Annotated in this window: 45 protein-coding genes and 1 rRNA gene; 19 read left to right on the plus strand and 27 right to left on the minus strand. The window is 66.8% G+C overall.

The window, feature by feature from the left end; genetic code table 11:
• Positions 1 to 449 precede the first annotated feature (449 nt).
• From AC5P5R_RS19875 to AC5P5R_RS19890, 4 genes are read right to left on the minus strand one after another with little or no spacing between them, the layout of a single operon-like run.
• Positions 450 to 1,163, minus strand: coding sequence for a M15 family metallopeptidase (locus AC5P5R_RS19875; protein WP_049440784.1), 714 nt, complete (start codon positions 1,161 to 1,163; stop codon positions 450 to 452).
• Complete coding sequence (locus tag AC5P5R_RS19880) at positions 1,096 to 2,649, minus strand: serine hydrolase domain-containing protein (protein ID WP_164281698.1); 1,554 nt, start codon at positions 2,647 to 2,649, stop codon at positions 1,096 to 1,098. The genes AC5P5R_RS19875 and AC5P5R_RS19880 overlap by 68 nt, the downstream gene beginning before the upstream one ends.
• A 55-nt stretch (positions 2,650 to 2,704) precedes the next feature.
• The gene (locus AC5P5R_RS19885) at positions 2,705 to 5,728 is read right to left on the minus strand and encodes a TonB-dependent receptor (protein ID WP_012478953.1); all 3,024 of its coding nucleotides are present in this window, start codon (positions 5,726 to 5,728) and stop codon (positions 2,705 to 2,707) included.
• A gap of 51 nt (positions 5,729 to 5,779) precedes the next feature.
• Positions 5,780 to 7,270: a transglutaminase-like domain-containing protein gene (locus tag AC5P5R_RS19890; protein WP_044569427.1), complete on the minus strand. Its 1,491-nt coding sequence runs from the start codon at positions 7,268 to 7,270 to the stop codon at positions 5,780 to 5,782.
• Between the two features lie 132 nt (positions 7,271 to 7,402).
• Between AC5P5R_RS19890 and AC5P5R_RS19895 the strand changes: the two genes are divergently transcribed.
• From AC5P5R_RS19895 to AC5P5R_RS19920, 6 genes are all read left to right on the plus strand, one after another.
• Complete coding sequence (locus AC5P5R_RS19895; RefSeq protein WP_172986193.1) at positions 7,403 to 8,839, plus strand: C40 family peptidase; 1,437 nt, start codon at positions 7,403 to 7,405, stop codon at positions 8,837 to 8,839.
• Positions 8,840 to 9,934 carry a dipeptide epimerase gene (locus tag AC5P5R_RS19900; RefSeq protein ID WP_012478950.1) on the plus strand — a complete coding sequence of 365 codons (1,095 nt, stop codon included), beginning with the start codon at positions 8,840 to 8,842 and terminating at the stop codon, positions 9,932 to 9,934.
• Between the two features lie 361 nt (positions 9,935 to 10,295).
• Positions 10,296 to 11,144: a MurR/RpiR family transcriptional regulator gene (locus tag AC5P5R_RS19905; protein ID WP_100438297.1), complete on the plus strand. Its 849-nt coding sequence runs from the start codon at positions 10,296 to 10,298 to the stop codon at positions 11,142 to 11,144.
• 15 nt (positions 11,145 to 11,159) lie between these two features.
• Positions 11,160 to 11,921 carry a L,D-transpeptidase family protein gene (locus AC5P5R_RS19910; protein WP_100438296.1) on the plus strand — a complete coding sequence of 254 codons (762 nt, stop codon included), beginning with the start codon at positions 11,160 to 11,162 and terminating at the stop codon, positions 11,919 to 11,921.
• The gene (locus tag AC5P5R_RS19915) at positions 11,918 to 13,219 is read left to right on the plus strand and encodes an APC family permease (protein ID WP_005407814.1); all 1,302 of its coding nucleotides are present in this window, start codon (positions 11,918 to 11,920) and stop codon (positions 13,217 to 13,219) included. Before AC5P5R_RS19910 ends, AC5P5R_RS19915 begins: the two co-directional genes overlap by 4 nt.
• Positions 13,220 to 13,329: 110 nt before the next feature.
• On the plus strand, positions 13,330 to 13,653 hold the full coding sequence (locus AC5P5R_RS19920) for a hypothetical protein (protein WP_005412038.1): 324 nt from the start codon (positions 13,330 to 13,332) through the stop codon (positions 13,651 to 13,653).
• 87 nt (positions 13,654 to 13,740) lie between these two features.
• Here the strand turns inward: AC5P5R_RS19920 and yiaA are convergent, their stop codons facing one another.
• Positions 13,741 to 14,193 (minus strand): inner membrane protein YiaA, encoded by a 453-nt coding sequence (yiaA, locus tag AC5P5R_RS19925; RefSeq protein ID WP_012478947.1) that lies wholly within the window; start codon positions 14,191 to 14,193, stop codon positions 13,741 to 13,743.
• Between the two features lie 168 nt (positions 14,194 to 14,361).
• Between yiaA and AC5P5R_RS19930 the strand changes: the two genes are divergently transcribed.
• The gene (locus AC5P5R_RS19930) at positions 14,362 to 15,531 is read left to right on the plus strand and encodes a PQQ-dependent sugar dehydrogenase (RefSeq protein ID WP_049433370.1); all 1,170 of its coding nucleotides are present in this window, start codon (positions 14,362 to 14,364) and stop codon (positions 15,529 to 15,531) included.
• Between the two features lie 64 nt (positions 15,532 to 15,595).
• Here the strand turns inward: AC5P5R_RS19930 and AC5P5R_RS19935 are convergent, their stop codons facing one another.
• The 4 genes from AC5P5R_RS19935 to folB all read right to left on the minus strand — a co-directional run bounded on the left by AC5P5R_RS19935 (position 15,596) and on the right by folB (position 20,292).
• Complete coding sequence (locus tag AC5P5R_RS19935; RefSeq protein ID WP_005407810.1) at positions 15,596 to 16,141, minus strand: hypothetical protein; 546 nt, start codon at positions 16,139 to 16,141, stop codon at positions 15,596 to 15,598.
• 131 nt (positions 16,142 to 16,272) lie between these two features.
• Positions 16,273 to 18,447, minus strand: coding sequence for a glycoside hydrolase family 3 N-terminal domain-containing protein (locus tag AC5P5R_RS19940; protein WP_100438295.1), 2,175 nt, complete (start codon positions 18,445 to 18,447; stop codon positions 16,273 to 16,275).
• A gap of 128 nt (positions 18,448 to 18,575) precedes the next feature.
• Positions 18,576 to 19,847: a mechanosensitive ion channel family protein gene (locus AC5P5R_RS19945; RefSeq protein WP_100438294.1), complete on the minus strand. Its 1,272-nt coding sequence runs from the start codon at positions 19,845 to 19,847 to the stop codon at positions 18,576 to 18,578.
• 91 nt (positions 19,848 to 19,938) lie between these two features.
• Positions 19,939 to 20,292: a dihydroneopterin aldolase gene (folB, locus tag AC5P5R_RS19950; RefSeq protein ID WP_005407807.1), complete on the minus strand. Its 354-nt coding sequence runs from the start codon at positions 20,290 to 20,292 to the stop codon at positions 19,939 to 19,941.
• A gap of 354 nt (positions 20,293 to 20,646) precedes the next feature.
• Between folB and AC5P5R_RS19955 the strand changes: the two genes are divergently transcribed.
• A complete protein-coding gene (locus tag AC5P5R_RS19955; protein ID WP_100438293.1) occupies positions 20,647 to 21,300 on the plus strand; it encodes a hypothetical protein in 654 nt (217 codons plus the stop codon).
• Between the two features lie 33 nt (positions 21,301 to 21,333).
• On the opposite strand, the gene tsaD is transcribed toward AC5P5R_RS19955, so the two are convergent.
• Positions 21,334 to 22,359 carry a tRNA (adenosine(37)-N6)-threonylcarbamoyltransferase complex transferase subunit TsaD gene (tsaD, locus tag AC5P5R_RS19960; protein ID WP_032966370.1) on the minus strand — a complete coding sequence of 342 codons (1,026 nt, stop codon included), beginning with the start codon at positions 22,357 to 22,359 and terminating at the stop codon, positions 21,334 to 21,336.
• Positions 22,360 to 22,525: 166 nt separating this feature from the next.
• Here tsaD and rpsU point away from each other — a divergent pair, with 166 nt between their 5' ends.
• From rpsU to AC5P5R_RS19990, 6 genes are all read left to right on the plus strand, one after another.
• A complete protein-coding gene (rpsU, locus tag AC5P5R_RS19965) occupies positions 22,526 to 22,741 on the plus strand; it encodes a 30S ribosomal protein S21 (protein ID WP_002808376.1) in 216 nt (71 codons plus the stop codon).
• Positions 22,742 to 22,875: 134 nt separating this feature from the next.
• Positions 22,876 to 23,319 carry a GatB/YqeY domain-containing protein gene (locus AC5P5R_RS19970; protein WP_005412032.1) on the plus strand — a complete coding sequence of 148 codons (444 nt, stop codon included), beginning with the start codon at positions 22,876 to 22,878 and terminating at the stop codon, positions 23,317 to 23,319.
• 105 nt (positions 23,320 to 23,424) lie between these two features.
• Entirely contained in the window at positions 23,425 to 24,345 is a 921-nt protein-coding gene (locus AC5P5R_RS19975; protein WP_012478940.1) for a YihY/virulence factor BrkB family protein, read from the plus strand.
• 61 nt (positions 24,346 to 24,406) lie between these two features.
• Positions 24,407 to 26,146, plus strand: a complete 1,740-nt coding sequence (gene dnaG, locus AC5P5R_RS19980) for a DNA primase (RefSeq protein ID WP_100438292.1) — start codon at positions 24,407 to 24,409, stop codon at positions 26,144 to 26,146.
• A gap of 27 nt (positions 26,147 to 26,173) precedes the next feature.
• Positions 26,174 to 26,674, plus strand: coding sequence for a protein tyrosine phosphatase family protein (locus AC5P5R_RS19985; protein ID WP_049459311.1), 501 nt, complete (start codon positions 26,174 to 26,176; stop codon positions 26,672 to 26,674).
• Positions 26,675 to 26,705: 31 nt separating this feature from the next.
• Positions 26,706 to 27,677 (plus strand): bile acid:sodium symporter family protein, encoded by a 972-nt coding sequence (locus tag AC5P5R_RS19990; protein WP_049459310.1) that lies wholly within the window; start codon positions 26,706 to 26,708, stop codon positions 27,675 to 27,677.
• A gap of 116 nt (positions 27,678 to 27,793) precedes the next feature.
• Here AC5P5R_RS19990 and AC5P5R_RS19995 read toward each other — a convergent pair whose 3' ends face one another.
• The 5 genes from AC5P5R_RS19995 to AC5P5R_RS20015 all read right to left on the minus strand — a co-directional run bounded on the left by AC5P5R_RS19995 (position 27,794) and on the right by AC5P5R_RS20015 (position 32,210).
• On the minus strand, positions 27,794 to 28,600 hold the full coding sequence (locus tag AC5P5R_RS19995) for a hypothetical protein (RefSeq protein ID WP_049396183.1): 807 nt from the start codon (positions 28,598 to 28,600) through the stop codon (positions 27,794 to 27,796).
• A 146-nt stretch (positions 28,601 to 28,746) separates the two neighbouring features.
• The gene (gene cyoE, locus AC5P5R_RS20000) at positions 28,747 to 29,640 is read right to left on the minus strand and encodes a heme o synthase (protein WP_043035494.1); all 894 of its coding nucleotides are present in this window, start codon (positions 29,638 to 29,640) and stop codon (positions 28,747 to 28,749) included.
• A 4-nt stretch (positions 29,641 to 29,644) separates the two neighbouring features.
• The gene (locus tag AC5P5R_RS20005) at positions 29,645 to 30,808 is read right to left on the minus strand and encodes a COX15/CtaA family protein (RefSeq protein ID WP_005407797.1); all 1,164 of its coding nucleotides are present in this window, start codon (positions 30,806 to 30,808) and stop codon (positions 29,645 to 29,647) included.
• Between the two features lie 10 nt (positions 30,809 to 30,818).
• Positions 30,819 to 31,388 carry a redox-active disulfide-containing membrane protein gene (locus tag AC5P5R_RS20010; protein ID WP_005412027.1) on the minus strand — a complete coding sequence of 190 codons (570 nt, stop codon included), beginning with the start codon at positions 31,386 to 31,388 and terminating at the stop codon, positions 30,819 to 30,821.
• A 108-nt stretch (positions 31,389 to 31,496) separates the two neighbouring features.
• A complete protein-coding gene (locus tag AC5P5R_RS20015) occupies positions 31,497 to 32,210 on the minus strand; it encodes an SURF1 family protein (RefSeq protein ID WP_049459308.1) in 714 nt (237 codons plus the stop codon).
• 57 nt (positions 32,211 to 32,267) lie between these two features.
• Here AC5P5R_RS20015 and AC5P5R_RS20020 point away from each other — a divergent pair, with 57 nt between their 5' ends.
• The gene (locus AC5P5R_RS20020) at positions 32,268 to 32,486 is read left to right on the plus strand and encodes a twin transmembrane helix small protein (protein ID WP_005412025.1); all 219 of its coding nucleotides are present in this window, start codon (positions 32,268 to 32,270) and stop codon (positions 32,484 to 32,486) included.
• A gap of 20 nt (positions 32,487 to 32,506) precedes the next feature.
• Here the strand turns inward: AC5P5R_RS20020 and AC5P5R_RS20025 are convergent, their stop codons facing one another.
• The 6 genes from AC5P5R_RS20025 to AC5P5R_RS20050 are packed head-to-tail and all read right to left on the minus strand — an operon-like array spanning position 32,507 to position 37,339.
• Positions 32,507 to 33,382 carry a cytochrome c oxidase subunit 3 gene (locus tag AC5P5R_RS20025; protein ID WP_005407793.1) on the minus strand — a complete coding sequence of 292 codons (876 nt, stop codon included), beginning with the start codon at positions 33,380 to 33,382 and terminating at the stop codon, positions 32,507 to 32,509.
• A 13-nt stretch (positions 33,383 to 33,395) separates the two neighbouring features.
• Positions 33,396 to 33,986, minus strand: coding sequence for a cytochrome c oxidase assembly protein (locus tag AC5P5R_RS20030; protein ID WP_005407792.1), 591 nt, complete (start codon positions 33,984 to 33,986; stop codon positions 33,396 to 33,398).
• The gene (locus AC5P5R_RS20035) at positions 33,983 to 34,219 is read right to left on the minus strand and encodes a hypothetical protein (protein WP_033835837.1); all 237 of its coding nucleotides are present in this window, start codon (positions 34,217 to 34,219) and stop codon (positions 33,983 to 33,985) included. Before AC5P5R_RS20035 ends, AC5P5R_RS20030 begins: the two co-directional genes overlap by 4 nt.
• Positions 34,220 to 34,227: 8 nt before the next feature.
• Positions 34,228 to 35,835, minus strand: coding sequence for a cytochrome c oxidase subunit I (gene ctaD / locus AC5P5R_RS20040; RefSeq protein WP_005407790.1), 1,608 nt, complete (start codon positions 35,833 to 35,835; stop codon positions 34,228 to 34,230).
• A gap of 59 nt (positions 35,836 to 35,894) precedes the next feature.
• Complete coding sequence (gene coxB, locus AC5P5R_RS20045) at positions 35,895 to 36,851, minus strand: cytochrome c oxidase subunit II (RefSeq protein ID WP_099561735.1); 957 nt, start codon at positions 36,849 to 36,851, stop codon at positions 35,895 to 35,897.
• A gap of 11 nt (positions 36,852 to 36,862) precedes the next feature.
• Positions 36,863 to 37,339, minus strand: a complete 477-nt coding sequence (locus AC5P5R_RS20050; RefSeq protein ID WP_004153894.1) for a DUF2244 domain-containing protein — start codon at positions 37,337 to 37,339, stop codon at positions 36,863 to 36,865.
• Positions 37,340 to 37,613: 274 nt separating this feature from the next.
• On the opposite strand from AC5P5R_RS20050, the gene putA reads away from it, so the two are divergent.
• Positions 37,614 to 40,832: a bifunctional proline dehydrogenase/L-glutamate gamma-semialdehyde dehydrogenase PutA gene (gene putA / locus AC5P5R_RS20055; RefSeq protein WP_049459307.1), complete on the plus strand. Its 3,219-nt coding sequence runs from the start codon at positions 37,614 to 37,616 to the stop codon at positions 40,830 to 40,832.
• A gap of 117 nt (positions 40,833 to 40,949) precedes the next feature.
• Here the strand turns inward: putA and AC5P5R_RS20060 are convergent, their stop codons facing one another.
• From AC5P5R_RS20060 to AC5P5R_RS20070, 3 genes are all read right to left on the minus strand, one after another.
• Positions 40,950 to 42,023, minus strand: coding sequence for an AAA family ATPase (locus tag AC5P5R_RS20060; protein WP_049459306.1), 1,074 nt, complete (start codon positions 42,021 to 42,023; stop codon positions 40,950 to 40,952).
• Positions 42,010 to 42,609 (minus strand): nicotinamide riboside transporter PnuC, encoded by a 600-nt coding sequence (pnuC, locus tag AC5P5R_RS20065; RefSeq protein ID WP_049396190.1) that lies wholly within the window; start codon positions 42,607 to 42,609, stop codon positions 42,010 to 42,012. The genes AC5P5R_RS20060 and pnuC overlap by 14 nt, the downstream gene beginning before the upstream one ends.
• 140 nt (positions 42,610 to 42,749) lie before the next feature.
• Entirely contained in the window at positions 42,750 to 44,102 is a 1,353-nt protein-coding gene (locus AC5P5R_RS20070; protein WP_164281696.1) for an outer membrane protein transport protein, read from the minus strand.
• 227 nt (positions 44,103 to 44,329) lie between these two features.
• Between AC5P5R_RS20070 and AC5P5R_RS20075 the strand changes: the two genes are divergently transcribed.
• Positions 44,330 to 45,022 carry a rhomboid family intramembrane serine protease gene (locus AC5P5R_RS20075; protein ID WP_005407784.1) on the plus strand — a complete coding sequence of 231 codons (693 nt, stop codon included), beginning with the start codon at positions 44,330 to 44,332 and terminating at the stop codon, positions 45,020 to 45,022.
• An 83-nt stretch (positions 45,023 to 45,105) separates the two neighbouring features.
• Here the strand turns inward: AC5P5R_RS20075 and AC5P5R_RS20080 are convergent, their stop codons facing one another.
• Entirely contained in the window at positions 45,106 to 46,554 is a 1,449-nt protein-coding gene (locus tag AC5P5R_RS20080; protein ID WP_049459305.1) for a S41 family peptidase, read from the minus strand.
• Positions 46,555 to 46,662: 108 nt separating this feature from the next.
• On the minus strand, positions 46,663 to 47,964 hold the full coding sequence (locus tag AC5P5R_RS20085; protein ID WP_012478925.1) for a murein hydrolase activator EnvC family protein: 1,302 nt from the start codon (positions 47,962 to 47,964) through the stop codon (positions 46,663 to 46,665).
• Between the two features lie 94 nt (positions 47,965 to 48,058).
• Here AC5P5R_RS20085 and AC5P5R_RS20090 point away from each other — a divergent pair, with 94 nt between their 5' ends.
• Both AC5P5R_RS20090 and AC5P5R_RS20095 read left to right on the plus strand, forming a co-directional pair.
• Complete coding sequence (locus AC5P5R_RS20090; protein ID WP_005407780.1) at positions 48,059 to 48,721, plus strand: DUF4097 family beta strand repeat-containing protein; 663 nt, start codon at positions 48,059 to 48,061, stop codon at positions 48,719 to 48,721.
• A gap of 86 nt (positions 48,722 to 48,807) precedes the next feature.
• Complete coding sequence (locus tag AC5P5R_RS20095) at positions 48,808 to 50,523, plus strand: M28 family metallopeptidase (protein ID WP_012478924.1); 1,716 nt, start codon at positions 48,808 to 48,810, stop codon at positions 50,521 to 50,523.
• A 317-nt stretch (positions 50,524 to 50,840) separates the two neighbouring features.
• Here the strand turns inward: AC5P5R_RS20095 and rrf are convergent.
• Positions 50,841 to 50,938, minus strand: a 5S ribosomal RNA gene (rrf, locus tag AC5P5R_RS20100); the annotation flags it as partial.

The following is a 50,938-nucleotide window of genomic DNA, read 5'->3' on the forward strand; positions in this document are numbered from 1 at the left end:
CGGGCGGTTCAGGGAGAATCCGGCGTGGGGACCCAAGCTACTTCTCGGTCGCAAGACCTGGATCCACACGGTCGCCCACGCCGGGCTCTCGGCACCCAAGGTGCCAGATTGGCAAGAGATAAGATCCACGCCATGCGTGGATGAATCTCCATCGAAATCGAATATCGCGAGAATTGAACAAGAAGCAGCCGACGAACAAAGAGCACCGAGCATGGGCTCGGCTCTACAACGGACCGCGCGGGAAACTGTCAGAGGCTGGGCGGTGCCGGAGTGCGGGGTGTCAGCCGCATGGATGCGGCTGCCAAGCCTCCATGGACGGATCTACGGCGTCCCCGCACTCCGGCACCGCCCAGCCAACCCACGGAACGCGCGCTGTTGCTGTTGCGTCTGATGTTGCCGGCCAGCGGCCGGCACTACCGCGGGTGCAGGGCGCAGCCCTGCCGATACCCCTACCGTACCGGGACGTCGTACGCGGTGCCGGGATCCGGTTCGGGCTGCAGGGTGTAGTGCCACCACTCCTGCGGATAGTTGACGAAGCCGTGGCGTGCCATCGCCTGCACCAGCTGCTGGCGGTTCGCCTGCTGCACAGTGCTCAGCCCGCTCGTCCGGGTATGCGCGCGCGGGCCAAAGAAATCGAAGTCGGTGCCCATGTCCAGCGGCGTGCAGGCGCCAGTGCGGCAATCCAGCAGGCCAAGATCAACCGTGGCGCCACGACTATGGCCAGAACGCTCGGCGATGTAGCCGTCGGCCAGCAGCCGTGGCTTGTCCAGGTCCGGGTACTGCTGTGCCTTGCGCGAGAGTTCGCGCGGATCGTTCACCCAGGCCATGAAGGCCTGCACCGAGCGCACCGGCCGGTAGCAGTCGTAGAGGCGCAGGCCAAATCCCTGCGCGCGCAGATCCTGTTCTACCTGCGCCAGCGCTTTCGCCACCGGCGCCAGCAGATAGCAGGACGGCGCCTCATAACCGGGCACGCGCGCGCCGGTGAAGTTGTTGGCATTGGCGTATCGGATGTCCATGTCGATGCCTGGCGACAACGTGCGGATCTCCACCAATCCGGCGCTGGCCGCATCAGTGGCCGGCGAAACGCGCGGTGGCTCAGCGGCGTTGGCGGTCGCCGCCAGGGCAGTCGCCAGTACGAGTGAAATGCAGGTCCTGGAAGTCATAGCTGAAGTCGATGTCCGGATCGATGGCGCGCAGGTCCAGTGTCGGCGCCGGGCCCTGGCCCGGCTGCAGCCACGCCTGCGCCTCGTCACCCAGCGTATCCCAGCGCAGCAGCCAGCGCCCCTGCAATTGCAGCACCGTGGCCTGCAGCCGGGGCGACTTGTCCACGCTGAAGCGCAGGCCATCCTTGCCCGGGCACAGCGAAGCCGGGCCCAGCCAGGGGTCGGAGTAGCGGCCCTGCCAATGCGGCAGGTCATTGCCGCGTGCCGGCGGTGCGGCGGTGGTCGCTGGCCGTTGATGGCTAGATGCTGCCTGCGTTGCCCGGTCAGCCTTCAGTTCGGCCAGGTACTCCATCGCAGGGCGCGCATCGTCTGGTGCGGTGAAGCGCTTCAGCGTGGCCTGCATCAGCGCCGTGCGTGCATCCTCGCCTTCGCCGTTGATCAGCATCACCACGCCGACCCTGCGGTCAGGAAGTAATGCCAGCGACGAGTACATGCCCGACAACGTGCCGGTATGCGCCACCTTCCACTGCCCGTCCATGTCCGACACCCGCCAGCCATATCCATAGCCGTAGAAATGCGCGTTGTCCCAGCGCCGCTGGCGTTCACCCAACGGCATCGGCATATGCAGGGTCCACAGCGTGCGCCGCTGCTCGCTGCCCAGCCAGTCCGGCACCAGCGCGGGATCGAGCAGCACCTGCATCCAGCGTGTCATGTCGCGCAGCGAACAACGGATGCCTCCCGCCGCCATCGAGGGTAGGTCCGGGCTGATCGCAGCATCGGCGTTCACCACCTCGTTGCGTTCACCACGCCAGGCATGCGGCTGTGCCACGTTGCCCACGTGTTTCACCGACCACGCACCCACCTGGCAGCGCCTCATGCCCAGTGGTTCGAACACCTGCTCGCGCATCAGCTGGTCATACGGCTTGCCACCCGCTGCCGCCGCCACCTCGCCGGCCACCACATACATCAGGTTGTCGTAGGCATAGTGGCTGCGGAAGCTGCTGACCGGTTTCAGGTGCGCCAGCCCCGCAATGATGTCGGCACGGGTGAACGCGTTCGGCTCCGGCCACAGCATCAGGTCACCGGCGCCCAGGCCAAGGCCACTGTTGTGGATCAGCAGGTCGCGCACCTGCATCTGCTCGCCCACCCACGCATCGTGCATGCGGAAGCCCGGCAGATGCCGCTGCACCGGATCATCCCAGCGCAGCTTGCCCTGCTGCACCAGCCGCGCCAGCAGCGCGGCGGTCATCGCCTTGCTGTTGGAGGCGATCTTGAACAGCGTGTCCTCGTCGATGCGGCCGCCATCGCCGCGCGCCCCCTCTGCATGGCGATGGACCACCTGTCCGTTCTCGACCACCGCCAACGCCAGCCCAGGCAGATGCTCGGCCCGGACCACGGTCGCGATGTCGGCCTCGATGGCTGCACTGTCGACCGACGAAGCGGACGGTGCGACCAGTGCCGCCGCGAGGATCAGCAAGTGGTGCATGCGGGCAGCCCCTCCATTGCCCGCGCCGTCACGGTGGACGGCGCGGATCGTGGCCTCAGAAGTTCCAGGTCACCACCAGCTGGGTGTAGCGCGGTGCCTGCCAGCGCGTACCGGTAGCGAACGTCGCCTCGCGATACTGGCCGGGCTGCGCCTCGTAGCGCTGGTGCACGTTGATGGTCTTCTGGTTGTTGAACAGGTTGTACACCGACAACCGGGCGCTGAGGTCGATGCCCTCCACCGGCAGGCGCCAGGTCACGTTGGCGCCCATGGTCCAGGTCCACGGCAGGCGACCAAACGCGCCGCGCGGGCTGTACTCGAACTGGCGCTGGTTGTACGGGCCCGAACAGTTGGCCACGCACAGCCAACCGGTGCCGCCACCACTGCCTTCACTGGACGTGCTGCCACCGGCGATGGAGTCGTTCGGCCACATCACGCCATAGGCGGTGATCGGGCCACCGGACTGCACCTGAAGCGTGGTGCCGAACGACCACTGCTTGTTCAGCGCATACGCGGCACGCAGCTTGAACTGATGGCGGAAATCGTTGAACAGAACACCATAGCGTTCATTGGTGGCCGGGTGGTCCCAGAACTGCACCATGCCGGTGTCGCCGTAGTTGGTATCGGAATTTACCGGGCCTTCGAAGTTGCCCTCGCTCTTCGACCACAGATAGGACGCGTTGAACATCCACTTCTCGTCCCACGCACGGTCGATCTGGAACTCCAGCGCCTTGTAGGTGCGCTTGGGCTTGGAGTAACCGATCACCTCGCCGCTGCCGCCCTTTCGATAGCCGCTGTTGGCGGTGTCGATGGTGATCCAGCCTTCGTTGGCGCAACCGATGCTCTTGTCGCCCCAGATCGTCAGGCTCTCGCCCGGGTTGGCGATCGGCCACAGCGTGCTGGGGGTCGGGCCGCACGGGGTGTAGTTGATGCGGATGTCATCCAGCGCGCGGGTCATGCGCCGGTAGGTGGCATTGACGCCCCACGACCAGGCCTGGTTGATCATGTTCTGGAAGCCCAGGATGTATTCGTCCTGGTAGACCGCCTTCAGGTCGCGGTCCACGCTCTGGCGCAGGTCGGCACCGCCGGTGTTCATGCGGGTGTCGGTCGGCCCGATCTGCTGGCCGACGATCGGTGCCATGTACGGCGAACCGGTCGGCGAGGTTTTCTGCTCCCAGCCGTTCAGCACGTAATAGCTGTATTCGTCGGTCAGGCCACCGGCGAAGTTCACGTTGATGTTGTTGGTGACCGGCAGGTAATAGCGGCCGGCGTTGCCGAACAGCTTGGTGCTGCCATCGCCGCGCATGTCCCACGAGAAGCCGACGCGTGGCGCGATCAGGTCGTCCATCTTGATGAACGCTTTGCCGGCAGCGGTGCGGTTCTCGAAGCGGTCCCAGCGCACGCCGAGGTTCAGCATCAGGTTCGGGGTGATGTTCCAGATGTCTTCCAGATAGAAGGCATTGGCCTCGGTCTCGAAGGTGCCGCCGGAGCGGCGGTTGCGAGCGCGCAGCATCTCGGTGACGCCAGCCGGTACGTAGGCGTTGGCGCCATCCCACACTTCATCGCCGGGGCGCGCCACGTAGGCGGTGTAGCTCAGCTCGGTCGGCCCTGGATAACGGGTGGACTGCTTGGTGGTCATCAGTTCGCGGTCGACACCGAAACGCAGCAGGTGATCACCGAGCTGCCATTCGAAATCCAGGCGCGCGACATCGCGGGTGTCATCGCGCTCGGCCACCGCCGCGCCGGTCGGGTGGCAGCCCGCGCGCAGCCCCTGCAGCTTGCCCAGCCGCGGGCCGTAGGTGCTGTCGGTGAACACCGGGCTGCAGGCCTGGTCCAGCGACGAGTTGGTGAAGGCACGCTGCTTGTTCTGGCCGACCATGGCGCGCGCGGTGAAATTCTGGCCGAAGTGGCCGGTGTAGGTGGCCGACCAGTTGCGGCCGCCGGTCTCGGTGACCGAGTCGCCACCCCAGGAACCGATCCGGTCCGCATTCCAGTTGTAGCCGTACGACGCGTTGGTGACATCGCCCTCGTCGGAGAACGCCAGCAGCGCCAGGCTGTGGTTGTCGTTGATGTTCCAGTCCAGCTTGGTGCCCCAGAAGCCGTTGCCGGAGTCGTTCTTGAACCAGGTACTGCCATCGGACGAGGTGTTGTGGCCCTTGTCGCTGCGGTCCTCGTACATCGCGAACAGGAACAGCTTGTCCTTGACGATCGGTCCCGAGCCCCAGACGTTGGTCTTCAGGAAGGAGTTGTTGTCGCGGCTTCCGTAGGAATGCGGGGTGCCGTCGCGGTGGAAATGATCGCCGCCACTGGCGCGCCACGCACTGGGCTCGGCGGTGACTTCAACGCCGCCTTCGAACTCGTTGCTGCCCGAACGGGTCACTGCATTGATCACGCCACCGGTGGAGCGGCCGAACTCGACCGAGTAGCCACCGGTCTTGACCTGGAATTCCTTGAAGAAGGCGAACGGCGCGGTGCTGAAGCCACGACGGGTATACATGTCGGTGACATTCAGGCCGTTGATGAAGACCGCATTCTCGGCCACCGATGAACCGGCGAACGACAGGCCTCCGAATGACGAGTTGCCGCCGACCACGCCCGGCGCCATCAGCGCGACCGCGGACAGGTCCTGCGCCACCGGCAGCCGCGAGATCTCCTGGCGGTTGATGTTGAACGAGGTTTCGGTGGAGTACACATCCACGCGGTTGACCACGCGGGTGCCGACCACCTGCAGTGCATCCAGGTTGGTGACACCGCCGCCGCTGCCCAGGTTGACCGTGGTGGTACCGCCGACGGCCACGCTCACCGATACCTGGTCGCCCAGCTTCTGGCCATCGCGGCTGAGCTGCAGCTGGTAGTCGCCCACCGGCAGCTGGCCGAGGCGGTAGCTGCCATCGGCGCCTACGGTGACGGTACGGGTCAGGCCGGTGCTGCTGCTGACCACGGTCACCTGGTCACCGGCGGTTGCACGGCCGGCGACTGCACCGCTCACGTTCTGTGCCATCGCGATGCCGGGCAGCACTACGCCCAGACACGCCCCGAGGGCGACGCACAACGCCGCCCGCTTGATGCTGTAAGCCTTCATCCCCTGCTCTCTCCTGCAAGAATTGAATGGTGTGGAATGCGATGTGTCGCGCTAGCGTTGCCTGGCTGGCAGTACCCGCCACTGGAAGTCGTAGCTCCATTGGTCGAAGTACAGGTTGCCGCCTGCCCACTCGGCCTCGCCGCGCTGCGAGTCGACCGTTTCCGAGCGGAAGTGCTGCTTGGCCGGCACGAAGGGCTGGCCGAAATCGTCGTTGAAAGCAATGCGGTAGCCGTCGAGGCCACCCAGATAGAAATCGCGCAGTGCCGGCACATCGCTGGCAAGCGCGCCGGTGGTCACGTCCATCGGCAGCCAGCCGTATGGCGCCAGGTAGACCTGTCCCCAGTCATGCAGGTTGTTGTAGCCGCTGCCGTCGCTGGAGAACACCATGCCCGACTGCCAGCGTGCAGGAATGCCGTTCATGCGCAGCAGCGCGATCAGCAGCAGGGTCTGCTGCCCGCAATCCGCATGGCCGGCGCGCAGCGCATGATCACTGATGTTGCTGAGCGTCGAGTATTCACGCGCACCGGCCCATGGAATGCGGTCCACGGCGGCAAACAGCTTGCGCACCACTTCATAGGGGCGCGTCTCGCCCTGCAGCACCTGCTCGGAGAACAGCTTCAGCGCCGGGGTGAAACGCACATGCGGCAGCTGCTCGGCCAGATAGGGCTTCAATGCGGGATCATTCGGGGTGGCCTGCACCTTCGCAGGATCGATCGCGGTGTGTCGCGCGAAGACCGTTACCGCATAGCGGATCTCGAACCGGGTCGGCTTGCCGGCTACGGCTTTGGCTTCCAGATAGGCGGTGCGCTGCAGGGTACTGGCCGGTGCCACCCGTGCCTTGCCCGGGGCGCTGCCCAGCCACTGCACCTGTTCCTGCTGGCCCGGGATCTCGCGCGGGTATGGAATCCAGGCGCGTACGGTTTCACCCGCCGGGACGGCATCGGCTTTCACCGTGAGCGACTGGGTGAACTCAATGCGCTGCGGCAATACGGACGCCTGGCCACTCTGTTCGGCTGCGGCAAGCACGCGCGCGTGGTGCGCGTTGAGCACTTCGTTCGGGCCCGGCGGTGACATCGGTGCATCCGCGCGGCGGCGTGCGCGTGCTTCGTCACTGAGCAGGAACAGGTTCGACGGTGCGCGCTTGAAATACCAACGCGTGCCATCGATATCCAGATGCTCGATCAGGCCGAGTTGATCCCAGCGCGCGAACTCCTCGTCGGTCAGGTCCGGAATCCAGCGGCGCACGGCCGCCTTGGCGGCGGTTTCGTCGAGGGAAAAATCCAGGCGGATGCGGCGCATGCGTTCTTCCTGGAACGCGATGTCGTCGAAACTGACGCCAGGCTCCGCCGCGTCGGCGGCCGACCAGGTGTTCAGTTCGCTGTGAGCTTCAAAGAACCGTCCCGCGTCGATCATCTGCACGACGCGCGCAAACTGGACGGCCGAGGGCGGCGGTTCCGCTCCCGCCGACCACACCCACAGCAGCAGCGCGGCACACAGGCCGGCAGCAGCAGGCAGACGCGGTTTGCGAACGGCAGGATCCACAGCGACACTTCCCCAGCGCGGGTGGTAACGGCTGTGTAACACGGGCCGGGATGCCGGTCAATAATTTATTCTTGCTTTCGATGCCAAAAGGAATAAATATTCCAACAGGCATTCGAGGAGGGTGTGCACCGCATGAGCCTGGCTTCCCGCGAACCGCACCGGCGTTGGCCGCGCCGGTTGACCCTGGCCCTGTGCCTGCTGGCCGCACCAGCCTTTGCACAGGCGGCACCACCGCCCGACCCGGGTGCGCCGCTGCCCTATGTGATCGGCCTGCACGAGGCCTACCTCACCCCGCAGTACTGGGCCGCGCGCCTGGACAACGCTGATGCGCCGATTCTGGATCGCACACAGATCGAGGCGCAGAACGCGCGGATGCGGGCGCAGGACAGCCATATCCAGGACATCGCCACACTGCCCGCCCAGCTTGATGCGGCGACGGTGCGTGCCAGCATCAGCGCGCTGTCCAGCTGGCCCACGCGTGCACTGTTCAACGAGACGGGCCAGGCCGTCGCCCCCGCGCTGCGCAGCGGCATCGAAGCCAACCTCGGCCTCGATGCGATTCCTGCCCAGGTGGCACCGGCCTATGGGCTGGTGGTGAAGCGCGCGGCACTGCGTACCTTCCCCACCCGCGAGCGCGTCTTCAGCACCGCCGGTGACACCGACATCGACCGCTTCCAGGAATCGGCGCTGTTCCCCGGCGACAAGGTCGCGGTGGTTCACCGCAGTGCCGACGGCCGCTGGCTGTTCGTGCACAGCGAGCGCTACAGCGCGTGGATCGAAGCCGACGCCATCGCCAGCGGCGACAAGGCCACAGTGCTCGGCTATGGCACGAAGGGCCCGTACCGCATTGTCACCGGCGCCACCGCGCAGACCGCCTACACCCCGGAGGAACCGCGCGTATCGCGCCTGCAGCTGGACATGGGCGTACGCCTGCCGGTGCTGGCCGACTGGCCTGCGTCAGAGCCGGTGAACGGCCAGCAGGCGCATGCCTCGTGGGTGGTGCAGTTGCCGGTGCGCGAGGCCGATGGGCGTCTGAAGCTCGTACCGGCGCTGCTGCCGCGCTCGCAGGACACCGCCGCCGACTACCTGCCACTGACCCCGCGCCTGCTGCTGCAGCAGGCCTTCAAGTTCCTGGGCGAGCGCTACGGCTGGGGCCATGACTACGACACCCGCGACTGCAGCGGGTTCGTCTCCGAGATCTACCGCAGCTTCGGCGTGCTGCTGCCGCGCAATACCAGTGCACAGGCGGTCAGCCCGGCACTGGATCGCCTGCCGTTCACCGACAAGGTCGGCAAGGCCGCGCGCGACCGTGCGGTCACCGAACTACAGGTCGGCGACCTGGTCTACATCCCCGGCCACGTGATGATGGCCATCGGCCACGTCGACGGCCGCACCTGGGTCATCCACGATACGGCGGGCGGCAGCTGGTTCGGTGCCGACGGCAGACGTGTGCAGGCCCATCTCAATGGTGTTTCGGTCACGCCGCTGGAGCCGATGATGGCCAGCGATACCGTCCGCTACATCGACCGCATCACCAACATCCAGCGCCTGCGGGCCAAGACCCCCTGAATGAAGATCACTGCCATCGAACTGGGCATGCTGCGCGTGCCGCTGAAGACGCCGTTCAAGACTGCCCTGCGCACGGTGGAAACCGTGGAAGACGTGGTCGTACTGATCCGCACCGACACCGGCCACACCGGCTACGGCGAAGCCCCCGCCACTGCAGTGATCACCGGTGATACGCACGGCTCGATCATCGAAGCGATCCGCCACTTCATCGCCCCGCGCCTGATCGGCCAGGACGTGGTCAACCTCAACCATCTGTGCACGCTGGTGCAGACCGCGATGGAGCGCAACACCAGCGCCAAGGCAGCGGTGGAGATCGCGCTGTACGACCTGTGGGCGCAGCTGCACGGTGCGCCGCTGTACCAGATGCTCGGTGGCGGCGACCCGGTGATCACCACCGACATCACCATCAGCGTGGACTACATCGACAAGATGGTCGCCGATTCGCTGTCGGCGATCGAACGCGGCTTCGAGTCGCTGAAGATCAAGGTCGGCAAGGACATCGGCCTGGACATCGAACGGGTCAAGGCGATCCATGCCGCCGTGGAAGGCCGCGCCCTGCTGCGCCTGGATGCCAACCAGGGCTGGACCGCCAAGCAGGCGGTGCATGCGATGCGTACGCTGGAAGAGGCCGGCGTGGTACTGGAGCTGCTGGAACAACCGGTGAAGGCGGCTGACATCAGCGGCCTGAAGTACGTCACCGATCGCGTCAACACGCCGGTGATGGCCGACGAAAGCGTGTTCAGTCCCAGCCAGGTGATGGACCTGATCCAGCAGCGCGCGGCCGACATCATCAACATCAAGCTGATGAAGACCGGCGGCCTGTCCAACGCGATCCGCATCGCCGACATCGCCGGCATCTACGGCGTGCCGTGCATGATCGGCTGCATGATCGAGTCGAGCATCAGCGTGGCCGCCGCCGTGCACCTGGCCGTGGCCAAGAGTGATGTGATCACCAAGGTTGACCTCGACGGTCCCTCGCTGGGCCAGTTCGACCCGGTCAGCGGCGGCGTGCATTTCAACGAATCGGAGATCAGCATCAGCGACGTGCCGGGGCTGGGCATTACTGAGGTGCGTGGGCTGGAGATGCTGGGGTGATTTCTGCCTTGCGGCTGACGTTGCGTGCCACTGACGCTGGGTCGCGCGTTACTTTTCTTTTCGCGAAAAGAAAAGTAACCAAAAGAAACGCTCCGCCGGCCGCGAGCCGACGTGCTGCGCACGTCGGTGCCCTGCGCTCCTCGGTCCGCCGGGGGGCGGCGCGGAACTCGCTGCGCTCAGACACCCGCGCCTCTTCGCCCTCGCCGGACCTGCGGTGCTCGGCTCGCTTGAAGGCGGACTCAACGTCAAAGGCAACAACTGCACTCCGTAACCTCTTCGCGGCTGGAACCCGCCCGACCCATTCCATGGCACGCTCTACGCTGCCAACCGCAACGCGCCTACACATGCCCGGACACCCCGCATGCCGCCCCTGCTGAAGATCCGTTCCGAGCGCGGGCAGATGTCGGCCATCGAGCGCCGCATCGCCGACTTCATCCTCGACAACGCCCACCTGCTGCGCGACTACTCGTCCCAGCAACTGGCCAGTGCGCTCGGCATCAGCCAGTCCAGCGTGGTGAAGTTCAGCCAGAAGCTTGGCTTCAAGGGCTACCCGGACCTGAAGTACTCGATCGGCCAGGACGTGGCTCGCGCCGGTGTCGATCCACAACAGGCCCCCAGCGAACCCGACAGTGGCGATGACTACCTGCGCCTGGGCGACGCCCTTCGCCGCAGCAAGGCGCAGGCTGAGGAGGAAACCCGCCAGGCCAACCCACGCGAGGAAATCGAGCGCATCGTGCAGCTGCTCGACGGCGCTCCCAAGCTGTTCGTGTACGGCCTGGGTGACGACGGCCTGTATGCCCGCGAGTTCGCCATGCGGCTGTCGCTGCTCGGCCTGCTGGTGGTGCCGCATACCGACCCGATCCTGATGCTGGCCAACCTGTCGGCCGCGCGCCCCGGTGATGCGCTGCTGGTGTTCTCCGAATTCGGCAACCTGCCTCAGCTTTCGCAGCTGTCGCGCCAGTTCCAGGACATGGGTGGCAAGGTGATTTCCATCACCCGCCATACCGCCAACCCGCTGCGCGCGCATGCTGACGCAGCGCTGGTGGTGTGCGCGCACGAGCGCACGCCGCAGGTCGCGCAGCTGCTGTACCGTAGCGCCATGCACGCCCTGCTCGACTTCCTGTTCGTGCTGCTCTGCCACACCAATCCGGACCGCCAGCAGCAGCTGGCGGTGAACCTGGAGCGGATCGACCACCTGCTGGATTCCTGACCGGAGCACCTGTTGATGAAATCGATGGTCCGTCTCGCTACCGCTGCACTGCTGCTTGCCGCGGCGGTATCCGTCCACGCTGCGCCGCTGCAGGGTGCGCGCCAGCTGATCGTGGTCACCAGCGAAAGCTGGGACAGCACACAGGGCCAGCTGCAGGCCTATGTGCGTGATGGCAAGGGCTGGCATGCACATGGAGAGGCGTTCCCGGTGGCACTGGGCCGCACGGGCAGCGCCTGGGGCCTGGGCCTGCACCCGGCGCAGGCCGATGGCCCGCAGAAGCAGGAAGGCGATGGCCGCAGCCCGGCAGGCGTGTTCGCGCTCGGCAGCGCGTTCGGCTATGCCGTCACCCGCCCCGGCACCGCCATGCCCTACCAGCCGATGCTCGACAGCAGCTACTGCATGGATGTGCCGGCGTCGCCGTTCTATAACCGCATCGTCGACGCGAAGAAGGTCGGCAAGGCAGCTGTGGAAGGCTCCACCGAGCCGATGCGGCTGGATCTGCACAACAAGGGCGACGTGCGTTACCAGGAGGGCTTCGTGATCGCCCACAACCCGGACAACCAGCCCGGCAAGGGCAGCTGCATCTTCGCCCATCTGTGGCGCCAACCCGGTGAGGCCACGGCCGGCTGCACCGCCATGCCGCAGGCCCGCATGCAGGCCCTGCTGGACTGGTTGCGGCCGCAGGATGCGCCGCGCTTCGTGCTGCTGCCGCGCGCCGAGTACACGCGCCTTCAGGCCCAGTGGCAACTGCCCGCACTGCGTGGAGACGCCCGTTGAGCGCGCAGGACGAACCGCAGCTGCAGCGCGCGGTCAGCCGCTGGCAGATCGTCGGCCTGTCGATCAACGATGTGATCGGCAGCGGCATCTACCTGCTGCCGGCCGCCACCGTCGCCCTGCTCGGCCCCTTCAGCCTGTGGGGCGTGGTCGCCGCCGGCATCGTGGTCGCCCTGCTGGTGCTGTGCTACGCGCAGGCCGCCAGCTACTTCGACGAGCCCGGTGGCAGCTACCTGTATGCACGCGAGGCGTTCGGGCGCTTCGCCGGGTTCGAGATCGGCTGGATGATCTGGCTGACCCGCATCAGCTCGGCGGCCGCACTCAGCAACGCGCTGGCCGATGCCGTCGCGCGTTTCTGGCCGTGGGCCGGTGCCGGCATGGGGCGCATCGCGGTGATCGTGGTGTCGCTGGGCTTCCTGACCGGCGTCAACATCATCGGCGTGCGCTCGGCCGCGCGTACCGGCGTGGTGCTGGTGATCGGCAAGATGTTGCCGCTGCTGCTGTTCGTGGCCATCGGCGCGTTCTACATCGACCCGCAGCTGGCCTTCTCCGGCCAGCGCCCCGACCCGCACGACCTGCAGCGCATGGGCGAAGCTGCCCTGCTGCTGCTGTACGCCTACGCCGGCTTCGAGAACATCCCGGCCGCCGCCGGCGAGTACCGTAATCCGCGTCGCGATATTCCGTTCGCGCTGATCACCATGATCATCACCGTCACCGTCATCTACGGCGCGGTGCAGGTGGTGGCACAGGGCACGCTGGCCGGCCTGGCCAGCTCGGCCACGCCGCTGGCCGATGCCGCTGCCGGCTTCGGCGGCGAAGCACTGGCGCTGATCCTCACCGTAGGCGCGACCATCTCCATCCTCGGCACCAACAGCAACACGATGATGATGGGCCCGCGCTTCCTGTTCGCACTGGCCCGCGATGGCTATGGGCCGAAGATCCTGGCGCAGGTGCATCCGCGCTTCCACACGCCGGCCGCGTCGATCCTGTGCCAAGGCCTGATCGCGCTGGGCCTGGCCCTGTCCGGTTCGTTCGTGCAGCTGGCCCTGCTGTCGATGACCACGCGCCTGTTCGCCTACATCGGAACGGCCGCTGCGGTACTGGTGCTGGCCAAGCGCTATGCGGACCGGCCGGGCGCACTGAAACTGCCGGGTGGCCCGCTGATTCCGGTACTCGCGCTGCTGCTGTGCCTGGCGCTGTTCGCCAGTGCCAGCTGGCAGAACATCGCTGCTGCGCTGGTGGCGTTCGCCATCGGCGCGGTGATCTACAAGCTGCCGCGAAAAGATGCCGACGCCGGATGACCGATAGCGCCGGGCCATGCCCGGCGGATTGATCTGGTGATCACGCTGCCAGACCGGGCCGTTAACCGCCACGCAGGCAGGATCAGGCTTCGTCCACAACGGAGCCTTCCATGACCGAGTACCAGATCCCCGGCCGCGTACCGGACGACAGCACGCCGCGCGATGCGGTCAGCAACTACTGGCGCGAACGCTACACCGCCGAACCGTACTACGACGACCAGCTGTTCTTCGAGGACTATGAACCGGCCTACCGCATCGGCCATGCCGCGCGTGCGCAGGACATGATCCGCGCCTACGAACAGGTCGAAGCTGAACTGGAGTCGCGCTGGGCCAGCGAGCGTGGCCGCAGCCGGCTGGAATGGGCGCAGGCACGCAATGCCGTGCGCCGTGGCTGGGAGGACGCGCAGCAGGCGGATCCGTTGTTGAAGCGATAGCGCCACGCTTTTGTCGGGCCGAGCCTACGCTCGGCTCGACTCAACAAACGCCGCAGGACAGCCGAGCATGGGCCCGGCTCTACACATTCACTCCTGTTCCGGCAGCGGCGGCGCGACCGCGCTGCGCTTGCTCTCACCGCCACCGGCGGCGATCAGGTCGCGGGTGTTCTTCTGCACCGCCACCGCGCCGAACAGCGACAGTGCATACGCCATGCCGTAGAAGCCCTTCTCGCTCGGTGCCAGCGTGGCATTCCACAGGCCAACCAGCAGCAGCATCAACGCCGACAGCAGTGCGAACCAGCACAGCGCGTAGTACAGGCCACTCACCGGAATGCCCTCGACGCGGTCACGCACGCTCTTCTGCAGCGACACCGCCGCGAACAGGCCGAACAGCAGCAGGGTCAGGTAGTAGCCCTTTTCGTTGAGCGCCATCGTGGCGTTGAACAGACCGATCAGGTAGGCCGCCGCACCCAGCAGCAGGGCCACCCATGAGGCAGCGATGAAGGCGGTGGAGGGCTTGTGGGGCATGGCAGTGTTCATTGCAGATCCTTGGCAGGCAGACGGGCACGCTTTGCCCGGGCGTGCCCACCCTAGACGATCCCGCCGCGCTCGCACAGGGGTCGCAGGACCTTCGGGCCACGACGCTCACGACGCCAGTGGTATACAAGGGACAGCCCGGCCATCCGCATCCCCGCCCTGGAGATACCCATGACCCGCACGCCCCTGCTGCTCGCCCTCGGCCTGGTGCCGATCCTTGCCACCTCCGCCTGCAATGCCGCCGACCCGGCCGCCAACGGCGCCCAGACTGCGGCGCCCGCAGCCTCCACCACTGCCGACCAGCGCCCGTTCACCGCCACCGAAATCAGCCGGTTCGACCAGCCGTGGGCGATGACCTTCCTGCCGGACGGCAGCCTGCTGGTCACTGAAAAGCGCGGCAAGCTGCAGCACCTGGACCTGGCCAGCGGCCAGAAGCATGAGATCACCGGCGTTCCGAAGGTCGCTTACGGCGGCCAGGGCGGCTTCGGTGACGTGATCCTGCACCCGCAATTCGCGAGCAACCACGTGATCTATCTCAGCTATGCCGAGGAAGGCACGCTGGACACCCGCGGCGCTGCCGTGGCCCGTGCCACGCTGGCGCTGGATGCCAACGGTGCCGGCCAGCTGAAGGACCTGAAGGTGATCTGGCGACAGAGCCCGAAGGTGAGTGGTGAAGGCCACTACGGCCATCGCCTTGCTTTCGGCCCGGACGGCAAGCTGTGGATCAGCTCCAGCGAGCGCCAGAAGTTCGATCCGGCGCAGGACATGGGCGGCAACCTCGGCAAGATCATCCGCCTCAACGATGATGGCAGCCTGCCCGCCGACAACCCGTTCGCCTCGCAGGGCGGCGTGGCCGCGCAGGTGTGGTCACTGGGCCACCGCAACATCCTCGGCATGGCCTTCGATGCCAACGGCAAGCTGTGGGCACACGAGATGGGCCCGGCCGGCGGTGACGAACTGAACCTGATCGTGCGCGGCGCCAACTACGGCTACCCGATCGTTTCCAATGGTGACCATTACGACGGCCGGCCGATTCCCGACCACGACACGCGCCCGGAATTCGCCGCGCCGAAGGTGACCTGGACGCCGGTGATCTCGCCGGCCGGCTTCGTGATCTACAGCGGCAACCTGTTCCCGCAGTGGAAGGGCAGCGGCTTCATCGGCGGCCTGTCCTCCACCTCGCTGGTGCGCGTGGCCTTCGACGGCGACAGCGCGCGCGAAGCCGAACGCTTCAACATGGGCGAGCGCATCCGCGAAGTGGAACAGGGCCCGGATGGCGCCCTGTGGCTGCTGGAAGACGGCAGCAAGGCGCGCCTGCTGAAGCTCACCCCGAGCACCTGAGGTAGTGCCGGGCGCTGGCCGGCACGTTTGTCCGCAACGGCCCCGCACGCGGGGCCGTCTGCGTTCATTGGATGGTGATGACCTTCACCTCGGTCTTCGTGCAGGCCTGGTCCAGGCACTGCCCGTTCAACCACACCTGGCCGCTGCCGATCATCACGCCCTGCTGGTTGACGAACACCTTGCCGAAATCCTGCTCGGACACCGCCTTGACCACCGCCGGGGTGATGATCTTCTCGTAGTTGCGCTGGAACTCACCGGGGCCGGTGATCTTCTTTCCGCCACCGACGTTCAATGGAAAGCGCACTTCCTCGACCACCGCAGCGCGATCGCCGCCGACCACGGCGGCCTTGAACGCATTGAAGACCTTCTCGAACTGCGCCGCATCGCCAAGCAGCGTTTCGATGCGCGCGCGTGCGTCTTCGGCGGGCGCTTCCGCTGCGGGCGCGGCCGGTGCCGAAGCAGCGGGTTCAGTGGCAGACGCCGCAGGCGTTGCCGGGGCGCTGGCCTCCATCGGCGGCGGTGCATCCGCCGCAGGCTCGGCCGGCGGTGCCGCCGGCTGCGAACAGGCGGCCAGCATCAGGGCGGGAATCAGACAAGCCATCCGGCGCATGCGCGCACTCCATCGAAACAGGGAGCCCGATGGTAGCGCCGCCGCGGTGAGGACAACAAAAAGGGGACGGAGGGGATTAAGTCGTTAGTGCCACAAACGACTTAATCCCCACCGTCCCCTTTTTTCTTCGATCAGGACTTCAGCAGCTCGAACTGCACGGCTTCGCCGGCCGCCGAGGACGCGCAGACCCACAGGTCGAAGTGGCCCGGTTCGGCACGCAGCACGCCGTCGCGGCCGGTGAAGGCCAGTTGCTCGCGGGTGAGGGTGAACACCACGTCGGTCGACTCGCCTGGCTGCAGTGCCACCTTGCGGAAGTCCTTCAGTTCACGCACCGGACGCACGCGGCTGGCCACGCGGTCGTGGATGTACAGCTGCACCACTTCCTCGCCGGCCACGTCGCCGCTGTTGGTCAGCGTGGTGGTGATGGTCAGGGTGTCGTCCCAGCCGAGCTGCGCCGCACTCAGCTGCGGCACGCCGTAGGCGAAGGTGGTGTAGCCGATGCCGTGGCCGAACGGGTACAGCGGCTCGTTCGGGATCTCGCGCCAGCGAGCCTTGAACTCCGACATGGTCGGCAGTTCCGGGCGGCCGGTGCGCGGGTGGTTGTAGAAGTACGGCTGCTGGCCGGACACCTGCGGGAAGCTGACCGGCAGGCGGCCGGACGGGCTGTAGTCGCCGAACAGCACATCAGCCACGGCATGGCCGGTCTGCGTGCCCAGGTACCAGGTGACCGCCACCGCGTGCGCGTTGCGCACCGCGCCCTGCAATGCCAGCGCACGGCCGTTGCGCAGCAGCACCACCAGCGGCTTGCCGGTCATCGCCACCGCCTCGGCCAGTGCCTGCTGTGCCGGCGGCAGGGTGATCTCCACGCGCGACTGCGCTTCACCGCTGTAGCGCTGCGGTTCGCCCAGCGCCAGCACCACCACGTCGGCGCGCAGCGCGGCAGCCACCGCTGCTTCGGTGCCGCCCGGAATGGCAGTTTCCAGTTCGCAGCCCGGCACGATCTCCAGCAGCGCTTCATCGCCGATGGCGGCGCGCACGCCGGTTTCCAGGTCCACGTAACGCTGCTTGTCGCCGAACAGGGTCCAGCAGCCTTCAATGTTCTCGCGGTCCTGCACGAACGGGCCGATCAGCGCGATCTTCTGCCCGGTCTTCTGCAGCGGCAGCACGTTGTCACGGTTGTTCAGCAGCACGATCGAACGGCGCGCGGCATCGCGCGACAGTTCGTCATGCGCGGCGAGGTACGAGGTATCGGCTTCGCGCGCCGGGTCCAGCGAACGGTACGGGTCGTCGAACAGGCCGATGGTTTCCTTCAGCCACAGGATGCGGCGCACGCCCTCATCCAGCACCGCCATCGGCACCTCGCCGCTCTCGACCAGGCCCGGCAGGTGCTCGGCGTAGAAGCCGCTCTGCATGCTCAGGTCCAGGCCGGCGGTGAACGCCTTGGCGGTGGCATCGCGGTCGTCGGCGGCATAGCCGTGCGCGACCAGTTCCATATCGGCGGTGTAGTCGGAGATCACCACGCCCGGGAACTTCCATTCACCGCGCAGGATGTCGGTCAGCAGTTCGGCGTTGGCACTGGCCGGCACGCCGTTGATGTCGTTGAACGAGGACATCACGGTGATCGCGCCGGCGTCGAAGGCGGCCTTGAACGGCGGCAGGTGCACGTCGCGCAGGGTCTGCGGCGAGATGTCCACCATGTTGTATTCCATGCCGGCCATCACCGCGCCATAGGCGGCGAAGTGCTTCGGCGTGGCCAGCAGCGAATCGGCGGCGCGCAGGTCGCTGCCCTGGAAGCCGCGCACGCGGGCGGCGGCAAAGGCACAGCCCAGCACCACGTCCTCACCGGCACCTTCGGCGCCACGGCCCCAGCGCTGGTCGCGGGCGATGTCCACGGCCGGGGCATAGGTCCAGTGCAGGCCAGCGGCCGTGGCCTCGATGGCGGTGGCGCGCGCGGTGCGCTCGGCCAGCGCCGGCTCGAAGCTGGCGGCCTCGCCCAGCGGAATCGGGAACACGGTGCGCATGCCGTGGATGACGTCGGCCGCCAGGATCACCGGGATGCCCAGGCGGCTCTCTTCGGTGGCGACCTGCTGGATCCGGCGGCCCAGTTCGGCGCCCACACCATTGAACAGCGAGCCGACCTTGCCCTCGCGCACCTGCTGCAGCACCTGGTCGGCATTGCGCACGTTGGCTTCCGGGTTCACGTCCGGGGCGAACGGGCGGACCATGTCCGCGAAGACACCCAGCTGGCCGACCTTTTCCTCGACGGTCATCTGGGCAATGAGGGATTCGATGCGATCGGAGGCCACCGGCAGTCCTTGATGAAAACGTTTACAAGCCCGGCATTCTAGCGATCCCGGGCGATTTGGCGAGGGGTTTGTTCATTCAGTTTCAGCCACCAGCGGGGTCCGTATGGCCCCGCCGGGGGCACCGCAGCTTACTCCGAGCCGGCCAGCTGGCGCTGCCCGGCCATCAACATGGCGTCGCTGGAGGCCTGGAACACCCGCAGGCCGAAGGCCGGCAGGATCGCCAGCAGGTGGTCGAAGATGTCTGACTGCACCGCCTCGTACTCGGCCCAGGCGGTGCTGCGGGTGAAGCAGTACAGCTCCAGCGGCAGGCCTTCGGTGGTCGGCTGCAGCTGACGGACCAGCAGGGTCATGTCGGTATGGATGCCCGGGTGGCTGCGCAGGTAGCGCTCCACATAGGCCCGGAAGGTACCCAGGTTGGTCACCCGGCGGCTGTTGACCTCGGCCACGCCCTGCTCGCGCAGGCGCCCGTTCCACTGCCCCAGCTCCTGCTCCTTGGCCTGCAGGTAGTCGCGCAGCAGCGCGAATTCACCGAGGAAGGCCAGGTCGCCCTCATCCAGGAAGCCGACGCTGTGCTGGTCCAGGTACAGCGCGCGCTTGATCCGGCGCCCACCCGCCTCCTGCATGCCGCGCCAGTTCTTGAACGACTCGGTCACCAGCTTCTTGGTCGGGATGGTGGTGATGGTCTTGTCGAAGTTCTGCACGGTGATGGTGTGCAGGGCGATGTCGATCACATCGCCATCGGCGTTCTGGCTGGGCATCTCGATCCAGTCACCGATGCGCACGCGACCATCGCCACTGATCTGTACGCTGGCCACCAGCGACAGGATGGTGTCCTGGAAGATCAGCATCAGCACTGCGGTGGCGGCGCCGAGACCGGTGACCAGATAGCGGAGGTCGACGCCGGCCAGGGTGGCAACGATCGACAGGCCGGCGATCACGAAGATGACGATCTTGGCGACCTGCAGGTACCCCTTGATCGGCTTGTTGCGTGCCTCGGGGCGGCGCTCGTAGAGATCATTGGCCGCATCCAGCGCATGCGAGATGGCCAGCACCACGGTCAGGATCGCCCACGCCTGGCAGGCGCCGATGATGAAGCTCACCAGCCCCGGCGGCAGGTCCGGCACGATGCGGATGCCCGAGGCGATCACCTGGCTGGGCACCACATTGGACAGACGCGAGATCACCCGCATCAGGTGGCTGCCGCGGCCGGTATCAGCGCCCGGCAGGCGGCTGAGCAGGCGTCGCAGCCCGCGCAGCAGGATGCGCTTGGTCACCCAGTTGGCCAGGCCAGCGGCGATCAGCAGCGCCGAGATCATCAACGCCAGGTAGGCGCCAGGATAGGGTTCCAGTGTGTTCTGCAGCCGTTCCAGCCACTGTACCGCCACCACCGCGTCCACCATCGGTTGTCTCCTGTCTGTTTCGTTGTTGCCAAGGTTGCCGGCCAGCGGCCGGCACTACCGGGGTTGCTGGCCAATGGCCGGCACGACCGGGTCAGTCCCGCGTGCGTTCGATGATCACGCCCACCGCGCGCGCGCCGCGCACCGCGCCCGGCTTGCTCAGCTTCAGGCGCAGCCACTTCACGTCGAACTCGTCCAGCACGATCTGCGCGCAACGCTCGGCCAGGGTCTCGACCAGGCCGAACTCCGACTCGCGCACGAACTGTTCCAGGCGCTTGCTCACCGCCTTGTAGTTCAGGGTGTGGGCGATGTCATCGGTGGCTGCGGGGCGGCGGTTGTCGAAGCCCATTTCCAGGTCGAACACCAGGTCCTGGCGGATCCGCCGCTCCCAATCGTAGATGCCGATCAGGGCGTCGATCGTCAGCCCCTCGATGAAAACCTTGTCCATTGCGGTTACCAGCCGAATACAGACGGCCATGGTACCGGCACGGCGGTGAGCCTGCCCGGAACGGGCGGCGGGCCAACGGCGTAGGGCGGTCCGGAAAAAACAAAGGGCCCTGCTAGCGGGGCCCTTTGGTACCTCTCAACGTCCCCGGGGGGAGCTGGAATCCAGCCGCGAGTCCCGGAGCACACGATGCAGATCGTGACGTTCATTTCCTCTACGGTCCAGAGTCAATCACGACATACTGGAGGAAGCCCAAGGCGATACAGGAATTTTGCTGCCTGACACGGCGGCATTGCCCGATATCACGCCTGCGGCAACCAGCGCAGGCTAGTGATCCGCCATGTGGTCCCGTATTTGATGAGAGAGCAACGAATCCTGCAGGCAGCGCTGTCACGCCCACGGTGGGCGACGTACAAACGCATTGCATACCGGCACTGTTTGGACGCCGCCTCACTTTACGTATGGAACATGCAGATGTGCGGCGCGCTGCTATCTCCCCTGCACGTCTGTGAAATCGTAATCCGCAATGCGGTGGCCGCGGCGCTGGCGCATACCTTCGGGCCGCGCTGGCCCTGGCATCCTGCACTGCTGCAGCGGATGCCAGCAGATGGCGCGTTGTCGGCCTTGCAGGATATCCATAGACAGGCAGATCCTCGGATGGACACTCCGGAGATCATCGCCAGTCTTCGTTTCGCTTTCTGGCAGCAGCTTTTCACGCGGCGCTTCGAGGGAGCCATCTGGGCGCGGGGCTTGAAGATTGCGTTGCCGAACGCGCCACAGGATGCTCTCAGCGTGGTCCGCAGGAACATCCATGCTGACCTCGACCGCATCCGCCACCTGCGCAACCGCATCGCCCATCACGAGCCCATCCTCGAGCGCGACATCGGCGCCGACCTGGCCGCGATCGGGCGGCTGATCCATGCCCGCTGCCCGCACACGCTGGGCTGGCTGCAGCGCCATGAGCGGGCGACAACCGTGCTGGCGGCGTCGCCGTTGGCAGCGCATCGGTAATGCGTCCGCCGGCCGTGGCCCGACGCTACCGGTTCACACCGCCGGCAGGGTCGCCATGTCCCAGCGCGGGGTCACATCCACCTTCGGCGGGCTGTGCTGGCCGGCCTGCAGGCGCAGCGCGCCGGCGAAGGCAATCATCGCCCCGTTGTCGGTGCACAGTGCCGGCCGCGGGAAGCAGGCGCGGCCGCCGAGGCGCTCGGCCATCTGCTGCAGGCGGGCGCGCAGGCGCTTGTTGGCGCCGACGCCGCCGGCCACCACGATCACGTTGGTCCCCGCCGCTTCCAGCGCGCGCTCGCACTTGATCGACAGGGTCTCGACCACCGCATCTTCAAAGCCCCGGGCGATGTCGGCACGGGTCTGCTCGCTCTGGTCGCTGTCGCGCCAGGCCATCAGGACCTGGGTCTTCAGGCCGGAGAAGCTGAAATCCAGCCCCGGGCGGTCGGTCATCGGCCGCGCGAAGCGGTACGCGCCCGGCGTGCCCTGCTCGGCCAGCCTGGCCAGCTGCGGGCCGCCCGGGTACGGCAGCCCCATCAGCTTGGCAGTCTTGTCGAAGGCCTCGCCGGCCGCATCATCCAGGGTTTCGCCCAGCAGGCGGTACTGGCCAATCGCATCCACCGCCACCAGCTGGGTATGGCCACCGGACACCAGCAGTGCCACGAACGGCGCTTCCGGCGGGTCGTCTTCCATCAGCGGGGCCAGCAGGTGGCCTTCCATATGGTGTACGCCCACGGCTGGTACCTCCAGCGCCCAGGCCAGCGAACGCGCCACGCCCGCGCCCACCAGCAGCGCGCCGACCAGGCCGGGACCGGCCGTATAAGCCACGCCATCGATATCGCCTACCCCCAGACCGGCTTCGGCCAGGGTCTGGCGCACCAGCGGCAGCAGCTTGCGGACGTGGTCGCGGCTGGCCAGCTCTGGCACCACACCCCCGTATTCGGCGTGCAGGGCGATCTGGCTGTAGACCGCATGGGCGCGCAGGGCCGCGCTGCCGGACAGGCCGGTGTCATACACCGCCACGCCGGTCTCATCACAGGAAGATTCGATGCCAAGGACTCGCATGCCTGCTATTATGACGCCCCTGCCGCCCCCTCGGGGGATGTGCAGATCTCACTGCTTTCGAACTTCCGGCCCGTATTCAGGGTTGGCCGCTTGCAGTTTGTCTATTCGCCGCTATAATGTGCGGCTCGCCGGGCGTGACCCGGTTCTACTGTGTCCCGGAGATTCCATGCCCAGCGTCAAAGTCCGCGAGAACGAGCCCTTCGAGTTTGCTCTTCGCCGCTTCAAGCGCACTTGCGAAAAGGCCGGTGTGCTGGCCGAAACCCGCAAGCGCGAGTTCTACGAAAAGCCGACCCAGGAGCGCAAGCGCAAGGCCGCCGCTGCTGTGAAGCGTCAGCTGCGCCGCTCGTCGCGCGACGTCACCAAGCGTCAGCGCCTGTACTGATCGGACGCATCTTCATTGCGGCGGGCCTGCCTGTCGCGATGGAGCCGAAGCCGGCACGCGCGAGCGTCGCCGGCTTTTTGCGTTTCCGGGTTCGGGCATCCGCCCCCGCCCCACCTACCACCACGAGGTTCCTCATGAGCATGAAGCAGCAGCTCACCGAAGACATGAAGGCCGCCATGAAGGCGGGCGAGAAGCACAAGCTGGGCGTGATCCGCCTGATCAATGCCGCCATCAAGCAGCGCGAAGTGGACGAGCGCATCGAACTGGACGACACCGCCGTGATCGCCGTGCTCGACAAGATGGTCAAGCAGCGCAAGGACTCGGTCAGCCAGTACGAAGCCGCCAACCGCGAAGACCTGGCCGAGATCGAGCGCGCCGAGATCGTGGTCATCGAAGCCTACCTGCCGGCCAAGATGGGCGAAGCCGAGATCGTGGCCGCCATCCAGGCCGCCATCGCCGAAACCGGCGCCTCCGGCCCGGCCGACATGGGCAAGCTGATGGGCGCACTGAAGCCCAAGCTCGCCGGCCAGGCCGACATGGGCCTGGTCTCCAAGCTGGTCAAGCAGCTGCTGGCGTAATCCAGCACTTGCGGTCGGATCCCTTCCGCGACACGGAAGGGCTCTGACCCCATTGATGCACCCGCTTCACCGCACCTTCGTCGGTCGCCTGCTACAACCGCACACATGGTTGAACCCGAGCCCAACGTTCCCGTGTCACTGCGCAAGTACATCAAGCGCCTGCAGGACAGCTTCCCGATGGCGGTGGCCAAGCGCTTCGTCGACGTCGACGTGCTGACCCAGGCAGCTTCCGTCTCCTTCTACGCCCTGCTGTCGATGGCACCGTTGCTGGTGCTGCTGCTGTGGCTGACCGCCTCGCTGTACCCACCGGCCCAGCAGGCACTGATCGACCAGATCAGCTCGGTGGCCGGCAGCAGCGCGGCCACCGTGGCCGAAACCGTTCTGAAGAACGCCGACAACCAGCCGGATGTCGGCTCGCTGGCGGGTGTGTGGAGCACGCTGCTGCTGTTCGTCGGCGCCACCGCCGTGTTCGCCCAGCTGCAGAACGCACTGAACCTGATCTTCCGCACCAGCGGCGAGCGCCTGGAAGGCCTCAAGGCCTGGCTGCGCAAGCGCGTGTTCTCGTTCGGCGTGGTGCTGGCGCTGGGCTTCCTGCTGATCCTGTCGATGACCGCCACCACGGTGCTGCAGGTGGCCTTCGCGCAACTGCCCTCGATCCTGCCCGCGCTGGGGTACGTCACGAGCCTGCTGCTGTACGCAGTCGGCTTCGCCTTCATGTACCACTACCTGCCCGACCGTCGCGTGGCGTGGCGCCAGGCCTTCATCGGCGGCGTCATCACCTCGGCACTGTTCGCACTGGGCCGGTACGGCATCGGCGTCTACATCGCCACCGTGGCCCCCGGCAGTGCCTACGGTTCGATGGGCGCGCTGGTGATCTCGCTGGTCTGGATCTACTACGCCACCGTCGTGTTCTTCGTTGGTGCCCTGATGACGGCGGTGATCGATGAGCGCCTGCGCGCGCGTCATCACCTGGCCGCAGCCGGCATTGATCCGGCAACCGCCAGCCAGGTGCCCGACAGGGGGTAAACTAGGCCGACCGCCCCCGGTTCCGTCGCGTGGTCCTGCACCGCGCCCTGCCCTGTTGCCCATGGCCCGTATCCCCGACGCTTTCATCGACGACCTGCTCGCCCGCACCGACATCGTCGAGGTGGTGGGCAGCCGCGTGCCGTTGAAGCGCCAGGGCAAGGAGTACGCCGCCCGCTGCCCGTTCCATGACGAGCGCTCGGCGTCGTTCACGGTCTCGCCCACCAAGCAGTTCTATCACTGCTTCGGCTGCGGCGCGCACGGCACCGCGATCAGCTTCCTGATGAACTACGACCGCCTCGAGTTCCTCGACGCGGTGGATGAGCTGGCCAAGCGCGCGGGCATGGAAGTACCGCGCAACGAGAACCCGCGCAGCCCCCAGCAGCAGGACGACAGCCGCGAGCTGTATTCGGCACTGGATGCCGCCACCCGGTTCTTCCAGAAGAACCTGGAAAGCAGCGACAAGGCACGCAGTTACCTCGATGGGCGTGGCGTGGACGAAGAGAACCGCGCGCGCTTCCAGATCGGCTACGCCCCGGACGGGTACAGCGGCCTGCGCGATGCGCTGGGCAAGGACGAGCGGCGCATGAAGCTGCTCGACCGTGCCGGCCTGTTCTCCAAGAACGATCGCGGCCATGTCTACGACAAGTTCCGCGACCGGGTGATGTTCCCGATCTTCGATCGTCGCGGCCGGGTGATCGCCTTCGGCGGCCGCGTGTTCGAGAAGGACGACGGCCCCAAGTACCTCAACTCGCCCGAAACCGCGCTGTTCCACAAGGGCCGCGAACTGTACGGCCTGTGGCAGGTGCGCCAGGCCAACCAGAAGATCGAGCGGCTGATCGTGGTCGAGGGCTACATGGACGTGGTCTCGCTGTTCCAGTTCGGCGTCACCCAGGCGGTGGCAACGCTGGGTACCGCGACCACGCCGGACCATGCCGAGCTGCTGTTCCGCAACGCACCGGACGTGTTCTTCTGCTTCGACGGCGACGCCGCCGGCCGCCGCGCCGGCTGGAAGGCGCTGGAGTCGGTGCTGCCGCGCATGAAGGATGGCCGCCAGGCCTTCTTCCTGTTCCTGCCCGATGGCGAAGACCCGGACACCATCGTGCGCAAGGAAGGCGCCGAAGCGTTCAACGAGCGCCTGAAGCAGGCTACGCCGCTGTCGCAATTCTTCTTCGACGAACTGACCCGCGAGATCAACCTGGGCACGCTGGACGGCAAGGCACGCCTGGCCGAACGCGCCAAGCCGATGCTGGCGCAGATTCCCGACGGCGCCTTCGGCGACCTGATGAAGCAGCAGCTGGCGCAGCTGACCGGGCTCGGCGGCAACGCCCAGGCTGCACGCACGCCGATGCCGCAACGCCAGCCGCAGCGGACGATCCAGCCCGTGGCCAAGCGCAGCCTGGTGCGCGGCGCGATCGCCGTGCTGCTGCAGCAGCCGTCGCTGGCGCTGACGCTGGGCGGCAAGCACCACTTCCAGGGCCTGCGCCTGCCCGGCGTGGAACTGCTGCTGGAGCTGCTGGGGCTGGTCGAACAGCGCCCGGACATCAGCACCGGCGCCCTGCTGGAACACTTCGACGGGCGCGAGGAACAGGCCTCGCTGCATACCCTGGCCGCACAGACGCTGCCCGGCACCGAGGCCAGCTGGACCCAGGAACTGCACGACGCCGTGGCACAGCTGGAGAAACAGCTGCTGGTGCAACGTCTGGAGGAGTTGTTGGCAAAGCAGCGCCAGCAGGGCCTGGACGATACTGACAAGTACGAACTGCGCGAGCTGCTGAAGGCGCGCGCCGGACTGCGCCTGTAGCGGCAGAACGTTTTCACGGAGAAGACCATGCTGCTGCGCCTGACCTGCCTGCTGTTGTTGTCGCTCTGCCTGCCACTGACGGCCCTGGCCGAAGACGCGCCCCTCAACGAAGTCCGCCCCGGCCTGTATGCCGGCGGCCAGCCCAGCGCCGCACAGCTGCAGGCCCTGGCCGCGCAGGGCGTGCGCACGGTGATCGACCTGCGCCAGCCTGGCGAGGACCGGGGCTTCGATGAAATCCACGCGGCCGAATCGCTGGGCCTGCGCTATGTGCGCATTCCGGTGGCCGGCGCCGAGGGGCTCGATGCCGCCAACATCCGCGCCGTGCACCAGGCCCTGCAGCAGAGCCAGGGGCCGGTGTTGCTGCACTGTGCGTCCGGCAACCGCGCCGGCGCCGTGCTCGGCCTGGTCAACGCACGCTACGAACACGCCAGCCCGGAACAGGCACTGCAGCTCGGCCAGCGCGCCGGCCTGAAGTCACTGGAAGCCGCCACCCGCCAGCGCCTGGCCACACCGGTCACCTCGCCCTGAACCACCCTCCGCACCAAGGACTTTGCCCACCATGACCCGCTGGTGGTCGCGCCTGCGACCGGACAACTTCACCCTCGCCCTGCTGTGCACCGTCGGCCTGGCCTCGCTGCTGCCGATGAAGGGCGCCGCCGCCATCGTGCTCGACGATGTCACCACCGTCGCCATCGCCGCGCTGTTCTTCCTGCATGGCGCGCGCCTGCCGCGCGAGTCGATCATCGGCGGCATGCTGCACTGGCGGCTGCACCTGACCATCCTGGCCTGTACCTTCCTCCTGTTCCCGCTGCTGGGGCTGATGTTCAAGCCACTGTCGGGCTGGCTGCTGACTCCGGAGCTGTACCTGGGCGTGCTGTTCCTGTGCACCCTGCCGTCCACCGTGCAGTCGTCCATCGCGTTCACCTCGATGGCCCGCGGCAACGTGCCGGCAGCGGTGTGCAGCGCCTCGCTGTCGAGCATCCTCGGCGTGTTCCTGACCCCACTGCTGCTGACCGCGCTGGCCGGCACCTCCGGCGGCGTGCATGACCCACTGCACGCGATCGGCGGCATCGTGCTGCAGCTGCTGGTGCCGTTCGTGGCCGGCCACCTGCTGCGGCCGTGGATTGCCGGCTGGGTTGAGAAGCAGCGCGCGCTGCTGCGCTACACCGACCAGGGCACGATCCTGCTGGTGGTGTATTCGGCGTTCGGCGAAGCGGTGACCGAAGGGTTGTGGAGCAAGACACCGCTGCTCTCGTTGCTGGCCGTGGCCGTGGTGGCTGCCGTGCTGCTCGGCATCGCCATGCCGCTGATCACCTTCATCGCCCGCCGGCTGCGCTTCAACCGCGAGGACGAGATCGCCATCGTGTTCTGCGGCTCGAAGAAGAGCCTGGCCACCGGCGTGCCGATCGCCAAGGTGCTGTTCGCCGGCGGCAGCCTCGGCGCGATCGTGCTGCCGGTGATGATCTACCACCAGATCCAGCTGATCGTCTGCGGTGTGATCGCGCAGCGGTATGCGCGGCGCAAGCCCTGACAGGGCGCGCGGGTTGTTCCGAGTGAACCATCCACGCATGGCGTGGATCTACTCCAAACCACGGATGGCGTGAACCACCAGTAGATCCACGCCATGCGTGGATGGGTTGCCTGACGCTACGGATCCACGAGCGTGCCGACGCTCAGCTCCGGCATCCACACCCACAGGTCGTACGCCCGTTCCGCATGGGTATCGCCCCGCAGCCGCGGGGCCACCTGCTCTGGAAGTGGCCGCGCCATGCAACGGTCCGCGCACGCCCACGCCTGGCCACGCAGCGCACCCAACCGCACGCTGTAGATATCCAGATCCCGCAGCTGGGAGGCCATCGGCTGCCTCTGCATTTCCGGCGGCATACCTTCCGGCCGCCGCAGCATGGCGTGGACATTGCCAGTCAGCACCAGCATGCGTGCATTGTCTGGCAACCCTCGATAGAGCCGTCGCAACTCGGCTGCCATGAAGTCATCGCGCGCCTGGTTGCCGCCACTGCTGGCATTGACGTCATAGCCAACCAATTCGATCACGCGCCCCTGCATCTTCAGCACACGCAGGCCTTCGATCATCGCCAGCATGTCGCGGCTGCGGCGACCATCATGCTGGTCATCGCGCACGGTCCAGAACGCGCGGCCGTGCAGGTGCCGGCGCGCCCTGGCCCCGCCATCGGATTCCAGATAGTCGCGCAGCACAGGGTTCTCGGCACGTGGCAGTTCCAGCGCCAGCAGGACCGGGCCGTTGCGGCTGTAGTCGTCCACCAGCTGGCGTACCAGCAACGGGGTCTCGCGGGTGCCGTGGAATTCGCCCAGTACCAGCAGGCGGTGCTCACCGGCATGCTGGCGGATCTGCGCGGCGGTGTCATCGGCATGCGCGGTGAGGGCCACACCCAGCGCCAGCAGCAGCGCGGTGGTCCAACGGAAGATCGAATGCATCCCTGCGCCTTCCTTTCCTTTGCGGTCAGGAACAGCAATGGCGACGCAGCAACCGCGGTTCAAGTAGATCCACGCCGTGCGTGGATGCTCCCGCCATCAGACCGGGCCTGAGTCGAGCGTGGCTCGACTCTACAAAGGGCAGCCCCTCACAACCAGGGCAGGATCCAGTGGTCCACCAGCAGGAAGGCGAACAGCGCCATCAGGTACACGATGGAGTAATAGAACATCTTCATCGAGAACAATTCGTCCGGCGGGTTGAGCATGCGCCAGGCATACCAGAGGAACACCGCGTTGAGCACGATCGCGCCGCCCAGGTAGAACGCACCGCTCATGCCCACCAGGTACGGCAGCAGGCAGACCAGCGCCAGCACCACCGAATACACCATGATCTGCTTGCGGGTATGCACCACGCCGTGGGTCACCGGCAGCATCGGGATCTCCGCCTTGGCGTAGTCCTCGCGGCGGAAGATCGCCAGCGCCCAGAAGTGCGGCGGGGTCCAGATGAAGATGATCAGCACCAGCAGCGACGAGTACGCCCAGTCCGACGAACCCTGCATGCCGGTCACTGCGGCCCAGCCCAGCATCGGCGGCATCGCGCCGGCCAGGCCACCGATGACGATGTTCTGCGAGGTCGCACGCTTGAGGTACACGGTGTAGATCACCGCGTAGCCGATCAGCGAGGCGAAGGTCAGCACGGCGGTGATCAGGTTCACCCACAGCACCAGGATGGTCATCGACAGCACGATCAGCACGCCGGCGAACACCAGCACCTGCCACGGCTTGACCTTGCCCACCACCAGCGGACGCCACGAGGTGCGCGCCATCTGCGCATCGATGTGTGCGTCCAGGAGCTGGTTGATGGCGGCGGCAGCCGAAGCAGCCAGCCAGATGCCGAGGAAACCGAGCACGCCGGCGCGCATCTGCTCCCAGCTCGGCACGCCCGGAATGGCCAGGACCATGCCGACCAGGGCGGTGAAGACGATCAGGGCAACGACCTTGGGCTTGGTCAGGTCCCAGTACTGGCGGTAATTGGAAAACATGGAATCAGTCCGGTGCGCGCAGGCGGGCCAGCAGGCTGACCAGCACGAACAACAGGGCAACGGCCACGCCGTTGTGGGCCACCGCCACTTCCAGCGGCAGCGCCAGCTTCACGTTGAGGATGCCGAGGGTGACCTGCAGCACCAGCAGCGCGATCAGCGCGCTGGCCCAGCCACGCATGCTCGGCAAGCGGAACAGGCGCACGCCCAGCCACAGCAGGTAGACGGCCACCACCACCGCGAACAGCCGGTGCGCCATCTGGATGGCGATACGCGAGGCGCCATCCAGCACGCCGCCTTCGTAATCCACGCCGATGCCGCGCCACAGGGTGAAGCCTTCGACGAAGTTGTGCTGCGGCCACCACTGGTTGGCACAGCGCGGGAAGTTGTCCAGCGAGGCGCTGCCGCCGCCGCAGGCCAGCGCCGCATAGTTGGCACTGACCCAGCCGCCCAGTGCGATCTGGGTGACCAGCACCGCCACGCCGATGCGCAGCACCCACTTCAGCTTCGGTGCTTCGGCCAGGGTGATCGGCATGTGCGTGGCGCGCCAGGCCATCCAGACCAGCAGCGCGAACATCAGCATGCCGCCCAGCAGGTGCCCCATCACCACGATGGGCTTGAGCAGCAGGGTCACCGTCCACATGCCCAGCAGGGCCTGGAAGATCACCACGGCCAGGGTCAGCAGTGCAGCGCGCGCCAGGTCGATGTTGCTCCAGCGCAGCGCGGCGATCAGCAGGATCGCCTCGCCGATCAGAGCCAAGGTACTGGCGGTGCCATGCCAGCCCATCATGTACAGGGGTATGCCGGCGGCCACCAGCACGCAGGCGGTCACCACCGCCGTGCTTCCGAATCGCCGCTTGCGCGTGGCCAGCAGCGCCAGGGTCAGGATCTCGATGCCCAATGCGCCGGCCAGGAAGCGGTGCACCTGTTCACGCCAGGCCTTGTGGGTCTCCAGCGGGCGGATCTCCGCCGCCGGGTGGCCGATGGTCTCTTCCACGTGCTGCGGCCAGGTGGCCTGGCCATAGCAGGTCGGCCAGTCCGGGCAGCTCAGGCCGGCATCGGACAGGCGCACGAAGGCGCCGAACATGATCGTGCTCGCGGTCATGATCATGGCGAACCACGCCAGGCGGTGGAAATTGCGGTGCAGCGCCGGACGCGCGGAAAGGCTCATCAAACGGGACTCACTTCAGTTTCAGCAACGTGGCCATGTCCTTGCGCAGGCCACCGAGGTCGGTGCCCGGGGCATGACGCATGATCACGAAGCCGTTCGGATCGATCACGTAGACCGGCAGGCCAGCCGGATCGTCGACGCCGGGCAGGGCCGCGCGCAGTGCTGGCGACGGAGCCAGCGGCCGCAGCGCGGGCAGCGAGGCGATCGACGCCGGTGGCGTTCCCAGCCACAGGATTTCGACATTATCGGCGTTATGGCCGAACAGCTGCCACACCTTGCCCAGTCCCTGCGACAAAGTGACGCACTGGGCGTCGCAGGCACCGGCCGGCGCCACCAGCAGGCGCCAGGTACGGGCTTCGGGGTTCCACGGGTACGGCTGGCCGTTGGCCAGGGTCGGCGCCTGCTGGCGCAGGTCCACAGGCGGCTTCAGCAGCTGGCCGGCATTGCGGTGCCCGGTGGGCTGCCAGCCAGAGAAGCGCAGCACGGCGGCCAGCGCCATCGCCCCGAAGAACACGGCAAACAGCAGCACCAGGGTCCGGCGGCCGGAGCCGCGCGCCTGCGGGGACGTAGCAGTGTTCATGCGGGGCATTTTCTCATGGTTGGGTGAGGGATGCGGGTGTGACGCCGCGGTAGCGCCGGCCGCCGGCCGGCATCCAGGAATGCGGGGGTTGTCGGCCAGCGGCCGGCACTACCGGGCAGCACGTCGCCTGCGCCACTCCAGTACCAGCGCGACCACCAGCACGGTCAGGGCCAGGCCGAACCACTGCACGGCGTAGCCCAGGTGGCGTTGCGGCGGCAGCGTGTTCGGCAGCAGGTCCAGGTCGCGTTCGTCGCCGAAGGGCAGCGCCGGGTCCAGCCGCAGGACGCGATCAGGCAATCCCGGCAGGCCAAGCGCCGCCGCCAGGCCCTCGGCGGGCAAGCGGCTGGCAAGCCAACGCCCGGCCTCATCGGTAGCGGAGAACGCCGGGCCCAGGGCCAGCCCCGCCGACGGCGGCGGCGCCAGCAGGCCACGCACCGCCACCGGCGAAGGCGGTGCCGGCACATCCGGCAGCCTGCGATCGGGCGGCAGCGCGCGCCAGCCCAGATCGACCAGCAGCACGCTGCCCTCGTCACTGCGGAACGGGCGATAGATCTTCACGCCCGCGCGGCCGTGCCGGGTCTGGTTGTCCAGCAGCACCACGCCGGGCAGGAAGCGACCGTGGTCGGCCACGCCGTGCAAGGCGCCAGGTGCAGCCAGGGCCTGCGCCAGTGGCAGCGCCTGTGCCACAGCTGGACCTTGTGCATCCAACATTGCCTGTTTGGCATGCATGCGCTGCAGCTGCCACAGCCCCAATGCGGTGAAACCGACCATTGCCAGCACCGCCAGCAGCCATCCGATCACGCGCGTGTGCTGGCGCATCATGACAAGTCCGCGCAAACGCGGTCAGATAGGCGCATCCACCCTGCCCTCGAGCCGCGCATGAGTGATTCGCTGAAGACCCTGCTGGTAATCGCGTTTCTGATCGTCATCGTCTGGAATCTGGGCGCCGGCCTGTATTACCTGCTGGTCGACCGCGGCCAGACCAAGCGCACGGTCAACGCACTGACGCGCCGCATCGCGGTGTCGGTTGCGTTGATCCTGCTGGTGATCGTGAGCATCTACATGGGCTGGATCAAACCGCACGGCATCGGCGGCTGACCCCGCCGCTGCCTGCAGGGTCAAAGCACGTAGACGAACAGGAACAGCATCAACCACACCACGTCGACGAAGTGCCAGTACCACGCGGCGGCTTCGAAACCGAAATGGTTGTCGCGGGTAAAGTGCCCCTTGGCCGAACGCAGCCACATCACGATCAGCATGATCGTGCCCAGCAGCACGTGCGCGCCGTGGAAGCCGGTCAGCATGAAGAACGTTGAACCGTAGATGCCCGAGCCGAGCGTCAGGTTCAGTTCCTTGTAGGCGTGGATGTACTCCTCCGCCTGCAGGGTCAGGAAGCCCAGGCCAAGCACCACGGTCAGGCCCAGCCAGATCAGCAGCTGGCGGCGGTTGCCGGCCTTCAGTGCGTGATGGGCGATGGTCAGGGTCACGCCGGAGGTGAGCAGGATCAGCGTGTTGATCAGCGGCAGGCCCCAGGCCGGGATGGTCTGGAACGCGCCGCCGATCGCCGCGGGGCCGTTGGTCGGCCAGCCGGCGGAATAACCCTGCCAGAGCAGCTCGTTGGTCATCACCCCGCGGCCTTCGCCGCTGAGCCACGACAGGCCCAGGTTGCGGGTGTAGAACAGCGCGCCAAAGAAGGCGCCGAAGAACATCACTTCGGAGAAGATGAACCAGATCATCCCCATCCGGAACGAGCCATCGACCTGGTGGTTGTAGTTGCCCGCCTGCGACTCGCGCACCACGTCGCTGAACCACCAGAACAGGGTCAGCACCAGCATCGCGATGCCGATGTAGAACGTCCAGCGCCCCCAGCTGGCATCGTTGAGCCAGCTGGCCACGCCCACCATGGTCACCATCATCGCGATGGAACCCACGAACGGCCATTTGCTCTGGGCCGGGACGAAGTACACGTTGGCGTCGGTCGGTGTCTGGGCCATGTCGGTATCCGGGTCAGGGTGCGGCGTGCGCGCCTTCCGAAGTGGCGGCCGGGGCCAGCCGATCGGACAGCGCGTCGTTGCGATAGAAGGTGTAGGACAAGGTGATCGTCTTGATCTCCGGCGGCAGGTCCGGATCGACGATGAAACGCACCGGCATGTCGCGCTTCTCGCCAGCCTGCAGCGTCTGCGCGGTGAAACAGAAACATTCGGTCTTGCTGAAGAAGCCCGAGGCACGCGCCGGCGCCACGGAAGGCACCGCACTGCCGACCACCGCCTGCTGGCTGTCGTTGCGCGCGAAGTACAGCGCTTCGTTGAGTTCGCCGGGCACCACGTCCATGGTCAACTGCTCGGGATGGAACGACCAGGGCAGGCGCGAATTGACGCCGCCATCGAACTCCACGCGCACGGTGCGCTTGCCGGTGGCGGCGCCGGTGCTGGCCTCGCTGCCCGGGCCGCGTTCCAGGCGTACACCGAACACCTTCTCGCAGGCGATGCGGTACAGCGGCACCAGCGAGAACGTGAGCAGGAACACCGCCACCGCCACACCGATCAGGCGCGGCAGCCCCGCACTGCGTGACGGTGTGCTGGCTGGCGCCTCGCTCATCGGCCGATCACCCCGCTGAGGATGAAGCCGACGTAGACCAGCACGGCGATGGCGCCGACCCACATCGCCGTGCGCCTGGCGCGCTGGCGTTGCTGTTCGATGCCGTGGCGTTGGGCTTCGGTCTGGCTTTGGCTTTGGCTTTGGCTTTGGTAGAGCCGACTGTTAGTCGGCTGCACTTCGCGAGTCGACTGACAGTCGACTCTACCGATCGGCAGCGGGCTCTCGTTATGCATGCCTCACCTCAATGCGTGATGTCGTCATGCGCCAGATCTCCCGGACGGATGGTCGGCGGCGTGGTGAAGGTATGTGCCGGTGCTGGCGACGGCAGCGTCCACTCCAGGCCGCGCGCGCCTTCCCAGGAACGGGCCTCGGCCTTCTCGCCGTTGCGCAGGGACGACAGCAGGATCGCGGCCATCATGAACGGGGTGACGAACATGCCGAACGCACCGATCGAGCTGATCAGGTTCCAGTCGGCGAAGGCCACGCTGTAGTCGGGAATGCGACGCGGCATGCCGGCCAGGCCGAGGAAATGCTGCGGGAAGAACAACAGGTTGACGAATACGATCGACCACCAGAAGTGCACCTTGGCCCACTTCTCGCTGTACATCCGCCCGGTCCACTTCGGCCACCAGTAGTACACCGCGGCGATCAGCGCGAACACCGCACCGGTCACCAGCACGTAGTGGAAGTGCGCGACCACGAAGTAGGTGTCGTGGTACTGGAAGTCGGCGGCGACGATCGCCAGCATCAGGCCGGAGAAGCCACCGATGGTGAACAGGATGACGAAGGCCACCGACCACAGCATCGGTGCCTCGAACGTCAGCGAGCCACGCCACATGGTGCTGACCCAGTTGAACACCTTCACCCCGGTCGGGATCGAGATCAGCATGGTGGCGAACATGAAGTAGATCTCGCCGCCCAGCGGCATGCCCACGGTGAACATGTGGTGGGCCCAGACGATGAACGACAGGAACGCGATCGCGGCGGTGGCGTACACCATCGCCTGGTAGCCGAACAGCGGCTTGCGGCTGAAGGTCGGGATGATCTCGCTGACCACGCCGAAGGCGGGCAGGATCATGATGTAGACCTCGGGATGGCCGAAGAACCAGAAGATGTGCTGGTACATCACCGGGTCACCGCCACCGGCGGCATTGAAGAAGCTGGTGCCGAAGAACTTGTCGGTCAGCAGCATGGTCACCGCGCCGGCCAGCACCGGCATCACCGCGATCAGCAGGAAGGCGGTGATCAGCCAGGCCCAGCAGAAGATCGGCATTTTCAGCAGGTCGATGCCCGGCGCACGCATGTTGAGCACGGTGGCGATGATGTTGATCGCGCCCATGATCGAACTGATGCCGGCCACGTGGATGGCGAACACGCTGAAGGCAACGTTGTAGCCGCCCTGCAGCGACAGCGGCGGGTACAGCGTCCAGCCACCGGCCGGTGCACCGCCGGGCAGGAACAGGGTCAGCAGCAGCAGGCTGAAAGCCACCGGCAGCAACCAGAACGACCAGTTGTTCATGCGTGGCAGCGCCATGTCCGGCGCGCCGATCTGCAGCGGGATCATCCAGTTGGCCAGTCCGACGAAGGCCGGCATCACCCCGCCGAAGATCATCACCAGCGCATGTACGGTGGTCATCTGGTTGAAGAACTCGGGCTTGACGAACTGCAGGCCCGGCTGCGCCAGCTCGGCGCGGATCACCACGCTCATCGCCGCGCCGATGATGAACATGATGAAGCTGAAACCGAGGTACAGCGTGCCGATGTCCTTGTGGTTGGTCGAGAAGAACCAACGTTCGAAGAAGCTCTGGTGGTGATGATGATCGTCGTGCCCAACTGCCGAGTGCGCCATTGCAAAACACCTCTCAGAATCGGTTGTCACCGCGGCCGCGAACGGCTGCGGGCTTTACATCACGCTCCGCTGGCCGCGGTGGCAGGCGCGCTGCCCGCTTCTGCAGCAGCAGGCGCAGCCGGTGCCTCGCCCGTCGGTGCAGTCGGTTCGGCAGGTGCCGCAGGCGTCGCAGGCTCAGCCGGCGGCGCGGGCTTGCGCTGCGCCAGCCACTGCTTGAACTCTTCCTTGGACACCGCCTCGACCACGATCGGCATGAAGCCGTGGTCCTTGCCACACAGCTCGGCGCACTGGCCGCGGTAGACACCCGGCTGCTCGATGCGGGTCCAGGCTTCGTTGATGAAGCCAGGGATGGCGTCCTGCTTCCAGCCCAGCGCCGGCACCCACCAGGCGTGGATCACGTCGTCGGAGGTGATGACGAAACGCACCTTGGTATCGACCGGCAGCACCAGGCGGTTGTCGACATCCAGCAGGTAGTGCGGATGGCTTTCGCGGGTCGGCACGATGCCGCTCTGCCGCACCCGGTCGGACTCGCGGTCCAGGCGGCTGGTGAAGGTGACGTTCTCGCCGAGGTATTCGTACTTCCACATCCACTGGTAGCCGGTGACCTTCACCGTCATCTCGGCATCGCGGGTGTCGTACATCTTGATCAGGTTGGCCGTGGCCGGCCATGCCATCACGATCAGGATGATCACCGGGATCACTGTCCAGATGATCTCGGCCTTGGTGTTGTGGCTGAAGGTGGCCGCGACCGCGCCCTTGGATTTGCGGAACTTGAACATGGCGTAGGCCATCGCCCCGAACACGATGACGCCGATCACCGTGCAGATGATCAACGACAGGTTGTTCGATTCCCAGGCCAGGCGCGAGGTCTGGGTCACCCCCTTGCCCATGTTCAGCTGCCACGGCTTCGGATCGGCCGCCTGGGCCCAGGCCAACGCCGGCATCAGTCCCCCGGTCGCCAGCATCGCGGCGACCGCGTTCACGCACTTCGTGCCCCACCTGCTGCTTTGCTTCATTGCCTAGACCCTTAGCGTCGTCGGTTGCCGCCATCGCTGGCGGCGAGCAAGCTTTCAAGTGTCTCTGCGAGCGTCTGACGTTCGGCCGGCGCGAGGAAACTCCCCACCTCCACCTGCCGGCCGCTGGATGCCAGCCGGACCCTCTCATCGTCGGTGAGCAGGCGCACCCAGTGGGGATGGGCCCGGAACACCGGCGATCCACCGGGTACGGGGATGACCTCCACGTACGCCGGCACTACCCGGATCTCCTCCTGCCGTTCACCGCTGCGCCACAAGGCACGCAGCGCGGCCGCCAGCACCAGGCTGTACAGCAGCGCGAACAGGGGGGCGAATGCATTGCCGGCCAACCACCCGAGGGCGGACACCAGCCACATCGCACCCGACAACACGGTGAACAACAGGACGAACTGCCGGGCATCGAGCGCCCGTGGGGGACGCAGCCGCAGCTGCGTACCTGACCCATCCGGAGCTGGAAGCACCTCGATCATGTCGCAACCGCGTTCCTGCCGCGGGAAACGCCTCGATGGTAGCCCCGCCCTCTCGCCGGTAGCAAGGGTGCATTCACACATTTTCCGATGCTGCAACACAGCATGAGGTCGGCGGTACGAATGACGAATTCGGCACAAACTCATCCACACTTGCTGAACACGCTGAATCCACCGCAGCTATTGGCTATCAGCGCTTCACGAAGGTGGCTGCAGGGCACTTCCGCAACCCGCAAAAATGATTAAAATCGCCAAGTTTTCCACTGGCCGGACCGGCATGAACGCACCTTCCTCCTCTCCTGCAGCCCCCGACGCCCTGCGTCCCGGCGCGTTGCTGTCGCCGGAACTGCCGGCGCCCCCCAACCCGTTCCGCCAGGCCATCACCGACGCCTGGTTGAAGGACGAGGCCACCCACGTGCGCGAGCTGCTGGCGCAGGCCCGCCTGCCCGCCGACGAGCAGGCCCGGGTGCAGGCACTGGCCGCCGACCTGGTCGGCCGCGTGCGCGTGCGCGCCAAGGACCAGGGCGCCATCGAAGCCTTCATGCGCCAGTACGACCTGGGCAGCGAGGAAGGCGTGTTGCTGATGTGCGTGGCCGAGGCACTGCTGCGTATTCCGGACCAGGACACCGCCGACAAGCTGATCCGCGACAAGCTGGCCGATGCCGACTGGGAAAAGCACCTGGGCGGCAGCGACTCGGTGCTGGTCAATGCCTCCACCTGGGGCCTGATGCTGACCGGCAAGCTGGTGCAGATGAACGACGCCACCCGCGCCGATGCGCCCAGCGCGTTCAAGCGCCTGGTCGGCCGCGTCGGTGAGCCGGTGGTGCGCCTGGCCGTGCGCCAGGCGATGAAGATCATGGGCCACCAGTTCGTCATGGGCCGCACCATCAGCGAAGCGCTGGCGCGCTCGCACAAGGGCGACAACGCCAGCTACCGCTACTCCTTCGACATGCTCGGCGAAGGTGCGCTGACCATGAAGGACGCGCTGCGCTACCTGGAAGACTACCGTCGTGCGATCCACGCCATCGGCGGCGATCACAAGGCACGCGGCGGCCGTCCGGATGGCGACGTCAACAATGCCCCGGGCATCTCGATCAAGCTGTCGGCGCTGTACCCGCGCTATGAGCACGCCAAGCGCGAGCGCGTGCTGAAGGACCTGGTGCCGGGCGTGCTGGAACTGGCGCAGCTGGCCAAGAGCTATGGCATCGGCTGCACCGTCGACGCCGAAGAGTCCGACCGCCTGGAACTGTCGCTGGACATCATCGAGCAGGTGTTCTCCGACGCCTCGCTGTCCGGCTGGGATGGCTTCGGCGTGGTCGTGCAGGCCTACCAGAAGCGCACCCCGTACACGATCGACCACCTGGCCGACATGGCGCGCCGCGCCGGTCGCCGCCTGCAGGTGCGCCTGGTCAAGGGCGCGTACTGGGACGCCGAGATCAAGCGCGCGCAGATCGAAGGCTACCCGGGCTACCCGGTGTTCACCCGCAAGCAGAACACCGACGTGTCCTACCTGGCCTGCGCCAAGCGGCTGTTCACCCATGCCGACGCGATCTACCCGATGTTCGCCACGCACAACGCGCATACCATCGCGGCCGTGCGCAGCATCGCCAACGGCGGCGTGTACGAGCACCAGAAGCTGCACGGCATGGGCGACGACCTGTACGCCGAAGTGGTGCCGGCTGACCGCCTGGGCCTGCCCTGCCGCGTGTATGCACCGGTCGGTTCGCATGAAGACCTGCTGCCGTACCTGGTGCGTCGCCTGCTGGAAAACGGCGCCAACTCCAGTTTCGTCAACCGCATCACCGACGAGCGCGTGCCGATCGCCGACCTGATCCGCGATCCGGTCGAGATGGTCGCCTCGTTCGCTTCGATTCCGCATCCCAAGATCCCGCTGCCGGTTGACCTGCTGCGCAGCCAGAACCACGACAGGAAGAACTCCATGGGCGCCAACCTCGCCAACGACAACGAACTGCGCGCCCTGGCCGAGCAGATCAACGCGGCTGTGAAGCCCTGGCAGGCTGCGCCGCTGGTGCCGGGCGCCAACCCGGCCGGCGCCGCGCTGCCGGTGACCAACCCGGCCGACACCCGTGAAGTGGTTGGCCAGTGGCTGGCCGCAGACGCCGCCACCGTGCAGAAGGCCCTGGCGAATGCCGTAGCCGCGCAGCCGGCCTGGAACCGCACCCCGGCCGCCAGCCGCGCCGCCATCCTCGAGCACGCCGCCGACCAGCTGGAAGCACGCATGCCGGAATTCATGGCGCTGTGCGTGAAGGAAGCCGGCAAGAGCCTGCCCGACAGCATCGCCGAAGTGCGCGAAGCGGTGGACTTCCTGCGCTACTACGCCAAGCAGGCGCGCGAGCAGTTCAGCCACGCCGAGAAGCTGCCGAGCCCGACCGGTGAGTCCAACGAGCTGCAGTTGCACGGCCGCGGCGTGTTCGTCTGCATCAGCCCGTGGAACTTCCCGCTGGCGATCTTCCTGGGCCAGGTCGCTGCCGCCCTGGCCGCCGGCAACAGCGTCATCGCCAAGCCGGCCGAGCAGACCAACCTGATCGGCTACTACGCGGTGAAGCTGCTGCACGACGCCGGCGTGCCGGCCGAGGTGGTGCAGTTCCTGCCGGGCGACGGTGCTACCGTCGGTGCCGCGCTGACCGCCGACCCGCGCGTGGCCGGCGTGGCCTTCACCGGCTCCACCGACACCGCCCGTGCGATCAACCGCGCGATGGCGGCGCGTGACGCCGCCATCGGTGTGCTGATCGCCGAGACCGGTGGCCAGAACGCCTTCATCGCCGACTCCTCGGCACTGCCGGAACAGCTGGTCAAGGACGCGATCGGTTCGGCCTTCACCTCCGCCGGCCAGCGTTGCTCGGCTGCGCGCGTGCTGTTCGTGCAGGACGACATCGCCGACAAGGTGATGACCATGCTGGCCGGTGCGATGAAGGAACTGAAGGTCGGCAACCCCGGCCTGCTGTCCACCGACGTCGGCCCGGTGATCGACGCAGATGCGCTGAAGATCCTGCAGGACCACGCTGAGCGCATGGACCGCGAAGCGCGCCTGATCGCCGCCGCCGAGCTGTCGGCCGAGGCCGCCAACGGCACCTTCTTCGCACCGCGCGCGTACGAACTGAAGGACCTGGGCCAGCTGCAGAAGGAAGTGTTCGGCCCGGTGCTGCACGTGATCCGCTGGAAGGGCGACCAGCTCGACGCGGTAATCGACCAGATCAACGCTACCGGCTACGGCCTGACCCTGGGCGTGCATTCGCGCATCGACGAGACCGTCGACCGCATCAGCAACGGCGTCCATGTCGGCAACGTCTACGTCAACCGCAACCAGATCGGTGCGGTGGTCGGCGTGCAGCCGTTCGGCGGCCAGGGCCTGTCCGGCACCGGCCCGAAGGCCGGCGGCCCGCACTACCTGTTGCGCTTCGCCACCGAAAAGACGGTGACGGTGAATACCACCGCCGCCGGCGGCAACGCCTCGCTGCTGACCCTGGGCGACTGATCGCCCGGTTGATGCAGTGAACGAAAAACCCCGCGAAAGCGGGGTTTTTTATGCCTTGCTTCCTGTAGAGCCGGGCCCACGCTCGGCTTTCCTCGCACAGCCGAGCGTGGGCTCGCTCTACAGAGGCTGGGCCACACTGAACCGATTGTCCGCCCGCTTCGCCAGCTCGCCGTGCACGCGCGCGATGCGCGCTTCCAGCCCCCCCTCCAGCAGCACGTAGTCGACTCCCCGCGCCTCCAGCTCGCGCACGTACCACGCATGCTGCTGCGCCCGGAAGGCTTCGCCCACCCGCGTGCCGTCCTGGTCGAACGGGATATCCGGCGCACACAGGAACAGCAGGTCATACGGTCGCAATGCAGCCTGCCGCAGTGCCTCCGGCGCCGTACCAGACATCCAGCCGCTGTAGTCCAGCGTCACCAGCGGCGTGGTATCGCAGAACAGCCAGCGATGCGCATGCCGTGCGGTCTCGTCTTCGTGCTGCGGCTGTGCCATTGCGATGCGAAGCAGATCATCTGGCGTCAGCTCTCCGCCCTGCTGCTCCCATAGCGTGCGGCCATACTCCGGCACCCAGGCGGTCTGCAGTCGCTCGGCCATCACGCGCGCCAGCGTGGTCTTTCCGCTGGACTCGCCACCAATGAACGCCACGCGCTGCACATAGCCGGCATAGACCTGCGGTGCGAGGCCATGACGGTGCGCATGCGGATCGGCGCGCAGCTGGGTGCCACACGCCTGCCCGACGTCCAGTGCGCGTTCGAGCCGCTCATGGCGTACCGGCGCGCCGAAGTGCGTGGCCAGCGCCTGCGCGAAGCCGTCGCCGTAGTCCTCGCCGGTGTAGACCGCCTGCACCGGCCCGCCGAACAGGCTCAGGCACAGCCAGGCGGTGAACTCGCGCTGCACGTGCTCGTTGTCGCTGTCCTGCGGCAGCGTGCGCACGGGCAAACCGTGCTGCGTGCACAATGCCGCCAGGCGCGCGTCATCAAGCACCGCCACCGTCGCCTGCGGGAAGCGCGCTCGCAGCCAGCGCTCGCGACGCTCGGCGCTGTAGCCTGGGAAACCCGGCTGCGACCAGCCGATCACCAGCAGCTGCCGGCAGCGCGTGGCGGCGAAGTCGATCAGGCGTTCGTGGCCGAGGTGCAGCGGGCAGAACTTGCCCACCACCAACCCCCGCGCAACGCGCTCAGGCGGCGGCATCGGCTGCCTTGGCCTCCGTCCGCATCAGATGGCGCCAATGGCGCAGGGCGACCAGCGCGTTTATCCAGAAACCGATGTAGAGGATCGAGGTCAGGTGCAGGCCACGGCTGTAGTACAGCGGCACCGCCACGGTGTTCACCAGCAGCCACACCCACCACGATTCCAGCTTGCGGCGCATCATCAGGATCTGTGCGATCACGCTCAGTACCAGCACCGCCGAATCGATGTACGGCGCGTAGGCGTTGGTCAGGCGGGTCAGCATCCAGCCGTAGCCGAAGGTAGCCACCACTGCCAGCGGTGCCAGCCAGGCCCAGGCGCGCGGCCGCAATGAAGTGATCGGCAACGGCGCACCGTGGTCACCGCGCAGCCACTGCCACCAGCCCAGCACGCTGATGGCGATGAAGAAGAACTGCAGCACCATGTCCGCATACAGGTGCGATCGTTCGAACACCGCAGCAAACAAGGCGCAGCCGACGATGCCCAGCCACCAGGTGTGCACGTTGTTGCGGCCGGCCAGCAGGATCGAGCCGGCGACGGCGATGTTGGCGGCCAGCTCCAGCTGGAAGTTCGGGTCGGACAGGTTCATGACGCTATTGTCATGGATTCGCCCCCTGCGTACACAACCGGGCGTAGCCACGCCCGACGTGGATGCCCTGGGCCGCACTGCAAAAAGAAGGCCCCGCTTACGCGGGGCCTTCCGTGTCTTGCTTCAGGCAATCGCCTGGATCAGAACTTGTACTGGAACGAAGCTGCCAGCACGTCGCCACGAACCTTGTACTTGCCAGCCAGCGAGTTGCCCTGGTTGTTGGTAGTCGGCTTGATGTTCACGTTCGGGTCGCTGGTGAACAGGTGGGTGTAGCCGAAGTTGTATTCGGTGTTAGCCGACGGGGTCCAGCCCACGCCCAGCGACAGCCACTTGCGGCTGGTATCTGGCACGCGCACATCGCGATGAGCGTCGGTAGTCGGGGTCTGGTCCAGCGCGACACCACCGCGCAGGGTGACGGTATCGCTCAGCTTGTAGTCCGCACCCAGCGACACGAAGGTGGTATCGCGATAGCCGAAGTCCAGCACAGAGTCCTTCTGGGCCGAAGCGTAGTCGATGGTGACAGCGTCGAATGCGGTCGACCAAGCGGTGCGGGTGACGTCACCCATCACAGTCCAGCGGTCGTTGACCTTGTGGGTCACACTGAGGGTTGCCGACGCCGGCAGCTTTACGGTTGCCTTCCCGCTGGTGCTGACGAACTGGCCCGGCTGAGTCTGTCCCAGGATGGTCGCGGTGCGGCCATTGTCGTTCGGCATCAGGAAGGTGGCATCGCCACCGGTGATCTTGTGCGTAACCTTGGAGCGGTAGCTCAGGCCGATGTGGGTATTCTCATCGATCGAGAACAGACCACCGACCGTCCAGCCCACTGCATTGTTGTCGCCTTCAACGGTCAGCTTGCCGTCGGCGCTGCCCGGGGCGTAACCCGGCACGCGGGCCTGGGCCAGCGCAGTACCGAAATCGATGTTGTTGCTCAGCTCCATAGTCAGGTGCTCGACGAACACCGACGCACCGAAGGAAACGTACGGGTTGACGTCATAGGATGCGGCGAAGCCGAGGTCGATCGCCTTCAAATCGGTCTTCAGGCCGCTGTAGCGACCCACCCAACCATTGTCGTACTGGGTCTTGAAACCAAACGGAGCAGTCAGCGACACACCGAAGTGCGCCTTCTCGCCGACTGGCATATGGAAGTATGCGGCCGGAACCGGGGCGATCATTCCAGCGTCGCCGCCGTCACCGCCGGTCTGCGCGGCGCCGGTCGGCTTACGGCCTTGGCCTTTGAACTCGGCCTTGAAGCTGATGGCGCTCAGGTCACCCTGAATCAGGGTGCCATCAAGCTGGCGCATGCCGGCCGGGTTGACGGCGATGATGGAGGCGTCGCCTTCGGCGCTGCCGGAGCCGGCGAACGCGCGGCCCAGGCCCTTGGCGCTGTTTTCCTTCAGCTGGAAGGCGGCAGCATTGGCATCGGCGGCGGCCAGCGCACCGGCAACGCCGACGGCCAGCAGGGTCAGTCGGGCAATGGTGGAAGCGGTTTGCATCGTAGTTCTCTCTCTCCGGTAAGCGGTGATGGTGCTCTGAGTGCGCCTGCGCCCGGCAGGCCCAGAGGCCCGTCGAAGCGCGCCGGATTCCCCTCCCGACATACGACGCCGTATGCGAGTATTACCCAGAGCCGTTAATGAAACAATAACGACGCAGGCGGTTTTTCCGTCTCAAAAGCTGAACAGGACAATCCCCGTCGCAAGCGCCCGCACGCTAGGCTAGTGCCATGTTCGTCTCCCTCCCGTCCCGCAAGAAGGCGGCCCTGCGCTGGGCCACGCCCGTGCTGTTTGCGGCACTGTGGCTGGCGTTCCTGTGGTCGATCTCGCGTCCGGACGATGCCCGCGGCAGCCTCTGGCTGGACTGGGGCGCCCTGTCCACGGGCCTGACCCACCCGCTCGACTGGTGGGCGACGCTGCAGGACGGCAGCGTGCTGCGCCTGTTCACCGCCCTGTTCCTGCACGCGGACTGGTCGCATCTGCTGGGCAACCTGGTGTTCCTGTTGATCTTCGGCCTGCCCGCCGAGCGGGTGCTGGGGCCCTGGCGCCTGCTGCTGCTGTTCCTGGTCGGCGGCGCGGTATCGAATCTGGTGGCCATCTACACCATGGGCAGCCCGGACCAGATCATCATCGGTGCCAGTGGCGCGGTCTCGGCACTGATCGGTGCCTACCTGGCCCTGTTCCCGGGGGCGCGGCTGGGCGTGGTGATCCCGCTTGGCCTGTTCCTGGAATTCGTGCGTGCCCCGGCCTACCTGCTGATCGGCGTGTGGGCAGCGCTGCAGGTGGTGTTCGCCCATATCGGCCCGAGCTTCGGCATGGTGGCCTGGTGGGCCCACATCGGCGGCTTCGTGTTCGGCCTGGTGTACGGGGTCTACGTGCGCGCGGCCATCGCCCGCCGCCTGCGCAAGCGCCACGGCTTCTGAGGCCCAGGTAGTGCCGGCCGCTGGCCGGCATTTGGTTTCTTCTTCCGCCCTTGAGCCGACGCCGGGTATGGCCCGGCGCTACCTCACGGCTTCGCTGGGGCCGGTGCGGGCTTTGCTTCCGGCTGTGCTTCCGGCTTAGGTTCGACCTTCGCTTCCGGCTTCGCCGCAGCGGCCTTCGCGGCCTTGGCCGCATCCGCCTTCGCCGCCTCGGCCTTCAAGCGTGCAGCCACCGAACCCGGGTTCTTCAGCTCGGCCAGCGCGTCGTTGATCGGGCCATCGCCCGGCAGCACCGCACCGGCGTGGTAGCCCTCGGTGCCTTCGTCGTCGCCACGCAGATGGCCCGGCAGGGTCGCTTCGCTGTAATCGCTCAGGCTGGCCGGCAGTGCCTCGTCTTCCGGGCGCGCCGCGGGCTTCAGTTCGACCTCCGGCACGATGCCAGTGGCCTGGATCGACCTGCCGCTGGGCGTGTAATAACGCGCGGTGGTCAGCTTCACCGAGTCACCGTTGTCCAGCGGCAACACGGTCTGCACCGAGCCTTTGCCGAAGGTGCGGCTGCCGACCACGCGCGCGCGCTTGTTGTCGCGCAGCGCCCCAGCCAGCACTTCCGAGGCGCTGGCCGAGCCCGCATCGACCAGCACCACCACCGGTGCGCCCTTCAGCAGGTCGCCCGGCGTCGCATCGAACCGTGCATCACTGATGCTGATGCGGCCGCGGGTGCTGACGATGTTGCCCTTGTCGAGCAGGTCGTCGGCCACCTGCACCGCGGCAGTCAAAAGGCCGCCCGGGTTGCTGCGCAGATCCAGCACCAGGCCCTTGAGCTGGCCACCGGACTGCTTCTGCAGCTGCTGCAGGTGCTTCTGGAAGTCCGACCCGGTGTCGGCCTGGAAGGTGCTCAGGCGGATGTAGCCGTAGCCCGGCTCCAGCAGGCGGCTGCGCACGCTGGTCACGCGGATGGTCTGGCGGGTGAGGCTGACGTCGAACGGCTTCGGCTTGCCCGCGCGCACGATGGTCAGCACCACCTTGCTGCCGGCCGGGCCACGCAACGGTTCGCTCGCATCAATGGCGCTGATCGGCTTGCCGTCGATGGCGATGATCAGGTCACCGGCGAGGATGCCGGCCTTGGCCGCCGGCGTGTCGTCGATCGGCGAGATGACCTTCATGCTGGCGTTGTCGGGCTGCTGCTGCAACTCCACGCCGATGCCCTCGTAGGCGCCGTTGGCCTGCTCGTCGAAGGCCTGCGCGTCTTCCTTGTTGAAGTACGTGCTGTGCGGGTCGAGGTCGAGCAGCAGGCCGCGCACCGCCGACTGCATCAGCTTCTTGTCATCGACCGGGTCGACATAGGCCGCGCGCACCGCGTTGTACACCGCCACGAAGCGGCGGATGTCCTCCAGCGGCACCTTCGAGGTCACCGCCTCCTCGCTGTTCGCTGCCTGCCCGCTGGTTTCCTTGCTCGGGGCGGGCGCGGTCTGCTGCGCCCAGGACAGCGCCGGCAACAGGGCCAGCAAGAGGGTGGCGGTACGGGCTGCGCGCATGGATCACTCCTGTCGACGTTGGCATCGTGCCCAAGGCACATGCGTCGATTATGCGCGAAGCACAGCTAAATTCCCGTTGAATCCGTCCGCCACGCGACAGCGCCGGATTCAGCGCCGCTGCAGCCAGCTGTCCGGGTTGACCGGCTGCCCGCCCCGGCGCAGTTCGAAGTACAGCGCGGTCACGCCCTGGCCACCGGAATTGCCGACCTTGGCCACCGCATCGCCGCGGCTGACCCGTGCGCCGGCATCCTTCAGCAGGGTGTCGTTGTGCGCGTACAGGCTCATGTAGCCGTTGCCGTGATCGACGATCAGGATCATGCCGTAGCCGGTCATCCAATCGGAGAACACCACGGTGCCGTCGGCCACGGCGGTGACGGTGCTGCCGGCGGGCGCGCCGATCAACACACCACTGCTGGTGCGGCCGTCGGGCAGCTTTCCGCCGTAGCGGGCCAACAGGTTGCCCGACAACGGCCAGCCCAGGCCACCCACCTTCGGCGCCGGCGCAGAGGCCACGGCAGGCGGGACCTTGGTGGGCGGCGGTGGCGGGCGGCCCTGCGCGGCGGCCTGGCGTGCGGCACGCTCGGCGGCGGCCTTTTCAGCGGCTGCTCGCCGCGCCGCGGCGCGGCGCTCGGCTTCGGCCCTTGCCGCAGCGGCACGCAGGTTGGCCAGCAGCTTCTCCAGTGCCTTGGCGTCCTGGCCCAGCGCCTGTTCCTTCTCGCGCTGGTCCTTGAAGCGCTCATCCAGCGAGGCGACGGTCCTGGCGCGATCGCGACGGTCGGCTTCCAGCGCCGCAGCCTGCTGCTTCTGGTCCTGCTGCGCACCCTGCAGCTTCTGCTTGCGCTCGGCGATCTGCGCCTGCAGCACTTCCAGCTCTTTCAGGTCGGCTGTCAGCGTGGTGATGCGCTGTGCCCGCTCGCGTTGCAGGTAGCGGTGGTAGGCCAGGGCACGATTGGCATCGGCCACCGTGTCCTGCGACAGCAGCAGCTTCAGAGGTGCATGGTTGCCCAGCTGGTAGGCCGCACGCAGCAGGCCGGCCAGCTCGCGATGCTGCTGGGCGAGGTTGGCCTGCAGCGTGCTGCGGCGTTGTTCGGCCTCGGCCAGGGCCCTTCCCTGCTCGCGCAGCGCAGTTTCAGTCTGCGCAAGCGCACGGCCGGTGCGGGCCACCTTCTCGTCCGCCTCACGCAGCTGCTGCGAGGCCTGGCCCCGCTGGCCCTCGATCTGCCTGCGCTCCTGCGCCACGCCCTTCAACTCGCTACGCAGCTTCTGCAGCTTGCGCTCGGTCTCGCGGGTGGTCTGAGCGGCGCCCTGCAACGGCAGCGCCAAGGCGATGGCCAGCCCCAACAGCAGGCAGCGCCCGCCGCGGATGGCGGCGATGTGATGTCGGCGTGATGGGAAGGCGTTGTCGCGCAAGGGCTTTCCAGTGACTTCAGGCAGTTGCAGGGGGTACCGGGGAATGGTGACATCTCCGCACGCGGCCTGCCAGCCGCACATCCATCGAGGTCCCATGAAAACTCTTTCCATTCCGCTGTTGTTGGGCGTCCTGCTCGTTGCCGGCCCCGCCGGTGCCCAGGACAACATCAGCAAGGTCAACGGCAGCATCAGCGCCGAGCCTGGCCAGCGCTACGGCAAGCTGGATACCGTCAACGGCGGTATCCGGGTTGGTGAAGGCGTCGAGACCGGCAGCATCGACACCGTCAACGGCGGGGTCAAGGTGGCCGACCGTGCACGTACCGGCAAGATTGAAACGGTCAACGGCGGCGTACGCCTGGGCCGCGAGGTGATTGCACACGGCAGCGTCAGCACCGTCAACGGCAGCATCTTCACCGATCGCGGCAGCCAGATCGAAGGCGGCGTCGAAACCGTGAACGGTGGCATCGGCCTGGTCGAAAGCCGCGTCGGCAAGGACGTGGAGACCGTCAACGGCGATATCACCGTCGGCATCGGTTCCCAGGTCAACGGCGGTGTGCACGTGCGCAAGCCGAACTTCAGCGTCTCGCTCACCGCCAGCCGCAAGCCGCGCGTGATCGTCGGCCCGAATGCCGTAGTCAACGGCCCCCTGCAGTTCGAACGCGAGGTGGTGCTTTACGTGCATCGCACCGCGCGCATCGGTCCGGTCACCGGCGCCGAACCGATCCCGTTCGACACCGAAACCGCCCCGGCGGACTGAGCGCACCGGACCGCTTGGTTCGGTGATACTCGCTGATACCGGCCGTGCACGACGTGCGGCCGCCCTTTGTTTTCCAGGAATCGACGATGCCCCGCAAACTCCTCCTGTGCCTGGCCGCCGCGGCCGCGCTCAGTGCCTGCAAAGGCGAAGACACGCCGGCCACCGCACCGGCGTCAGCCACCGACACCGCTGCCGCGAAGCCGGCGGCTCATCAGTTCTCCCCCGAGATCAACGCCGGCGACTTCGCCGAGATGGTCAAGACCCTGGCCTCGGATGAATTCGAAGGCCGCGCGCCGGGCAGCAAGGGCGAGGAACTGACGGTCAACTACATCCGCGACCAGATGCAGCGCATCGGCCTGCAGCCGGGCAACGGTGACAGCTGGTTCCAGGACGTGCCGATGACCGAGACCACGGCCGACGCATCGACCGTGCTGAAGATCACCCAGGGTGGCAAGACCACCGAGCTGAAGTTCGGTACCGACATGGTGGTCGGCACCCGTACCGGCCAGGCTGAGGTGAAAGTCGATGCCAGCGACCTGGTGTTCGTCGGCTACGGCGTTGATGCGCCGGAGCAGAAGTGGAACGACTATGCCGGCCAGGACTGGAAGGGCAAGACGGTCGTGATGTTCGTCAACGATCCGGGCTTCCATGTTGACGACGCGAAGCTGTTCGACGGCAAGCGCATGACCTACTACGGCCGCTGGACCTACAAGTTCGAAGAGGCCGCGCGCAAGGGCGCCGCCGCGGCGCTGATCGTGCACGACACCGCCGGTGCCTCCTATGGCTGGGACGTAGTGAAGAACTCCTGGGCCGGCCCGCAGTACGACCTGCCGGCCAAGGATGACCCGGAAGCCCGCATTCCGGTGCAGGGCTGGCTGAGCGCCGACGCCGCCAAGGCGCTGTTTGCCGGTGCCGGCCTGGACCTCGCGCAGGCTTACAAGGATGCGAGCAAGCGCGGCTTCAAGCCGGTGCCGCTGAAAGCCACCGCCGCGGTCGACCTGAAGAGCCAGATCGCGCAGAAGCAGTCGCGCAACGTGGTGGGCGTGCTGCCGGGCAGCAAGCGTGCCGACGAGGCCGTGCTGTACATGGCGCACTGGGACCATCTGGGCAAGCACGAGGGTGAAACCGGCGACAACATCTACAACGGTGCGGTCGACAACGCGACCGGCGTGGCCGGCATCCTTGAGGTGGCCGAAGCCATGGCCCACCAGGATCCGAAGCCGGAGCGCTCGGTGGTGTTCCTGGCGGTGACCCTGGAAGAGTCCGGCCTGCTGGGTTCGAAGTACTACGTCTCCCACCCGACCTTCCCGCTGGACAAGATCGCCGGTGTGATCAACATCGACGCGATGTCGGTGGCCGGCCGTGCCAAGGACGTGACCGTCACCGGCTTCGGCAGCTCGGAACTGGAGGACATCCTCAAGCCGCTGGCTGCAGCCCAGGACCGCACGCTGCATGGTGAGACCTCGGTGCAGAGCGGCTTCTACTTCCGCTCGGATCACTTCAACTTCGCCAAGGCCGGCGTGCCGGCCCTGTACGCCGATGGTGGCGAGGATCTGCGCGAGGGTGGCGTGGACGCCGGCCGCAAGGCCGCAGCGGACTACGGCGCCAACCGCTACCACGGTCCGAAGGACGAGTTCGACGCGTCCACCTGGAAGCTGGACGGGACTGTCGAGGACCTGCAGCTGATGTACGGCGTCGGCAAGGAACTGGCCGGTGCCGATCGTTGGCCGAACTGGTACGAAGGCAACCCGTTCAAGGCAGCCCGCGACGCGATGATGAAGGACAAGGCACCGGCAAGGTAAAGACGGGCCATGCTCGACTGAACATCGTTGAGAGCAGAGCGGCGCCCCACGGGGCGCCGCTTTTCTTTTGCGTACCGTCGGCGGCAGATCCACGATTGGTGTGGATCTGCCGGTAGTGCCGGCCGCTGGCCGGCAATCGATTGGTAGCGGCCAACCTTGGTTGGCGCCATGCTTCCTCGCAGTGGGCCTCCACGCATGGCGTGGATCTACCGGGCCATGTAATGCCATCGGGTTGCCGGCCAGCGGCCGGCACGACCCGCATTTACTGCGCACAAAGAAAAACCCCGCTGCGTGAGCAGCGGGGTTTTGGGTGTAAACCCTGGCGATGACCTACTCTCGCATGGCTTGAGCCACACTACCATCGGCGCAGCTGCGTTTCACTTCCGAGTTCGGGATGGGATCGGGTGGTTCCACA

This window comes from Stenotrophomonas sp. YJH_SMC_19 (assembly GCF_059367915.1).

What these genes read in the sequence shown, in the direction of transcription:
- AC5P5R_RS19875 (WP_049440784.1), bottom strand. Translation starts at nt 1,163, where the DNA reads ATGACTTCCAGGACCTGCATTTCACTCGTACTGGCGACTGCCCTGGCG.
- AC5P5R_RS19880 (WP_164281698.1), bottom strand. Translation starts at nt 2,649, where the DNA reads ATGCACCACTTGCTGATCCTCGCGGCGGCACTGGTCGCACCGTCCGCT.
- AC5P5R_RS19885 (WP_012478953.1), bottom strand. Translation starts at nt 5,728, where the DNA reads ATGAAGGCTTACAGCATCAAGCGGGCGGCGTTGTGCGTCGCCCTCGGG.
- AC5P5R_RS19895 (WP_172986193.1), top strand. Translation starts at nt 7,403, where the DNA reads ATGAGCCTGGCTTCCCGCGAACCGCACCGGCGTTGGCCGCGCCGGTTG.
- AC5P5R_RS19900 (WP_012478950.1), top strand. Translation starts at nt 8,840, where the DNA reads ATGAAGATCACTGCCATCGAACTGGGCATGCTGCGCGTGCCGCTGAAG.
- AC5P5R_RS19905 (WP_100438297.1), top strand. Translation starts at nt 10,296, where the DNA reads ATGCCGCCCCTGCTGAAGATCCGTTCCGAGCGCGGGCAGATGTCGGCC.
- AC5P5R_RS19910 (WP_100438296.1), top strand. Translation starts at nt 11,160, where the DNA reads ATGAAATCGATGGTCCGTCTCGCTACCGCTGCACTGCTGCTTGCCGCG.
- AC5P5R_RS19920 (WP_005412038.1), top strand. Translation starts at nt 13,330, where the DNA reads ATGACCGAGTACCAGATCCCCGGCCGCGTACCGGACGACAGCACGCCG.
- yiaA (WP_012478947.1), bottom strand. Translation starts at nt 14,193, where the DNA reads ATGAACACTGCCATGCCCCACAAGCCCTCCACCGCCTTCATCGCTGCC.
- AC5P5R_RS19930 (WP_049433370.1), top strand. Translation starts at nt 14,362, where the DNA reads ATGACCCGCACGCCCCTGCTGCTCGCCCTCGGCCTGGTGCCGATCCTT.
- AC5P5R_RS19935 (WP_005407810.1), bottom strand. Translation starts at nt 16,141, where the DNA reads ATGCGCCGGATGGCTTGTCTGATTCCCGCCCTGATGCTGGCCGCCTGT.
- AC5P5R_RS19945 (WP_100438294.1), bottom strand. Translation starts at nt 19,847, where the DNA reads ATGGTGGACGCGGTGGTGGCGGTACAGTGGCTGGAACGGCTGCAGAAC.
- folB (WP_005407807.1), bottom strand. Translation starts at nt 20,292, where the DNA reads ATGGACAAGGTTTTCATCGAGGGGCTGACGATCGACGCCCTGATCGGC.
- AC5P5R_RS19955 (WP_100438293.1), top strand. Translation starts at nt 20,647, where the DNA reads ATGAGAGAGCAACGAATCCTGCAGGCAGCGCTGTCACGCCCACGGTGG.
- tsaD (WP_032966370.1), bottom strand. Translation starts at nt 22,359, where the DNA reads ATGCGAGTCCTTGGCATCGAATCTTCCTGTGATGAGACCGGCGTGGCG.
- rpsU (WP_002808376.1), top strand. Translation starts at nt 22,526, where the DNA reads ATGCCCAGCGTCAAAGTCCGCGAGAACGAGCCCTTCGAGTTTGCTCTT.
- AC5P5R_RS19970 (WP_005412032.1), top strand. Translation starts at nt 22,876, where the DNA reads ATGAGCATGAAGCAGCAGCTCACCGAAGACATGAAGGCCGCCATGAAG.
- AC5P5R_RS19975 (WP_012478940.1), top strand. Translation starts at nt 23,425, where the DNA reads ATGGTTGAACCCGAGCCCAACGTTCCCGTGTCACTGCGCAAGTACATC.
- dnaG (WP_100438292.1), top strand. Translation starts at nt 24,407, where the DNA reads ATGGCCCGTATCCCCGACGCTTTCATCGACGACCTGCTCGCCCGCACC.
- AC5P5R_RS19985 (WP_049459311.1), top strand. Translation starts at nt 26,174, where the DNA reads ATGCTGCTGCGCCTGACCTGCCTGCTGTTGTTGTCGCTCTGCCTGCCA.
- AC5P5R_RS19990 (WP_049459310.1), top strand. Translation starts at nt 26,706, where the DNA reads ATGACCCGCTGGTGGTCGCGCCTGCGACCGGACAACTTCACCCTCGCC.
- AC5P5R_RS19995 (WP_049396183.1), bottom strand. Translation starts at nt 28,600, where the DNA reads ATGCATTCGATCTTCCGTTGGACCACCGCGCTGCTGCTGGCGCTGGGT.
- cyoE (WP_043035494.1), bottom strand. Translation starts at nt 29,640, where the DNA reads ATGTTTTCCAATTACCGCCAGTACTGGGACCTGACCAAGCCCAAGGTC.
- AC5P5R_RS20005 (WP_005407797.1), bottom strand. Translation starts at nt 30,808, where the DNA reads ATGAGCCTTTCCGCGCGTCCGGCGCTGCACCGCAATTTCCACCGCCTG.
- AC5P5R_RS20010 (WP_005412027.1), bottom strand. Translation starts at nt 31,388, where the DNA reads ATGAACACTGCTACGTCCCCGCAGGCGCGCGGCTCCGGCCGCCGGACC.
- AC5P5R_RS20015 (WP_049459308.1), bottom strand. Translation starts at nt 32,210, where the DNA reads ATGATGCGCCAGCACACGCGCGTGATCGGATGGCTGCTGGCGGTGCTG.
- AC5P5R_RS20020 (WP_005412025.1), top strand. Translation starts at nt 32,268, where the DNA reads ATGAGTGATTCGCTGAAGACCCTGCTGGTAATCGCGTTTCTGATCGTC.
- AC5P5R_RS20025 (WP_005407793.1), bottom strand. Translation starts at nt 33,382, where the DNA reads ATGGCCCAGACACCGACCGACGCCAACGTGTACTTCGTCCCGGCCCAG.
- AC5P5R_RS20030 (WP_005407792.1), bottom strand. Translation starts at nt 33,986, where the DNA reads ATGAGCGAGGCGCCAGCCAGCACACCGTCACGCAGTGCGGGGCTGCCG.
- AC5P5R_RS20035 (WP_033835837.1), bottom strand. Translation starts at nt 34,219, where the DNA reads ATGCATAACGAGAGCCCGCTGCCGATCGGTAGAGTCGACTGTCAGTCG.
- ctaD (WP_005407790.1), bottom strand. Translation starts at nt 35,835, where the DNA reads ATGGCGCACTCGGCAGTTGGGCACGACGATCATCATCACCACCAGAGC.
- coxB (WP_099561735.1), bottom strand. Translation starts at nt 36,851, where the DNA reads ATGAAGCAAAGCAGCAGGTGGGGCACGAAGTGCGTGAACGCGGTCGCC.
- AC5P5R_RS20050 (WP_004153894.1), bottom strand. Translation starts at nt 37,339, where the DNA reads ATGATCGAGGTGCTTCCAGCTCCGGATGGGTCAGGTACGCAGCTGCGG.
- putA (WP_049459307.1), top strand. Translation starts at nt 37,614, where the DNA reads ATGAACGCACCTTCCTCCTCTCCTGCAGCCCCCGACGCCCTGCGTCCC.
- AC5P5R_RS20060 (WP_049459306.1), bottom strand. Translation starts at nt 42,023, where the DNA reads ATGCCGCCGCCTGAGCGCGTTGCGCGGGGGTTGGTGGTGGGCAAGTTC.
- pnuC (WP_049396190.1), bottom strand. Translation starts at nt 42,609, where the DNA reads ATGAACCTGTCCGACCCGAACTTCCAGCTGGAGCTGGCCGCCAACATC.
- AC5P5R_RS20070 (WP_164281696.1), bottom strand. Translation starts at nt 44,102, where the DNA reads ATGCAAACCGCTTCCACCATTGCCCGACTGACCCTGCTGGCCGTCGGC.
- AC5P5R_RS20075 (WP_005407784.1), top strand. Translation starts at nt 44,330, where the DNA reads ATGTTCGTCTCCCTCCCGTCCCGCAAGAAGGCGGCCCTGCGCTGGGCC.
- AC5P5R_RS20080 (WP_049459305.1), bottom strand. Translation starts at nt 46,554, where the DNA reads ATGCGCGCAGCCCGTACCGCCACCCTCTTGCTGGCCCTGTTGCCGGCG.
- AC5P5R_RS20090 (WP_005407780.1), top strand. Translation starts at nt 48,059, where the DNA reads ATGAAAACTCTTTCCATTCCGCTGTTGTTGGGCGTCCTGCTCGTTGCC.
- AC5P5R_RS20095 (WP_012478924.1), top strand. Translation starts at nt 48,808, where the DNA reads ATGCCCCGCAAACTCCTCCTGTGCCTGGCCGCCGCGGCCGCGCTCAGT.